The 57,671-nt window shown below is 70.7% G+C and carries 44 protein-coding genes and 1 pseudogene (1 of these 45 running past the window's edge); 32 read left to right on the top strand and 13 right to left on the bottom strand.

The window, feature by feature from the left end; all coding sequences use genetic code 11:
• From ACIBEI_RS33530 to ACIBEI_RS33515, 4 genes are all read left to right on the top strand, one after another.
• Window positions 1-426 carry the 3' portion of an LPXTG cell wall anchor domain-containing protein gene (locus ACIBEI_RS33530; protein WP_398894126.1) on the top strand. 261 nt of this gene lie to the left of the window's left edge, so the window shows 426 of its 687 coding nt (coding positions 262-687); the start codon falls outside the window, past its left edge; its stop codon occupies window positions 424-426.
• Between the two features lie 95 nt (window positions 427-521).
• The gene (locus ACIBEI_RS33525) at window positions 522-1,442 is read left to right on the top strand and encodes a hypothetical protein (RefSeq protein ID WP_398893980.1); all 921 of its coding nucleotides are present in this window, start codon (window positions 522-524) and stop codon (window positions 1,440-1,442) included.
• 62 nt (window positions 1,443-1,504) lie between these two features.
• Window positions 1,505-2,623, top strand: a complete 1,119-nt coding sequence (locus ACIBEI_RS33520; RefSeq protein WP_398894124.1) for a neocarzinostatin apoprotein domain-containing protein — start codon at window positions 1,505-1,507, stop codon at window positions 2,621-2,623.
• 77 nt (window positions 2,624-2,700) lie between these two features.
• Window positions 2,701-3,978: a hypothetical protein gene (locus ACIBEI_RS33515; RefSeq protein ID WP_398894122.1), complete on the top strand. Its 1,278-nt coding sequence runs from the start codon at window positions 2,701-2,703 to the stop codon at window positions 3,976-3,978.
• A gap of 171 nt (window positions 3,979-4,149) precedes the next feature.
• On the opposite strand, the gene ACIBEI_RS33510 is transcribed toward ACIBEI_RS33515, so the two are convergent.
• Entirely contained in the window at window positions 4,150-5,646 is a 1,497-nt protein-coding gene (locus tag ACIBEI_RS33510) for an oligopeptide:H+ symporter (RefSeq protein WP_398893978.1), read from the bottom strand.
• 501 nt (window positions 5,647-6,147) lie between these two features.
• Here ACIBEI_RS33510 and ACIBEI_RS33505 point away from each other — a divergent pair.
• Both ACIBEI_RS33505 and ACIBEI_RS33500 read left to right on the top strand, forming a co-directional pair.
• Window positions 6,148-6,825 (top strand): response regulator transcription factor, encoded by a 678-nt coding sequence (locus ACIBEI_RS33505; RefSeq protein WP_055614806.1) that lies wholly within the window; start codon window positions 6,148-6,150, stop codon window positions 6,823-6,825.
• A 142-nt stretch (window positions 6,826-6,967) separates the two neighbouring features.
• Window positions 6,968-8,242 (top strand): ATP-binding protein, encoded by a 1,275-nt coding sequence (locus ACIBEI_RS33500; RefSeq protein WP_398893976.1) that lies wholly within the window; start codon window positions 6,968-6,970, stop codon window positions 8,240-8,242.
• A gap of 90 nt (window positions 8,243-8,332) precedes the next feature.
• On the opposite strand, the gene ACIBEI_RS33495 is transcribed toward ACIBEI_RS33500, so the two are convergent.
• Window positions 8,333-8,929, bottom strand: coding sequence for a GtrA family protein (locus tag ACIBEI_RS33495; protein ID WP_398894121.1), 597 nt, complete (start codon window positions 8,927-8,929; stop codon window positions 8,333-8,335).
• 142 nt (window positions 8,930-9,071) lie between these two features.
• On the opposite strand from ACIBEI_RS33495, the gene ACIBEI_RS33490 reads away from it, so the two are divergent.
• From ACIBEI_RS33490 to ACIBEI_RS33480, 3 genes are read left to right on the top strand one after another with little or no spacing between them, the layout of a single operon-like run.
• Window positions 9,072-10,283, top strand: coding sequence for a 5-(carboxyamino)imidazole ribonucleotide synthase (locus tag ACIBEI_RS33490; protein ID WP_398893974.1), 1,212 nt, complete (start codon window positions 9,072-9,074; stop codon window positions 10,281-10,283).
• Window positions 10,280-10,834, top strand: coding sequence for a 5-(carboxyamino)imidazole ribonucleotide mutase (gene purE, locus ACIBEI_RS33485; RefSeq protein ID WP_398893973.1), 555 nt, complete (start codon window positions 10,280-10,282; stop codon window positions 10,832-10,834). Before ACIBEI_RS33490 ends, purE begins: the two co-directional genes overlap by 4 nt.
• 5 nt (window positions 10,835-10,839) lie before the next feature.
• The gene (locus tag ACIBEI_RS33480) at window positions 10,840-12,018 is read left to right on the top strand and encodes a dipeptidase (protein WP_398893971.1); all 1,179 of its coding nucleotides are present in this window, start codon (window positions 10,840-10,842) and stop codon (window positions 12,016-12,018) included.
• A 27-nt stretch (window positions 12,019-12,045) separates the two neighbouring features.
• Here the strand turns inward: ACIBEI_RS33480 and ACIBEI_RS33475 are convergent, their stop codons facing one another.
• The gene (locus ACIBEI_RS33475; protein ID WP_398893969.1) at window positions 12,046-13,236 is read right to left on the bottom strand and encodes a methyltransferase domain-containing protein; all 1,191 of its coding nucleotides are present in this window, start codon (window positions 13,234-13,236) and stop codon (window positions 12,046-12,048) included.
• Window positions 13,237-13,458: 222 nt separating this feature from the next.
• Here ACIBEI_RS33475 and ACIBEI_RS33470 point away from each other — a divergent pair, with 222 nt between their 5' ends.
• The 4 genes from ACIBEI_RS33470 to groL all read left to right on the top strand — a co-directional run bounded on the left by ACIBEI_RS33470 (window position 13,459) and on the right by groL (window position 17,617).
• Window positions 13,459-14,319, top strand: a complete 861-nt coding sequence (locus ACIBEI_RS33470; protein WP_398894119.1) for a polysaccharide deacetylase family protein — start codon at window positions 13,459-13,461, stop codon at window positions 14,317-14,319.
• Window positions 14,320-14,321: 2 nt separating this feature from the next.
• Entirely contained in the window at window positions 14,322-15,089 is a 768-nt protein-coding gene (locus tag ACIBEI_RS33465; protein WP_398894117.1) for a polysaccharide deacetylase family protein, read from the top strand.
• A gap of 454 nt (window positions 15,090-15,543) precedes the next feature.
• Window positions 15,544-15,852 (top strand): co-chaperone GroES, encoded by a 309-nt coding sequence (gene groES / locus ACIBEI_RS33460; RefSeq protein WP_015035628.1) that lies wholly within the window; start codon window positions 15,544-15,546, stop codon window positions 15,850-15,852.
• Between the two features lie 139 nt (window positions 15,853-15,991).
• Window positions 15,992-17,617, top strand: a complete 1,626-nt coding sequence (gene groL, locus ACIBEI_RS33455; RefSeq protein ID WP_398893967.1) for a chaperonin GroEL — start codon at window positions 15,992-15,994, stop codon at window positions 17,615-17,617.
• A gap of 185 nt (window positions 17,618-17,802) precedes the next feature.
• Here groL and ACIBEI_RS33450 read toward each other — a convergent pair whose 3' ends face one another.
• From ACIBEI_RS33450 to ACIBEI_RS33440, 3 genes are all read right to left on the bottom strand, one after another.
• Window positions 17,803-18,510, bottom strand: coding sequence for an ester cyclase (locus ACIBEI_RS33450; RefSeq protein WP_398893965.1), 708 nt, complete (start codon window positions 18,508-18,510; stop codon window positions 17,803-17,805).
• 145 nt (window positions 18,511-18,655) lie between these two features.
• A complete protein-coding gene (locus tag ACIBEI_RS33445; protein ID WP_398893963.1) occupies window positions 18,656-19,429 on the bottom strand; it encodes an SDR family NAD(P)-dependent oxidoreductase in 774 nt (257 codons plus the stop codon).
• A gap of 225 nt (window positions 19,430-19,654) precedes the next feature.
• Complete coding sequence (locus tag ACIBEI_RS33440) at window positions 19,655-20,332, bottom strand: MOSC domain-containing protein (RefSeq protein WP_398893962.1); 678 nt, start codon at window positions 20,330-20,332, stop codon at window positions 19,655-19,657.
• 79 nt (window positions 20,333-20,411) lie between these two features.
• Between ACIBEI_RS33440 and ACIBEI_RS33435 the strand changes: the two genes are divergently transcribed.
• On the top strand, window positions 20,412-21,308 hold the full coding sequence (locus ACIBEI_RS33435) for a LysR family transcriptional regulator (RefSeq protein ID WP_398893961.1): 897 nt from the start codon (window positions 20,412-20,414) through the stop codon (window positions 21,306-21,308).
• 128 nt (window positions 21,309-21,436) lie between these two features.
• On the opposite strand, the gene ACIBEI_RS33430 is transcribed toward ACIBEI_RS33435, so the two are convergent.
• Window positions 21,437-21,772, bottom strand: a complete 336-nt coding sequence (locus tag ACIBEI_RS33430; RefSeq protein WP_189837172.1) for a WhiB family transcriptional regulator — start codon at window positions 21,770-21,772, stop codon at window positions 21,437-21,439.
• A 380-nt stretch (window positions 21,773-22,152) separates the two neighbouring features.
• On the opposite strand from ACIBEI_RS33430, the gene ACIBEI_RS33425 reads away from it, so the two are divergent.
• The 4 genes from ACIBEI_RS33425 to ACIBEI_RS33410 all read left to right on the top strand — a co-directional run bounded on the left by ACIBEI_RS33425 (window position 22,153) and on the right by ACIBEI_RS33410 (window position 26,855).
• Complete coding sequence (locus ACIBEI_RS33425; protein ID WP_003948568.1) at window positions 22,153-22,764, top strand: response regulator transcription factor; 612 nt, start codon at window positions 22,153-22,155, stop codon at window positions 22,762-22,764.
• A 271-nt stretch (window positions 22,765-23,035) separates the two neighbouring features.
• A complete protein-coding gene (locus ACIBEI_RS33420; protein ID WP_266497194.1) occupies window positions 23,036-23,623 on the top strand; it encodes a sigma-70 family RNA polymerase sigma factor in 588 nt (195 codons plus the stop codon).
• A gap of 486 nt (window positions 23,624-24,109) precedes the next feature.
• A complete protein-coding gene (gene guaB, locus ACIBEI_RS33415; protein ID WP_398893960.1) occupies window positions 24,110-25,615 on the top strand; it encodes an IMP dehydrogenase in 1,506 nt (501 codons plus the stop codon).
• A gap of 115 nt (window positions 25,616-25,730) precedes the next feature.
• Window positions 25,731-26,855 (top strand): GuaB3 family IMP dehydrogenase-related protein, encoded by a 1,125-nt coding sequence (locus ACIBEI_RS33410; protein WP_055612678.1) that lies wholly within the window; start codon window positions 25,731-25,733, stop codon window positions 26,853-26,855.
• A 577-nt stretch (window positions 26,856-27,432) separates the two neighbouring features.
• Here the strand turns inward: ACIBEI_RS33410 and ACIBEI_RS33405 are convergent.
• A complete protein-coding gene (locus ACIBEI_RS33405) occupies window positions 27,433-28,638 on the bottom strand; it encodes a nucleotide sugar dehydrogenase (protein ID WP_398893959.1) in 1,206 nt (401 codons plus the stop codon).
• A 273-nt stretch (window positions 28,639-28,911) separates the two neighbouring features.
• On the opposite strand from ACIBEI_RS33405, the gene ACIBEI_RS33400 reads away from it, so the two are divergent.
• Complete coding sequence (locus ACIBEI_RS33400) at window positions 28,912-30,618, top strand: glycerol-3-phosphate dehydrogenase/oxidase (RefSeq protein WP_398893957.1); 1,707 nt, start codon at window positions 28,912-28,914, stop codon at window positions 30,616-30,618.
• 172 nt (window positions 30,619-30,790) lie between these two features.
• Here the strand turns inward: ACIBEI_RS33400 and ACIBEI_RS33395 are convergent.
• Window positions 30,791-31,115: pseudogene (locus tag ACIBEI_RS33395) on the bottom strand (serine hydrolase); the annotation flags it as partial.
• Between the two features lie 379 nt (window positions 31,116-31,494).
• On the opposite strand from ACIBEI_RS33395, the gene ACIBEI_RS33390 reads away from it, so the two are divergent.
• The 6 genes from ACIBEI_RS33390 to ACIBEI_RS33365 all read left to right on the top strand — a co-directional run bounded on the left by ACIBEI_RS33390 (window position 31,495) and on the right by ACIBEI_RS33365 (window position 42,722).
• A complete protein-coding gene (locus ACIBEI_RS33390) occupies window positions 31,495-33,708 on the top strand; it encodes a serine/threonine-protein kinase (RefSeq protein ID WP_398893956.1) in 2,214 nt (737 codons plus the stop codon).
• 154 nt (window positions 33,709-33,862) lie between these two features.
• The gene (locus tag ACIBEI_RS33385) at window positions 33,863-36,721 is read left to right on the top strand and encodes a protein kinase (RefSeq protein ID WP_398893955.1); all 2,859 of its coding nucleotides are present in this window, start codon (window positions 33,863-33,865) and stop codon (window positions 36,719-36,721) included.
• Between the two features lie 211 nt (window positions 36,722-36,932).
• Window positions 36,933-38,801, top strand: coding sequence for a protein kinase (locus ACIBEI_RS33380; RefSeq protein ID WP_398894116.1), 1,869 nt, complete (start codon window positions 36,933-36,935; stop codon window positions 38,799-38,801).
• 115 nt (window positions 38,802-38,916) lie between these two features.
• The gene (locus ACIBEI_RS33375) at window positions 38,917-40,188 is read left to right on the top strand and encodes a serine/threonine-protein kinase (RefSeq protein ID WP_398893954.1); all 1,272 of its coding nucleotides are present in this window, start codon (window positions 38,917-38,919) and stop codon (window positions 40,186-40,188) included.
• A gap of 108 nt (window positions 40,189-40,296) precedes the next feature.
• Window positions 40,297-41,940: a serine/threonine-protein kinase gene (locus tag ACIBEI_RS33370; RefSeq protein ID WP_398893953.1), complete on the top strand. Its 1,644-nt coding sequence runs from the start codon at window positions 40,297-40,299 to the stop codon at window positions 41,938-41,940.
• 155 nt (window positions 41,941-42,095) lie between these two features.
• Window positions 42,096-42,722: a GntR family transcriptional regulator gene (locus ACIBEI_RS33365; RefSeq protein WP_398894114.1), complete on the top strand. Its 627-nt coding sequence runs from the start codon at window positions 42,096-42,098 to the stop codon at window positions 42,720-42,722.
• Window positions 42,723-42,764: 42 nt separating this feature from the next.
• Here ACIBEI_RS33365 and ACIBEI_RS33360 read toward each other — a convergent pair whose 3' ends face one another.
• The 3 genes from ACIBEI_RS33360 to ACIBEI_RS33350 form a co-directional block, all read right to left on the bottom strand.
• Window positions 42,765-43,103, bottom strand: a complete 339-nt coding sequence (locus ACIBEI_RS33360; RefSeq protein ID WP_398893951.1) for a cupin domain-containing protein — start codon at window positions 43,101-43,103, stop codon at window positions 42,765-42,767.
• A gap of 160 nt (window positions 43,104-43,263) precedes the next feature.
• Complete coding sequence (locus ACIBEI_RS33355; RefSeq protein ID WP_398893950.1) at window positions 43,264-44,055, bottom strand: carbon-nitrogen hydrolase family protein; 792 nt, start codon at window positions 44,053-44,055, stop codon at window positions 43,264-43,266.
• Between the two features lie 47 nt (window positions 44,056-44,102).
• Complete coding sequence (locus ACIBEI_RS33350) at window positions 44,103-45,467, bottom strand: MFS transporter (protein WP_398893949.1); 1,365 nt, start codon at window positions 45,465-45,467, stop codon at window positions 44,103-44,105.
• Window positions 45,468-45,628: 161 nt separating this feature from the next.
• Here ACIBEI_RS33350 and ACIBEI_RS33345 point away from each other — a divergent pair, with 161 nt between their 5' ends.
• From ACIBEI_RS33345 to ACIBEI_RS33325, 5 genes are all read left to right on the top strand, one after another.
• Complete coding sequence (locus ACIBEI_RS33345; RefSeq protein ID WP_398893948.1) at window positions 45,629-46,315, top strand: DUF2848 domain-containing protein; 687 nt, start codon at window positions 45,629-45,631, stop codon at window positions 46,313-46,315.
• Window positions 46,316-46,660: 345 nt separating this feature from the next.
• Window positions 46,661-48,070 (top strand): diacylglycerol kinase family protein, encoded by a 1,410-nt coding sequence (locus ACIBEI_RS33340; RefSeq protein ID WP_398893946.1) that lies wholly within the window; start codon window positions 46,661-46,663, stop codon window positions 48,068-48,070.
• 74 nt (window positions 48,071-48,144) lie between these two features.
• Window positions 48,145-50,016 (top strand): protein kinase, encoded by a 1,872-nt coding sequence (locus tag ACIBEI_RS33335; protein ID WP_398893944.1) that lies wholly within the window; start codon window positions 48,145-48,147, stop codon window positions 50,014-50,016.
• Between the two features lie 164 nt (window positions 50,017-50,180).
• Window positions 50,181-51,806, top strand: coding sequence for a succinic semialdehyde dehydrogenase (locus tag ACIBEI_RS33330; protein ID WP_398893942.1), 1,626 nt, complete (start codon window positions 50,181-50,183; stop codon window positions 51,804-51,806).
• Window positions 51,807-51,925: 119 nt separating this feature from the next.
• Window positions 51,926-53,704, top strand: coding sequence for a GMC oxidoreductase (locus tag ACIBEI_RS33325; protein WP_398893940.1), 1,779 nt, complete (start codon window positions 51,926-51,928; stop codon window positions 53,702-53,704).
• 191 nt (window positions 53,705-53,895) lie between these two features.
• Here ACIBEI_RS33325 and ACIBEI_RS33320 read toward each other — a convergent pair whose 3' ends face one another.
• Window positions 53,896-54,888, bottom strand: a complete 993-nt coding sequence (locus ACIBEI_RS33320; protein ID WP_398893938.1) for an LAETG motif-containing sortase-dependent surface protein — start codon at window positions 54,886-54,888, stop codon at window positions 53,896-53,898.
• A gap of 307 nt (window positions 54,889-55,195) precedes the next feature.
• Between ACIBEI_RS33320 and ACIBEI_RS33315 the strand changes: the two genes are divergently transcribed.
• Entirely contained in the window at window positions 55,196-56,368 is a 1,173-nt protein-coding gene (locus tag ACIBEI_RS33315; RefSeq protein WP_398893936.1) for a hypothetical protein, read from the top strand.
• Window positions 56,369-56,387: 19 nt separating this feature from the next.
• Complete coding sequence (locus ACIBEI_RS33310) at window positions 56,388-57,206, top strand: hypothetical protein (protein ID WP_398893935.1); 819 nt, start codon at window positions 56,388-56,390, stop codon at window positions 57,204-57,206.
• The last annotated feature ends 465 nt before the right edge of the window (window positions 57,207-57,671 follow it).

Genomic DNA, 57,671 nt, shown 5'->3' with positions numbered 1-57,671 from the left:
GCCGTCATCAAACTGGGCGGCGCCGATACCGGCACGCTGGCGGTCAAGGGGCCCGCCAACCCGGCGACCGTGCCCGCCAACACGCCGATCAAGATCACCGACCTCACGGGTACGTACACCCCGAAGAAGACCGGCAAGGTCACGTTCACGCCGGGTGTGCTGACCATCAAGGCCCTCGGTACGACGACCACGTGCACGCCCTCCAACAGCCCGAAGGTCTCGCTGACCCTGGACGTCACCGCGGCCGGCGGCGGGAGCACGGGGACGACGGGCTCCTCGCAGGACGCCCCCGCGGGCGGCGAGGAACTCCCGCAGACCGGCCCCGAGGACTCCGCGATCGCCCTCGGCACGCTCGGCGGCACGGTACTGCTGGCGGGCGCGGCCGGAGTGCTGTGGCTGACCCGCAGGAACCAGGCCCACCGCTGACCGCACGTCTCGTACGACCTGCACAACCCGCGCGTCTCGTACCACCTGCATGACCTGCGCGTCCCGCACGACCTGTACGCCATCCGGAGCCGCCGATGCCGTTCGTACCGCCCGCCGCCCGTGTTCTCTGTCTCGCCGCCGTCGTACTTCTGGCCGTCGCTCCCACCGCCGCGGCCGACGGGGGCTGGTCCGTCGTGCCGTCGGCGGGCGGGCGGGACTCACGGCCGTACTTCTACGCGGAGGGCGCGCCCGGCACGGTTCTGCAGGACACGGTGTCGGTGCTCAACCCGGGCGGGAAGCCGCTCACCGTACGGTTCCGGGGCGCGGACGCCGACAACACGAGGAGCGGCGGATTCTCGGTGCGGACCAGGGCGACGGACACCGGTGCCTGGATCACGTTCGCCGAGCGGACGGTGCGGATCCCGGCACGTACCCGCGCGGACGTGCCGTTCACCGTGAGCGTCCCGGCGGGCGCCACGCCCGGCGACCACCCCGGCGCGATCGTCGCGAGCGCCGCCGACCGGACCGCGGCGGTACGCGTCCATCTGCGGGTGGAGGGCCCGACCCTCTCCGCGCTCACCGTCGAGCACGTACGGGTCGACGGCGGGCGCATCTCGTACGAACTGGTCAACCGCGGCACCACCGTGCTGACCCCGAAACTCGCCGTACGAGCCGAGGGGCTCTTCGGCGAGGTGCTGGACCGGGCCCCGCGCACCCTGCCCGTCGAACTGCTCCCCGGCCGCCGCGTCGCGCTCACCGAACCCTGGCCCCACCGGCCCGCGCTCGACTCCGTCGACGTCGAGGTGGCGGTCACGGCGGCGGGCGGGGCACACGACGAGGCGGGCGCGTCGGCGCGGTTCGTGCCGTGGGAAGCGGTGGCGGGCACGGCGGGGATCGGGCTCCTGGCGTGTGCGGCCGGCGGCCACTGGTTCGTACGACGTCGTGGGCGGGCGCGGGAGACACCGGACACCGGACAGCCGCGTACGGAAGTCGAGTTGACGGGAGCGGTGACGTGAGCGCGAGAAGAGGGGTGCGGATTCCGGCGGTTGTCGTGGTGCTCGCGCTTGTTCTCTTCCCCATGGCGGGGGCGACCGCCTCGGCGGCGGAGAAACCGGCGGTCAAGCTGTCCAAGTCCCAGGCGGGAACGGGCGGTTCGATCACCGTGAGCGGTACGGGGTGGCGGCCGAACGCGCTGCTGATGATGCTGATCTGCGGGCAGTCCTCGACCGACCGGGGCGTCATCGGCGGGACAAACTCCTGTGCCAACGCGGACGGCCGGGCCGTCACGACCGACGCGAAGGGCGCCTTCAGCAAGAAACTGCCGGTCGCCGAGCCGCCCAAACCGTGCCCCTGCGTGGTGCACGTGGCGACGGTCACCGGGGAGAAGGCGGAGGCGGACGCCCCGTTCCTGGTCGCAGGACACGACGTCGAGCCGCTGCCCAAGCAGGACAGCGGCGGACGGCTCTCGGTGCTCACCGACACCCGGCTCGACGGGTCGAGCGGCCTGCTCGCCTGGTTCGGCGCGCCGCCCTCACGCAAGCTCGTCTTCACCGTCGGCAACGTCGGCACCACCGCCGTCAAGAACCCCGTCTTCCAAGTCGGCACCTCCCACGGCGTGTTCGCCCCGCAGTGGGAGGAACAGCAGTGGCGCGGCACCATCGGGCCCGGCGAAAAGGAACGGATCACCCTGCCGGTCGAGCTGACCGCCGGCGCGCACGGCGACTACACGGTCTCGCTCAAGTTCGGCGGCAAGGTGCTCGCCGAGCAGCCGTGGGGCGTGGGGCGGCCGTGGGGCGTGACGCTCTTCTGGATCCTGGTCTGCGTCGTCGTACCGGCCGCGCTCTTCCGGATCGGGATGGCCGTGGTCGACCGGATGCGGCCGCGCGCCTCCGCAGGACGCGGCGGCCGGCGTGGAGGGCGCTTCGCGCGCCCCGGACGTCCCGGGCGTGGCGCGCACGGTGTGCGGCGCGGCGGGCTCCGGCTGCCCGAAGTCACCTTGCGGATGCCGAAGTTGAGCCTTATGCCGGCCTCCTCGGAGGAGTCCGAGGCCGACACCACGACACGTACGCCGGCCCGTACGAACCCGTCCCTGCCCTGGTTCACCCCGGACACCGATCCGGGGGCGGCCGAGGCCGATCAGCTCTCCGCACCGCACGAGAACAGTCCGACGACCCCCACCAGGAAGGGAAACACGTGAGCACGCAACGGAGAGTCCGGCCGGGGCCCGCACGGCCCAGAGGCAGCCGGAGAGCGGGCGCGGCCGGGGTCGCGATGATGCTCGGCGGTGCGGGAGTCCTGCTGGGCGTGGCCGCGGCGCCGGCCCAGGCCGCCGAGGTGTCCTACGCGACCGACTGCGTACCGCCTCCGGTCTCCGGGCTGCCGACGGTCAAGGGCACCACCAAGGTGGAGGTCACCGCGCCGGCCACGGCGAAGGTCGGTGACGAGGTCGAGGTGGTCTGGAAGTTCACGCAGGCCGCGTCGAAGAACCCCGACCTCATCGACCTGCCCGCCAACTCGGTCCAGCCGTCCGGCACCCTCAAGGCGGCCGGCGCGCAGGCCGCGTCCATCGCGATGCAGGGGCCGCGCGAGAACCCGGCGATCCCCAAGGGCGGGGCGATGGTCCTGTCCGACATGAAGGGCAAACTGAAACTGACCACGGCGGGCGAGGTGACGCTGACGCCGGACGCGTACGCCATCAACGTCATGTCGACGGACACGAAGTGCACGCCTACGGAGACGGTGAAGCCCGCGGCGACGATCAAGGTCACGGCGGGGACCACGCCTCCTGGCACGCCCGATCCCACCGACCCCACCAGCCCGCCGCCGACGAGCGATGAGCCGGCCCCGACCGAGAGCGAGACCGGGGGCAGCGACACGGGCGGTACCACCGGTGGCGGCGGTGAGACCGACTTCACGGGCAAGGAGGTCAAGATCCCCTACGCGTGCAAGACGCCGATCGGCGACAAGAACGCGACCTCTCCCGTGCAGATCAACGCCAAGAAGGACGGCGGGAGTTACGGCCTCACCGTCCAGTTCAAGGGCTCTGTGATGGACAGCCCCGCCGACATCCCGGCGGACTCGGTCAAGCCGTCGATGGAGGTCGCGCTCGGCGGTGCCGACAAGGGCACGGTCCATGTCGAGGGGCCGACGAACCCCGAGGCGATCAAGTCCGGGGATCCCATGGTGATCTCCGACATGACCGGCACGTACAAGCCCGGCGCCGACGGGGAGTCGACGCTCTCGCCCGGTGTGCTGACGGTGAAGGCGCTCGGGACGACCACGACGTGTACGCCGGAGAAGTCCGAGGTGTCGTTGACGCTGGACACGTCTGCCCAGCCGGGGGGTGCCGCCGGTGGGAGTGGCTCCGCCGGGGGAACCGGTACGTCGGGGGCCGGTGGGTCCGGTGACTCCGGCGGCGGGCTGGCGGACACGGGGGCCGATGACAGTGGGGGCTTGCGGGCGCTCGGGTTTGTCGCTGGGACCGCGATTCTGCTCGGCGGGGCCGTGTTCACGTTCATGCCTCGGCGGCAGGCTTCGCGGCGCGCGCCGTAGGGGAGCGGCGCCGTTTGGAGGTGCGGGTCCGTCGTGGCTGGTCGCGCAGTTCCCCGCGCCCCTAAAAGCAAAAGATTGCGCAGTTCCCCGCGCCCCTTATAAGGGGCGCGGGGAACTGCGCAATCAGCCACAACGGGCCTGCAGTTGACCTGCCTGACCTCAGCGGAGCGTCTAGCGGACGTCGCCCATCAGGGACTTGACCTTGTTTCGGTACATGTAGACCGCGAAGCCGGCGATGACGGCGAGGGTCGCTTCCAGGGCGACGATGCCCATGCCGTTGAGGTCGACGCCCGCGATGGAGAGCAGGCCCGTCGTGGCGTCGCCGGCGGTGACGGCGAGGAACCAGACGCCCATCATCTGCGAGGCGTACTTCGCGGGAGCCATCTTCGTCGTGACGGAGAGGCCGACCGGGGAGACGGTCAGCTCGCCGACGGTCTGCACGAAGTAGATGGCGACCAGCCACATCGCGGCGGCCTTGTGACCGCCCTCGGCGATCGACAGGGGAGCCAGGAACAGGAAGAACGACGCGCCGACCAGGACCAGACCCGAGGAGAACTTCACGATCGTGCTCGGCTCCCTGCCGGCGCGGTTCAGCGCCAGCCAGGCCCAGGCGAAGACCGGGGCGAGGGCCATGATCAGCACGGGGTTGACCGACTGGTACCAGGAGACCGGGAACTCCCAGCCGAAGACGCTGTTCTCGGCCGACGACTCGGCGAAGATCGACAGGGTGGAGCCGCCCTGGTCGTAGATCATCCAGAAGACGGCCGCGGCGATGAAGAACCAGATGTACGCGGACATCTTCGACTGCTCGACGCGGTCCAGGGACTTGTCCCGCTTGATACGGGCGATGACCCAGACCGGGATGACCAGGCCGAGGACCGTCAGCGGAACCAGGATCCAGTTCAGCGTGTAGTGGCCGGAGAAGCCGACGACGGCGTAGAAGACGGCGGCGACGGCCAGCCACAGCAGGCCCTTGCGCAGCGTCGAGGCCTTCTCGGCGGCGGACAGCGGCGTCGGGACGACGTCGGAGCGCGTGTCGAGGTGGCGGCGGCCGATCAGGAACTGGGCCAGACCCAGCGCCATGCCGAGCGCGGCGAGCGCGAAGCCCAGATGCCAGTTGACGTTCTCGCCGATGGTGCCGATGACCAGCGGCGCGGCGAAGGCGCCGAGGTTGATGCCGATGTAGAAGACGGTGAAGCCACCGTCACGGCGCGGGTCGTCCGGGCCGTCGTAGAGGTGGCCGACCATCGTCGAGATGTTGGCCTTCAGCAGACCCGAGCCGATCGCGACGAGACCGAGACCGGCGTAGAACGTGCCGGACGAGGGCAGCGCCAGCGTCAGGTGGCCGAGCATGATCACCAGGCCGGCGACGGCGACGGTCTTACGGGGGCCGAGCACGCGGTCCGCGAACCAGCCGCCGGGGAGGGCGAGCAGGTACACGAGCGACAGGTACACCGAGTAGATCGCGGTGGCCGCGGTCGCGCTCAGGTGCAGGCCGCCGGGTGCGACCAGGTACAGCGGGAGGAGTGCCCTCATGCCGTAGTAGGAGAAACGCTCCCACATCTCGGTCATGAAGAGAGTGGCCAGTCCGCGGGGGTGGCCGAAGAAGGTCTTCTCGGAACCGGGGGTGCCCGGGGAGACCGAGTCCTTCGTCAGGCTGGACGCCATGGTCGTTCCTTGCTGGTCGGGACGCGCTGCAGAGCGTCGCGCGCCCGGTGGGGGAGGCGGCCGGCACCGGCGGGGAGGGCCGTCCCACCCCACGCCCACGGGGAGTCCGCTCCGGGTCTTCGGAGCGGGGGACGGCGACCACCGGGATCCACGCCCCGTACGCGTCCTCGCGCTCGGGGCCCGGCCACAGGTCATTCCTTTCAAGGCTGGTAGACACCAGCCCGCACACAAAAGAGACCTTCGGCGTCAAGCTCCCGCCAAAGGTCCCCGCGTGGTGCTACAGGCGTCTGGTCACCATAAGGCCCCACGGCATGGCATTGCCGCATATGACATGACTTGAGAGATGGATCACAGGTATGGATGGAACCATGCGCCTGAATCGAAGGCCGTTCATAGATTTACATCCCTGACTCACAGGGTTTCATCTCCCGCGCGGTGCGGGCGAATCACGGGTGTCGATCACCCTGTCTGCACTGGTCCACAGCGGACTACCATCAGTTCATGACCCGAGTACTGCTCGCCGAGGACGACGCGTCCATCTCGGAACCCCTGGCCCGCGCCCTGCGCCGGGAGGGGTACGAGGTTGAGGTACGCGAGGACGGCCCCACCGCGCTCGACGCAGGCATCCAGGGCGGCATCGATCTGTGTGTGCTCGACCTCGGGCTGCCCGGCATGGACGGCCTGGAGGTGGCCCGGCGGCTGCGTGCCGAGGGGCACACCGTGCCGATCCTCATCCTGACCGCGCGCGCCGACGAGGTGGACACGGTCGTCGGCCTGGACGCCGGCGCCGACGACTACGTCACCAAGCCGTTCCGCCTCGCCGAGCTGCTGGCCCGCGTCCGGGCCCTGCTGCGGCGCGGCGCGGCCGAGCCCCAGCAGCCGCCCGCCACGCACGGCGTGCGCATCGACGTCGAGTCGCACCGGGCCTGGATGGGCGAGGAGGAGCTCCAGCTCACCGCCAAGGAGTTCGACCTGCTGCGGGTTCTCGTCCGGGACGCCGGACGGGTCGTCACGCGTGACCAGCTCATGCGTGAGGTCTGGGACACCACGTGGTGGTCGTCCACGAAGACGCTGGACATGCACATCTCGTGGTTGCGGAAGAAGCTCGGTGACGACGCGGCGAATCCGCGGTACATCGCGACGGTACGAGGAGTGGGTTTCCGCTTCGAGAAGAGCTAGCTCTTGCTGTTGGGCTGCGCCTCATCGCCGTTGTGGCGTCGGTGAGTGCGCGGCCGCGGGTCGTGTGTGGCTGGTCGCGCAGTTCCTCGCGCCCCTGTAGGGCGCCCCTAGCCCCTGATCGATCAGTTGCCCGGAGGGCCCTGTGCGTCGCCGACTCATCAACTCCACTCTGGCCGTCGTGCTGGTCGTGATCGCCGTGTTCGGGGTCTCGCTCGTCATCGTCGAGACCCGCACGATCAGCAACAGCGCCCAGGAGCGGGTGGACTCCGAGGCGGTGCGGCTGGTGAGCATCGTCGACAGCCGCATCCTCGGCGACGAGCTGATCAGCGCCGGTGTCCTCAAGGACCAGGTCACGGGCGACCGGTACGCACGCATCGAGATCCCGGGCCGCGCCGACATCCACATCGGCGACAAGCCCACCGGTGACGTCATCAAGTCGACCCGCAAGGGCGAGCAGCGCGAGACGGTCACGGTCCAGGAGCCCAGCTCCGCGGTCACCCGGGAGGTCGGCCGTACGCTCCTGATCATCGCGGCGGTCGCCCTGCTCGCGGTGGTCGCCGCCGTGCTCCTCGCGGTGCGCCAGGCCAACCGGCTCGCCTCCCCGCTGACCGACCTCGCGGAGACCGCCGAGCGGCTCGGCTCCGGGGATCCGCGGCCACGCCACAAGCGCTACGGCGTCCCGGAGCTGGACCGCGTCGCGGACGTCCTGGACGGTTCGGCCGAGCGCATCGCCCGCATGCTGACCGCCGAGCGGCGCCTCGCGGCCGACGCCTCGCACCAGTTGCGTACGCCGCTGACCGCGCTGTCCATGCGGCTGGAGGAGATCACCCTCACCGACGACCCGGACATCGTGAAGGAGGAGGCGACCATCGCGCTGGGTCAGGTCGAGCGCCTCACGGACGTGGTCGAACGGCTCCTGACGAACTCCCGGGACCCGCGCACCGGCTCCGCCGTCACCTTCGACCTCGACGAGGTCATCAAGCAGCAGCTCGCGGAGTGGCGCCCGGCCTACCGCAACGCGGGCCGCGCGATCGTCAGCTCCGGCAAGCACCGGCTCCAGGCCGTCGGGACGCCCGGAGCCGTGGCCCAGGTCCTCGCCGCGCTGATCGAGAACTCCCTGATGCACGGTGGCGGCACGGTCGCGCTGCGCACACGCGTCACCGGCAACCAGGCTGTGATCGAAGTCACCGACGAGGGGCCCGGTGTCCCGGCCGATCTGGGCGCCCGGATCTTCGAGCGGGCCATCAGCGGCCGCAACTCCACGGGGATCGGGCTCGCCGTGGCCCGTGACCTCGCGGAGGCCGATGGCGGGCGCCTGGAGATGCTCCAGGCGCAGCCTCCGGTGTTCGGGCTGTTCCTGTCGCGTACGCCGCTCAGCCGGCCGCAGGACGGCGGCGACGAGGAGACGGTTCGCTAGCGCCGTGGGGAAGGTGCGGGTGCGTTGTGGCTGGTCGCGCAGTTCCCCGCGCCCCTGAAACGGGGCGCGGGCGCGCCCCCGAAAAGGTCTCTAGCGGACGCGCTGGACCTGCCGGAACTGGCGTGTCGGGCGGTCCTCGTCCTCCAGGTAGGCCTGGCGCTCCTGGTCGAGATAGGGCTCCGGGTTCTCCAGGAACGATTCCGCGCTGGCCACGGCCTCACGCGCCGGAGCCGCCCGGAAGACCCAGGTGCGGTAGGACCAGAAGCGGAAGAGCGTCGCGATACCGATGCCGACGAACTTGAAGACGTTGCTGGCCAGCGGGCTGTCCAGCCCGAGCCCGTACGTGGCGGCGTAGAGGAAGCCGTTCTCGATGACGAGGCCGACCGCGCTGAACAGCACGAACAGCGTCAGCTCCTTGGTGCGGCCGCTCTTGTCGCGATCGCGGTACGTGAAGTACCGGAAACCGATGTAGTTCGAGACGATCGCGACGACCGTGGCGATCACACTGGCCCGCACGACCTGGAGATCCGTGGTACTGCGCACCAGGTTGAAGGCGATCAGGTTGACCAGCAGACCGGCCCCGCCGACCGCGCCGAACTTGGCGACTTCCCTGGTCAGCCGGTCGATCCGCATACGGACAGCGCTGGGCGGCCTGGCATGTGCCCTGCGTTTACCACCTTTGCCCATGGTGTCGCCCAGCCCCCGTCTCGTCGGATACGTCAATTTCGTCAACCTTCGTCGACTCCGCCATGCTAACCAGCGGTTCCCTTCCGTGCCTGGCTGGGACTCGAATATGTGGCCGGGATGTGATGAACATGCGGAACTTCCGATGATCATGCGGGTGACAGGGGTGCCCCGGCATGGCCGATACCCTGGGGGCGTGACGTTCCCGGTAGTCGGCATGGTCGGCGGGGGCCAGCTCGCTCGTATGACACACGAGGCGGGCATCCCGCTCGGCATCAGATTCAAGCTCCTCAGTGACACCCCCCAGGATTCCGCGGCGCAGGTCGTCGGCGATGTCGTCATCGGCGACTATCGCGACCTCGACACGCTGCGGGCCTTCGCGCGGGGCTGCGACGTGATCACTTTCGATCACGAACACGTACCCACCGAGCATCTGCGTGCTCTGGAGGCGGACGGCATCCCCGTGCGCCCCGGGCCCGACGCGCTCGTGCACGCCCAGGACAAGGGCGTGATGCGCGCGAAGCTCGACGCGATCGGCGTGCCGTGCCCGCGGCACCGGATCGTGAGCGACCCGGCCGACGTGGCCGCGTTCGCGGCGGAAGGGCTCCCCGAGGGGGCCGAGGGCGACGGTTTCCCGGTCGTCCTCAAGACCGTTCGCGGCGGCTACGACGGCAAGGGCGTGTGGGTCGTACGGTCCGCGGCGGACGCCGAGGACCCCTTCCGCGCCGGCGTCCCGGTCCTCGCCGAGGAGAAGGTCGACTTCGTACGCGAGCTGGCCGCCAACGTCGTACGGTCGCCGCACGGCCAGGCCGTCGCCTACCCCGTCGTCGAGTCCCAGCAGGTCGACGGCGTCTGCGACACGGTCATCGCGCCCGCGCCCGGCATCTCGGACGAGCTCGCGCTGCGGGCCGAGGAGCTGGCCCTGCGCATCGCGAAGGAACTCGGCGTGGTCGGCCACCTCGCGGTGGAGCTCTTCGAGACGAGAGACGGCCGAATCCTCGTCAACGAACTGGCCATGCGCCCGCACAACTCCGGTCACTGGACCCAGGACGGCGCGATCACCTCCCAGTTCGCCAACCACGTCCGCGCGGTCCTGGACCTGCCCCTCGGCGATCCGCGCCCGCGCGCGAAGTGGACGGTCATGGTGAACGTCCTGGGTGGCGACTACCCCGACATGTACTCCGCGTACCTGCACTGCATGGCCCGCGACCCCCAGCTCAAGATCCACATGTACGGCAAGGACGTGAAGCCCGGCCGCAAGGTGGGCCACGTCAACACCTACGGCGCCGACCTGGACGACGTCCTCGACCGCGCCCGTCACGCAGCCGCCTACCTGAGAGGCACGATCACCGAATGAGCACGTCCGCAGATGTGTCCTCCGAATCGCCCGTGGTCGGCATCGTCATGGGCTCGGACTCCGACTGGCCCGTCATGGAAGCGGCCGCCCAGGCCCTCGACGAGTTCGAGATCGCGTACGAGGTCGACGTGGTCTCCGCGCACCGGATGCCGCGCGAGATGATCGCGTACGGCGAGGAGGCGGACGGGCGCGGCCTCAAGGTGATCATCGCGGGCGCGGGCGGCGCGGCCCATCTGCCGGGCATGCTCGCCTCGGTGAGCCCGCTGCCGGTGATCGGCGTCCCGGTCCCGCTGAAGTACCTCGACGGCATGGACTCGCTGCTCTCGATCGTCCAGATGCCCGCGGGTGTCCCGGTCGCCACGGTCTCGGTCGGCGGCGCACGCAACGCGGGCCTGCTGGCCGCCCGCATCCTCGCCACCCAGGACACCGAACTCCTCGCCCGAATGCGCGAGTTCCAGCAGGACCTCAACGACCAGGCCACGGAGAAGGGCAAGCGCCTGCGCTCCAAGGTCGAGGCCGGCGCCGGCAACGGCTTCGGCTTCGGGAAGTGACGCGCATGTCGTCCCTGGACCGCGCCCGCGCCCTGCTCGCCGACTTCCCCGTCGTCGACGGCCACAACGACCTCCCCTGGGCGCTGCGCGAGCAGGTTCGCTACGACATCGGCGCCCGGGACATCGCCGCCGACCAGAGCGCCCATCTGCACACGGACCTGGCCCGGCTGCGCGCGGGTGGTGTCGGCGCGCAGTTCTGGTCGGTGTACGTACGGTCCGACCTGCCCGGCGCGGTCACGGCGACGCTCGAACAGATCGACTGCGTACGGCAGTTGATCGAGCGCTACCCCGCCGACCTGCACGCCGCGCTGACGGCCGCCGACATGGAGACGGCCCGTGGCGAGGGCCGTATCGCCTCGCTGATGGGCGCCGAGGGCGGCCACTCGATCGACAACTCCCTCGCCACCCTGCGCGGGTTGTACGAGCTGGGGGTCCGCTACATGACCCTCACCCACAACGACAACATCGCGTGGGCGGACTCGGCGACCGACAAGCCGTCCGTGGGCGGCCTGTCGGCGTTCGGCCGCGAGGTCGTAGGGGAGATGAACCGCCTGGGCATGCTCGTGGACCTCTCCCACGTGGCCGCCACGACCATGCGGGACGCGCTGGACACGTCCGTCGCGCCGGTGATCTTCTCCCACTCCTCCTCGCGCGCGATCTGCGACCACCCGCGCAACATCCCGGACGACGTACTGGAGCGGCTGCCCGCCAACGGCGGTGTGGCGATGGTGACGTTCGTGCCGAAGTTCGTGCTCCAGGCCGCCGTCGACTGGACGGCCGCCGCCGACGAGAACATGCGCGAGCAGGGCTTCCACCACCTCGACACGACCGCCGAGGCGATGAAGGTCCACCGCCTCTTCGAGGAGTCCAACCCCCGCCCCGTCGCGACCGTCCCGACGGTCGCCGACCACCTCGACCACATGCGCGAGGTCGCGGGCGTCGACCACATCGGCATCGGCGGCGACTACGACGGCACGGCGTTCACCCCCGACGGCCTCGACGACGTCTCCGGCTACCCGAACCTCATCGCGGAACTCCTGGACCGCGGCTGGTCGTCCACCGACCTCGCCAAGCTGACCTGGCAGAACGCGGTCCGCGTGCTGGGCGCCGCGGAGGACGTGGCCCGCGACGAGCGCTCCCGCAGGGGTCCGTCGAACGCGACCCTGGAGCAACTGGACGGCTAGGCACGGCCGGACGGACGCGGCCGGCGGTCACACGGGGGCGGGGTGTCCCAGCAGCATGGTCGGGGCGCCCTTCACCCGGGTCAGGAACACGGTCGCCGAGTTCGGCCCCTGCGGCTTCACCTTGCGCCGCAACTCCTCCGGCTCGACGGCCGATCCGCGCTTCTTGACGGTGAGGACCCCGACCCCGCGCTCCCGCAGCAGCGCCTTCAACTTCTTCACGCCGAAGGGGAGTTGATCGGTGATCTCGTACACGGTGGCGTAGGGAGTGGTCTTCAGCGAGTCCGCGGTGACGTAGGCGATGGTCTCGTCGATCAGACCGCCGCCGTCCAGCTCCTCGGCGACCTCGGCGACCAGATGCGCCCGGATGACGGCCCCGTCGGGCTCGTACAAGTACCGCCCCAGGGGCCGCACTTGGGGGTCGGGCAGCCCCCGGCCGACGAGGGTCCGCGGCCCGGGCAGCAGGGTCGCGCGTACGGACCCGGCCTCTCCCGTGCCGAACCACAGCACGGCCTCCTTCACGTCACCGGAGTCCGAGATCCACTCGGCCCCGGCCTCGGCGGGGACGGTCTCGTGCGGAATCCCGGGCGCGATCTTCAGCGCGGCGACGGGCGCTTCGAGAGCGGCCCGAACGGCCCACGACAGCGGCGGCGAATAGGCCTCGGGATCGAAGACGCGCCCGCGCCCGCCCCGCCGGGCCGGGTCCACGAACACGCCGTCGTACGCGGCCGTCGCGACCTCCGTGACATCCGCCTCGCGCACCTCGATCAGCTCGCCGAGCCCGAGCGCGTCGGCGTTCGCCCGCGCCACGGCCGCCGTCAGCGGGTCCCGGTCGACGGCGAGCACCCGGATCCCGGCCCGGGCGAGCGCGATCGCGTCACCGCCGATCCCGCAGCACAGGTCCGCCACGGACCGCACCCCGAACTCCTGGAAACGCCGGGCCCGGTACGCGGCGACACTCGCCCGGGTCGACTGCTCCACCCCGTGCGGCGTGAAGTACATCCGCCCCGCGTCCGCCGCGCCGAACTTCACCACGGCCCGCTGCCGCAACCGCGCCTGCCCGAGCGCCGCCGAGACGAGCCCGACGGGATACTCCCGCCGCAGCCGGGTCGCGACGGCCAGCTCCTGAGCGGGTTCGGTCTCCCGCACCTCGTCGAGCAGAGCACGGCCCTGGTCGGTGAGCAGGGCGGCGAAAGCGGAGAGGGGATCGAGGTCGTTCACCGCCCCATTGTGGGCCAGTCGGTGGACGGGACGGGCAGGACGGCGGTGTCGACGCCTGGTGAGGGGCCTGACCTGTGAGTATCCGAACCCATGCGACTTGTACGACAAAAGTACAGTAACGGTGCAATCGGGGGGTCCTTTTCAGGGGCGCGGGGAACTGCGCGACCAGCCCCAACGCGCCCGCGGACGAACAACCGGCCCACACGCCCCGCACGCACCGCGATCACGCTACTGACCGTCACCACCCTCGCAGCCGGCTGCGGAGAAACGCCGTCCACCACCCCCAAGCCCGCCGCAGGCCAACAACTCCTCAAGGCCCCACCGGCCCGGGCCATGGACGCCTACGCCACCAAACTCCGCCAGGAGCAGCGCGCACGCGCCACCGCGGCAAAACGGTGGGGCCTGGCCAAGCCCCCTCTGCCCGCACCCCCCGCCCCCAAGAAGAAGCCCCGCATCAGCACCCGTAAAGGCTTCGAGGTGGACGACCACGAAGGCCTGCCGCCCGTCTTCACCACGATCCCCACCAAGGACAAGGTCGTCTTCCTCACCATCGACGACGGCGCCGAGAAGGACCCGGCGTTCCTGCGGATGATGAGCGAGCTGAAGATCCCGTACACGGCCTTCCTGAGCGACTACCTGGTCAAAGAGGACTACGGCTACTTCAAGAAGATGCAGGACAGGGGCGTGGTCCTGAACAACCACACCCTCAACCACCGCTATATGCCGAACCTCTCCCACGAACGGCAGAAGCAGGAGATCTGCGGCATGCAGGACGTGATCGAGAAGCGCTACGGCAAGCGCCCGACCCTCTTCCGCCCGCCCTTCGGCAGCTACAACGAGGACACCCTGCGCGCGGCCGGGGCCTGCGGCATCAAGGCGGCCCCGCTGTGGAACGAGGAGGTCTTCGCCGACCGCTGGGACTACCGCGAGCTGGACCGGGACCTCCATCCCGGTGACATCGTTCTCAGCCATTTCCGCGGCAAGGAGCACTGGAAGGGCACGATGCCCGACATGGTCCGCCGCTTCCTGAAGCTGGTCACGGACAAGGGGTACGCGGTGGCTCGTATCGAGGACTACCTGTGAGGATGCGGCCGGCCGCCGCCGCGGTGCTGCTCGCGGGGCTGGTCTGCCTGGCCGGCTGCGCCCAGTCCGTGGACCCCATCGAGCGGCTGGGCAAGAAGGCCGCGCAGAAGGTACGCACGTACGGCCCGACCGAGGACCCGTACCGCCGCTGGGGCCTGACCGCCCCGCTCGCCCCGGCGCCGAAACCGCCCGACCGGCGGCCCTCCGCCCGCACGGCGGGGCCGGGGCTGCCGCCCGTCGTCGACCGCGTCCCCACCCGCGACCGGGTCGTCTTCCTGACCTTCGACGACGGCGCCGAGAAGGACCCGGGGTTCGTCGACATGGTCCGTGAACTGCGGCTGCCGGTCACGATGTTCCTCACGGACAGTGTGGTCGGGCCGGGGTACGCCCACTTCGGCCGGCTCCGCGCGGTCGGCGCGAGCGTGCAGAACCACACGCTCGACCACCCGTACCTGCCGGGTCTTCCGTACGCCGGGCAGCGTGCCGAGATCTGCGGCCAGCAGGAGAAGCTCAAGCAGCGGTTCGGTATCCGGCCTCGCCTCTTCCGGCCGCCCTACGGCGACTACAACTCCGACACTGTGCGGGCCGCCGCCGACTGCGGGCTGGCCGCCGTCGTCCTCTGGCGCGACGCCGACCGGCTCCGCCCGGGTGACATCCTTCACTGCCCGGAGGGCCGGAACGGTACGAGTCTCACTCGGACAACGACCAAGATCCTGAACCGAGTCCAGGCCCAGGGTTTCACGGTCGCCCGCCTGGAGGACTACCTCTAGCGATTTATCGCCCCCGCCGCCCCTACCCATTCCCGTCACTACTCGGGGGCCAGCCCCCGAACCCCCGCTCCTCAAACGCCGGAGGGGCTAAAAGATTGCGCGGCCGGGCGAAAGATTGCGCGGCCGGGCCGAACCTCTACAGCCCAGTCCAGGCACATCTCAGCCCGTCCGGCGTTTGAGGACGAGGCCGTTCAGGCCGATCAGCGGGGGTCTGGGGGCGGCAGCCCCCAGGGCGTTCACCCGTGGCACCGGGCGCCGGACATCCCCTGACCGCCGGAGGCAATTGGCACTCCGCTTGACCGAGTGCTAATCGCAGTCATAGTCTCAGGTCTGGCACTCACCGCAGGAGAGTGCCAATAGCGACGGGCAGGTCCGGCACCCGCGACGACGGATCCACCTGGTCGCCACCTCAGACAGTTAACCCCGTGAGATCTCCGAAGGGGGAGGTCGGATCGTGACGACCACCAGCTCCAAGGTTGCCATCAAGCCGCTTGAGGACCGCATTGTGGTCCAGCCGCTCGACGCCGAGCAGACCACGGCCTCTGGCCTGGTCATCCCGGACACCGCCAAGGAGAAGCCCCAGGAGGGCGTCGTCCTGGCCGTGGGCCCGGGCCGCTTCGAGAACGGCGAGCGTCTTCCGCTCGACGTCAAGACCGGCGATGTCGTGCTGTACAGCAAGTACGGCGGCACCGAGGTGAAGTACAACGGCGAGGAGTACCTCGTCCTCTCGGCTCGCGACGTGCTCGCGATCGTCGAGAAGTAATTCACCCGGCACCACCAGCATTCCCGGCATTACCAGCATTGCAGTGAACTGCGCCCCTGGCCCCCGCGACCTTATGAAGCCGGGCGTCGGGGGCGCAGTTCGTTTCACCCACGTTTTCCGAGAGGGCTGAACCGCTCCCATGGCGAAGATCCTGAAGTTCGACGAGGACGCCCGTCGCGCCCTCGAGCGCGGCGTCAACAAGCTTGCCGACACGGTCAAGGTGACGATCGGCCCCAAGGGCCGCAACGTCGTCATCGACAAGAAGTTCGGCGCACCCACCATCACCAACGACGGTGTCACGATCGCCCGCGAGGTCGAGATCGACGACCCGTACGAGAACCTCGGCGCCCAGCTGGTGAAGGAGGTGGCGACCAAGACCAACGACATCGCGGGTGACGGTACGACCACCGCCACCGTGCTGGCCCAGGCGCTCGTCCGCGAGGGCCTGAAGAACGTCGCCGCCGGCGCGTCCCCCGCCCTCCTGAAGAAGGGCATCGACGCGGCCGTCGCCGCGGTCTCCGAGGAGCTCCTCGCGACCGCGCGCCCGATCGACGAGAAGTCCGACATCGCCGCCGTCGCCGGTCTGTCCGCCCAGGACAGCCAGGTCGGCGAGCTCATCGCCGAGGCGATGGACAAGGTCGGCAAGGACGGTGTCATCACCGTCGAGGAGTCCAACACCTTCGGTCTGGAGCTGGACTTCACCGAGGGCATGGCCTTCGACAAGGGCTACCTGTCGCCGTACTTCGTGACGGACCAGGAGCGCATGGAAGCCGTCCTGGACGACCCGTACATCCTGATCCACCAGGGCAAGATCTCCTCCATCCAGGACATGCTGCCGCTGCTGGAGAAGGTCATCCAGACCAACTCCTCCAAGCCGCTGCTGATCATCGCCGAGGACGTCGAGGGCGAGGCCCTGTCGACCCTGGTCGTGAACAAGATCCGCGGCACGTTCAACGCCGTCGCCGTGAAGGCCCCCGGCTTCGGTGACCGCCGCAAGGCGATGCTCGGTGACATGGCCGGTCTGACCGGTGCCACCGTCATCGCCGAGGAGGTCGGCCTCAAGCTCGACCAGGTCGGCCTGGACGTGCTGGGCACCGCCCGCCGCGTGACCATCACCAAGGACGACACCACCATCGTCGACGGCGGCGGCAAGTCCGACGACGTCGCCGGTCGCATCAACCAGATCAAGGCCGAGATCGAGGCCACGGACTCCGACTGGGACCGCGAGAAGCTCCAGGAGCGCCTCGCGAAGCTGGCCGGCGGCGTGTGCGTCATCAAGGTCGGCGCCGCCACCGAGGTGGAGCTCAAGGAGAAGAAGCACCGTCTGGAGGACGCCATCTCCGCGACCCGCGCCGCGGTCGAGGAGGGCATCGTCTCCGGTGGTGGCTCCGCGCTCGTCCACGCCGTGAAGGTCCTGGAGGGCAACCTCGGCAAGACCGGCGACGAGGCCACCGGTGTCGCCGTCGTCCGCAGGGCCGCTGTCGAGCCGCTGCGCTGGATCGCCGAGAACGCCGGCCTGGAGGGTTACGTCATCACCTCCAAGGTCGCCGAGCTCGACAAGGGCCAGGGCTTCAACGCCGCGACCGGCGAGTACGGCGACCTGGTCAAGCAGGGCGTCATCGACCCGGTCAAGGTCACCCGCTCCGCCCTGGAGAACGCCGCCTCCATCGCCTCCCTGCTCCTCACGACCGAGACCCTGGTCGTCGAGAAGCCGGCCGAGGAGGAGGCCGACGCGGGCCACGGCGGTCACGGCCACTCCCACTAGGCGAAATCCGCTTCCGGGCGGCCCGAGGGGGCGTACGTCCCATTGAGCGCCCGGCGAAGGCCCGGTTCCCCGTCACGGGGGGCCGGGCCTTTGTGCTGCCGGGTTTTCGTGGCTGTGGCTGTGGCTGTGGCTGTGGCTGTGGCTGCGGCTGTGTCGCCGTCGCCGTCGCCGTCGGCCCGGCCCTGTCAGACCTCCAGCTGGTCCAGCGCCCCGAGCTGGTCCATCAGCCCCAGCCGGTCGTACTGCCACCACCCCTCGACGATCTTGCCGTCCTCGCGGCACCGGTGAATGGTCGTGCCGGTCATGGTGACCTGCCTGCCGCTGGCCGGTATCCCCATGAAGTCACCCTTGTGGGTGCCGTTCCAGGTCCAGCGCGTACAGACCCGGTCGCCGTCGGAGAACTGGTCCTCGATGGTGAACGCGAAGTCGAACCCGGCCCGCCACATCTCCACCTCGCGGAGCATGGCGTCCATCCCGATCACGTCCTGCTCGTTGGACGGATCATGGTCGTGGTAGTTCTCCGCGACGGTCTCGCTCCACGTCGGCAGCTTGCCCCTCCCGGCGAGCAGCCCGAAGAGATTGCGGACGCTGGCCTTGTAGAGCCGCTCGTCCCGCACCACGTCGAGATCCGTGAACGTCGGTATCTCGTCGCAGAGCGCCACCATCTCGCGGAAGATCCGGTCGGTCTCCGGAAGGCGCGAGTTCCGCATCGCGTCGTCGTACGACTGGAACTCCACGATCTCGATGAAGTGGCCGGCGTCGTGCCGGTCCTTCCCGATCACGTTGTGCGTCGCGGTCCGCTTGCCCTTGGTCTGTTCGACCCAGGTGTCCATGAGCCGGTTCATCTCGTCGATCCGGCTGGTCTTGCAGTCGATCAGCTGTACGAAAGTCATGGCGCCGCCTCCCGGCACTTCGAGTCCGGTTGAATACGCCCATTTTAGTGAAAATCCCCTCAGGCCGTTGTTCAGCCGAAGGGGATTCCACCTATGTCTGTGCCGCTGCCTAAGTGCCCGTCCGCGTCACCGCGCGCAACCGGGCTCACTTCGGCCCGTACTTCCGCCCTGTCTTCGAAGTGATCCCGCTGAGCAACGCCCGCGGGGTCACCTTCGCGACACCCATCAGGGCCTTGTAGCGCGGATCCGGGATGGACAGCGACTTGCCCCGCGCCAGGTCGGCCAGCGCGGCGGCGACCACCTTGTCGGCGTCCAGCCACATCCAGTTCGGGATGTTGTCCGTGCCCATCCCTGCCCGCTCGTGGAACTCGGTCCGCACGAACCCGGGGCACAGAGCCATCAGCCGCACACCACTGCCGGACAGGTCCTTCGCCACGCCCTGCGTGAACTGCACGACCCACGCCTTCGACGCCCCGTACGTACCGCGCGGCACGAACGCGGCCGTGGACGCCACGTTGACGACACCGCCGCGCCCGCGCGCCCGCATGGACCCGGCCGCCGCCGAGGTCAGCCGGAGCACCGCCTCGCAGTGCACCTTGAGCATCTTCAGCTCGTCCGCCATCGGTACGTCCAGATAGAGGCCCTTGTTGCCGAAGCCCGCGTTGTTGATCAGCAGGTCGACCGCGTTCTTGCGGTCCGAGAGCCGGGCGGCCACCGCCTCGATGCCCTCGTCCGTCGCCAGATCCGCCGTCAGCACCTCCGCCTCGATGCCGTGCCGGTCGTGCAGTTCCGTCGCCTGCTCGCCGAGCCGCTTCTTGTCGCGCGCCACCAGCACGAGGTTGTGCCCGTCGGAGGCGAGTCGCCGCGCGAAGGCGGCACCGATGCCCGCGGTCGATCCCGTAATCAGAGCCGTTGTCATGGCCCAAGATTAGTGACCTGGCTCATGCTGTCCGTGCGCCGAATGACCCGAAAGTGCACCCCTCGGCTGTCCCTTCCCCACAACCTCCACAACGACGAACTGCCGCGCCATCTCCCGGCCTTCGCGGCGCGCCGGACGGCGGTGGGATTTGGGTGGAGTGTCCGGATCGGCCGCCCGCCGGTGCCGGGCCCCGTCAACTCGCCCGGCCGGGGCGGCGGTCTCGGCTCACTTCGCGTCCTGGCCGTACTTCTCCACGTACTCCCGCGCCTTCTCCAGCGCCTCCGGGTGCAGCGCGTCCCCCGCTTCCAACACCTTTGGCAGCAGGCCCCGTTCGGTCGTTACGGCGCGGAACTGGAGGGCGACCGTCACCTCGTGGTCGGGCCGGTGGACGATCTCGATCGGGTCGTCGGCGCGCAGCTCGCCCGGCTCGATCACCCGCAGATACGCACCGGGCGCCCCCTTCGCGGTGAACCGCCTCACCCACCCCTTCTCGCCCAGATGGCCCTGGAAGGTGAGACAGGGAATCCGCCCGGAGGTGACCTCCAGGACAACCTCGGAGCCGATCCGCCAGCGCTCCCCGATCCGTGCGCCAGACACGTCGACGCCCTCCGTCGTGAGGTTCTCGCCGAACATTCCGCTGGCCAGGGGCCGCCCCAGCTCGCGCTCCCAGTCGTCGAGGTCCTCGCGCGCGACGGCGTACACGGCCTGGTGATCACCGCCGTGGTGCCGCAGCTCGCACACCGCGTCCCCGGCGAGCCCGCTCGCGCCGACCCCCTTGGGCCCGGGCGCGGACACCCGCACCGGCCCGTCCACCGGCCGCTTGTCGATCCCGGTCACGCCGTCCGCCTGGTCCGTGTAGTCGACGGTCTTGGGGCGGCCAAGGTTCAGAGACAGAAGCTTCATGACTGCACGCTAGACGGTACGAGCCAAAGCCTCGACGCATTATTCGTCGCCGTATCCAAGATTCGCTTATGATCGAAGGGTGATCGAGGCCCGTCATCTCCGTGTGCTGCGTGCCGTCGCCGCCACCGGCTCCTTCTCCGCGGCGGGGCGCGAACTGGGCTGCACCCAGCCCGCCGTCAGCCAGCAGATGAAGGCCCTGGAGGCGTCCGTCGGCACGCCCCTGCTGATCCGCACGGGCCGCGAGATGCGTATGACCCAGGCCGGCGAGGCTCTCGTACGGCATGCCGCGGGCATCATCGCCGGGCTGGCGGCCGCCGAGGAGGAGGTCGCCGCGATCGCGGGCCTGCGGGCCGGCCGGGTCCGGCTCGTCTCCTTCCCCAGCGGCAGTTCCACGCTCGTACCGGCCGCGCTCGCCGCCCTGCGCGCCGCGCACCCCGGCACCCGCGTCTCCCTGGAGGAGGCCGAGCCGCCGCGCTCGGTCGAGATGCTCCGCGAGGGCGACTGCGACGTCACGCTCGCGTTCCGTTACGAGGGCGCGGCGGTCGCCGAGGAGTGGGACGACCTGGTGGTACGGCCCCTGCTCAAGGACCGGCTCGTGGGCCTGGTCCCCGAGGGGCACCGGCTGGCCCGCGCACGGGCGGTCGCCATCGGCGAACTCGCCGACGAGCCGTGGATCGCCGGCTGCCCCCGCTGTCGCGGCCAGCTGGTCGAGGTCTGCGAGAGCGCGGGCTTCACACCCCGTATCGACTTCGCGACCGACGACTACCCGGCCGTGGTCGGCCTGGTCGGAGCGGGCCTGGGGGTCGCGGTCCTGCCGGAGCTCGCCATCGAGTCCGTACGCCCCAGGGGTGCACGCACGGTGATGGTCGAACCCGCGCTGCGGCGGGAGATCGTCGCGCTCACGCTGCCGGACCTCGCTCAGGTGCCCGCGGTGGCGGCCACGTTGGATCACCTGGCCCGGGCCGCGGCGCGCTGACCCGTCGGAGAGCCGCGGCGCGCGGACTCGTCGGGAAAGTGGCTGACCTGATGGAAGGCCGGCCTGTTGGGGGCTTATCTGTCGGAAAGTGGGGGCACGCGCGCGTGCCCGTTCGAAGAAACGTTCCTTCAGTGATGTGACGGAGTGCCTCCGCCGGACGTCGACGCCGACGCCGAGACCAGGCGGTTGCGCGCCCGCCCCATGAGTTCCTCGCGCTCGTCCTCGGTGAGGCCGCCCCACACGCCGTACGGCTCGCGCACCGCCAGTGCGTGCGCCGCGCACTCCGCGCGTACCGGGCACCTCATGCAGACCTCTTTGGCCGAGTTCTCACGAGCGCTCCGTGCCGCACCGCGCTCGCCCTCCGGGTGGAAGAAGAGCGAGCTGTCGACCCCGCGGCAAGCCGCGAGGAGCTGCCAGTCCCACAGATCCGCGTTCGGTCCGGGAAGGCGGGAGAAATCTGCCATTTCGTTGTCCCCTTGTAGCCGTTCTGGGCGGTTACGTGCCCATGACCGTACATCTACGATCTAAGGAGATGAAAATATGACTCATTGCGAATCTAGCCTCAGACACCAGTAAATGGGAAGAAAAGCGGCTAAATGGGGCATAGGTTGTGATGAAACCTTGAGGGTCCGCCGTGGGTGTCTCCACCGTGTCCGTGCCCTCACGTAGAGTGCCGAACGTGGCTCACCGCCCCGTAACTCTTTCGGGTGACCGTCGTTGAGAGTGCGGAGGCGGTTGAAAGAACAAGCGCTCGGGCAAGCGTCCGAGAGCGTCAACCGCACAGGTGACGATTCGTACCAGCCTGGAGGCTCAAGGTGACGCGCATCAGCTGCGGAGGACGGCCATGACATCCGTCCTCGTCTGCGACGACTCCCCGCTTGCCCGAGAGGCGCTCCGCCGTGCGGTGGCGACCGTGCCCGGCGTAGAGCGCGTGACCACGGCGGCCAACGGCGAGGAAGTCCTCCGCCGCTGGGGTGCCGACCGTTCGGACCTGATTCTGATGGACGTACGCATGCCCGGTCTGGGCGGCGTGGAGACGGTCCGGCGGCTGCTGTCCGCCGACCCCGGTGCGCGCATCATCATGCTCACCGTCGCCGAGGACCTGGACGGTGTCGCGCTCGCGGTCGCCGCCGGTGCCCGTGGCTATCTCCACAAGGACGCCTCCCGGGCGGAACTGCGTGCGACCGTCACCCAGGCCCTCGCCGACCCGACCTGGCGGCTCGCGCCGCGCAGACTGCGGTCGGCCGAGATGGGTGCGGCGCCGACGCTCACCGCGCGTGAGATCCAGGTCCTGGAGGGCATGAGCCACGGCCGGTCGAACGCGGAGATCGGCCGTGAGCTGTTCCTCTCCGAGGACACCGTCAAGACCCACGCCCGACGGCTCTTCAAGAAGCTCGGCGCCTCGGACCGCGCGCACGCGGTGGCGCTCGGGTTCCGATGGGGCCTGGTCCGCTAGGTGAACCGCCGCGGGGGTACGGGTGTCCCCGCCCGCCGCACGGCGGGTGGGGCCGGACCCGACGGGGGATCGAAACCGGCCGTTCCGGCGGGCGATCCCCGTTTCCCGGCGGATGCCGCATCCTTGAGGTGTGGAGTTCCTCGGGAACGAGTCGGTCGAGCGGGAGGGGAGGGCGCAGGAGATGAGTTCCGGCGCACCTGCTCATAACGCTTCGGTGCACAACTACGGACGCGGTGCCACGGACAGGACGACGCCAAGGCACCATGGACCGATGCGTGACGACGAGGCGGCCACTGCCCAAGGGGCAATCGGTGCGCTCGTCCATCGCGCGGTCGACGGAGACGAACAGGCCACGCACGACCTGCTCGCCCATGTCCATCCCCTCGCGCTGCGCTACTGCCGTACACGGCTGTCCCGACTGCCGGGTGACGCACGGCACTTCGTGGAGGACCTGGCGCAGGAGGTCTGTGTCGCGGTGCTCCTCGCACTGCCGCGGTACAAGGACACCGGGCGCCCCTTCGAGGCCTTCGTCTTCGCCATCGCCGCGCACAAGGTCGCCGATCTGCAGCGCGCCGCGATGCGCCATCCCGGCTCGACGGCCGTGCCGTCGGACGAGATGCCCGAGCGGCCGGACGACTCGCTCGGCCCCGAGGAGCGTGCCCTCCTCAGCAGTGACGCCGAGTGGGCCAAGAAGCTCATGGCCAACCTCCCCGAGAACCAGCGGGAGCTCCTCCTGCTGAGGATCGCGGTGGGCCTCACGGCCGAGGAGACGGGCCAGATGCTGGGGATGTCACCGGGCGCCGTCCGTGTGGCCCAGCACAGGGCGCTGAGCCGTCTGCGGGCACTGGCGGAGCAGTAGGCAGGCAGCAGTAGGCAGGTGGACTTCGCGGGCTTTGCCGGGCTTCTGGGCGTGGCTCCCGGGCGGGGCGCCGGGTCGATGCGGTGGTCGGACGACTGGTGGGCCCGGGCTCAGGTGCGGTCGGACGGCCGGTGAGTCAGACCGATGTGCTGCGGTCGCGCGACCGCAGCGCCGTGCCTGTGCGCGGCAGGTCGGCCGGCGCCCCCGGGGTCGGTGATCACCGTGTGAGCCTCCCGGCAGGGTGTGCTTTCTCATGAGTACGGCAAATTTTTTCCGCCGTCCCGGGCGAGGCGCGCGGCGGCGACGCGGGGCACGGCCCGCCCAAGGCCCGTGCCCCCGGCGGGCGGGGCGCCGGATGAACGCGGCGGTCGTCCTCCACGTACGAAGCTACGAAGCCCAGGGGCACCCGTAACCGTGGAATGAGAGAGCCATGCTTCCCGTTAGCATGGACATCCGCACCGATCAAGGCCATTTGGGGAAGGTGTCATGACTGCAAACGTCGACGGAGTGCCCGAGAAATTCGCGACACTCGGGCTGACCTACGACGACGTGCTGCTGCTGCCGGGCGCATCCGAGGTGCTGCCGGGCGCGGTCGACACCTCGTCCCGGATCTCCCGCAACGTGCGCGTGAACATCCCGCTGCTGTCCGCGGCGATGGACAAGGTGACCGAGTCGCGCATGGCGATCGCCATGGCCCGGCAGGGCGGTGTCGGCGTACTGCACCGGAACCTGTCCATCGAGGACCAGGTCAACCAGGTCGACCTCGTGAAGCGCTCCGAGTCCGGCATGGTCACCGACCCGATCACGGTGCACCCGGACGCGACGCTCGCCGAGGCCGACGCCCTGTGTGCCAAGTTCCGGATCAGCGGCGTGCCGGTCACCGACGGCAACAAGAAGCTGCTCGGCATCGTCACCAACCGTGACATGGCCTTCGAGACCGACCGCTCCCGTCAGGTGCGCGAGGTCATGACCCCGATGCCCCTGGTCACCGGCAAGGTCGGCATCTCGGGCAACGACGCCATGCAGCTGCTCCGCCGCCACAAGATCGAGAAGCTTCCGCTGGTCGACGACGCGGGCATCCTCAAGGGCCTCATCACGGTCAAGGACTTCGTGAAGGCCGAGAAGTACCCGAGCGCGGCGAAGGACGGCGAGGGCCGTCTCCTCGTGGGTGCCGCCGTCGGCGCGAGCCCCGAGGCCCTGGACCGGGCGCAGGCGCTCGCCGAGGCCGGTGCCGACTTCCTGATCGTCGACACCTCGCACGGGCACAACAGCAACGCCCTCAACTGGATGGCGAAGATCAAGTCGAGCGTCGGCGTCGACGTGATCGGCGGAAACGTCGCCACGCGCGACGGCGCCCAGGCCCTCGTCGACGCCGGTGTCGACGGCGTCAAGGTGGGCGTGGGCCCCGGCTCGATCTGTACCACCCGCGTGGTCGCCGGCATCGGCGTCCCGCAGGTCACCGCCATCTACGAAGCCGCCCTCGCTGCCCGCGCCGCGGGCGTCCCGGTGATCGGCGACGGCGGACTGCAGTACTCCGGAGACATTGGCAAGGCGCTGGCCGCCGGCGCCGACACGGTGATGCTCGGCAGCCTCCTCGCCGGCTGTGAGGAGTCGCCCGGCGAGCTGCTCTTCATCAACGGCAAGCAGTTCAAGTCGTACCGCGGTATGGGCTCGCTGGGCGCCATGCAGTCCCGCGGCCAGGGCAGGTCGTACTCGAAGGACCGCTACTTCCAGGCCGAGGTCGCCTCCGACGACAAGCTCGTGCCCGAGGGCATCGAGGGCCAGGTGCCCTACCGCGGCCCGCTGGCCAACGTGCTGCACCAGCTCGTCGGCGGACTGCGCCAGACCATGGGCTATGTGGGCGCCGCCTCCATCGACGAGATGGAGACCAAGGGCCGCTTCGTACGGATCACGTCGGCGGGCCTCAAGGAGAGCCACCCGCACGACATCCAGATGACGGTCGAGGCGCCGAACTACAGCCGCAACCAGTAGTCGCCACCCAGCCGACACCTACGACAGGGGCGGTCCCGGAGCATCCGGGACCGCCCCTGTCGTAGGTGTCGGGGATACTGGGAGGCGCAGAAGCGAAGAGGGAAAGGCCACACACGTGACTGAGATCGAGATCGGGCGCGGCAAGCGCGGCCGCCGGGCGTACGCCTTCGACGACATCGCCGTCGTCCCGAGCCGCCGTACGCGAGACCCGAAGGAGGTCTCGATCGCCTGGCAGATCGACGCCTACCGCTTCGAGCTGCCGTTCCTGGCGGCCCCCATGGACTCGGTCGTCTCGCCGGCCACCGCCATCCGTATCGGTGAGCTCGGCGGCCTGGGCGTCCTGAACCTCGAAGGCCTCTGGACGAGGTACGAGGACCCGCAGCCGCTCCTCGACGAGATCGCGGAGCTGGACGCGGACACCGCCACCCGCCGTCTCCAGGAGATCTACGCGGCTCCCATCAAGGAGGAGCTGATCGGGCAGCGCATCAAGGAGGTGCGCGACTCGGGCGTGGTCACCGCGGCCGCGCTCTCCCCGCAGCGCACCGCCCAGTTCTCCAAGGCCGTCGTGGACGCGGGCGTCGACATCTTCGTCATCCGCGGTACGACGGTGTCGGCCGAGCACGTGTCCGGTGCCTCCGAGCCGCTCAACCTGAAGCAGTTCATCTACGAGCTGGACGTCCCGGTCATCGTCGGCGGCTGCGCCACGTACACGGCGGCCCTGCACCTGATGCGTACGGGAGCCGCGGGCGTGCTCGTCGGCTTCGGCGGAGGTGCGGCGCACACCACGCGCAACGTGCTGGGTATCCAGGTCCCGATGGCCACCGCGGTCGCCGACGTGGCCGCGGCCCGCAGGGACTACATGGACGAGTCCGGCGGCCGGTACGTGCACGTGATCGCGGACGGCGGTGTCGGCTGGTCCGGCGACCTCCCCAAGGCGATCGCCTGCGGCGCCGACTCCGTGATGATGGGCTCCCCGCTCGCGCGCGCCACCGACGCGCCCGGCCGGGGCCACCACTGGGGCATGGAGGCCGTCAACGACGAGCTGCCGCGCGGCAAGAAGGTCGACCTCGGCACCGTCGGCACCATCGAGGAGGTCCTCGCCGGACCCTCGCACACGCCCGACGGTTCGATGAACTTCTTCGGCGCGCTGCGGCGGGCCATGGCCACGACCGGCTACAGCGAGCTCAAGGAGTTCCAGCGGGTCGAGGTCACTGTGGCGGACTCGCAGCACAAGCGGTGACGCCGCGCCGGGCCCGGTTCGGCTCGGCCTGAACTGACGAAGGGGCCCGGTCGCTCACTCACGTGGGTGACCGGGTCCCTTCGCGTGTTCAAGTGGCCCTGGTGGGGCGTGTTTTGTGGCAGGGGGCGCGTGGTTGCGTTCGGGGCGAATGCGTGACTTGAGGCCGTAGTGGAGCGGTAACGTCCCTGTTTGGCGACCCGGTTCTCCGGGCCGCCCCCTTCCAAGGAGCACTGTTCCGGACCCCATGACCCGGGGGCCCGGCCCTGAGTTCCAATGGACCGTCCACCGGGCAAATGGGCGGCGTCATGGAAGGGGGCGTGCCCATGGGCCGTCACCGCAAGCCCACACGCTGGGACCGACTCCGTCTGCGGACGGTGAAGTGCCGGAGGAGGTGGATCTTGCGGATTTTCGGATGGTGAGCGGCCGCCCCCATGAGAGCTAGGGGCGGACACTCCGTGAACCATCCTGGAGCCTGCCGCAGTACCCGCTGCGGTGGGCTCCACCTTTTGTACGGTACCGGCGTGGAGCGCTCGGGGCCACCAGCCGCAGAGGCTCAGGACCGCCCCGCGCGCCCCTGTCACAACCTGTGCGCCGCCCCCGTAGGCGTAGCCCCCCGCGTGTCCAGCAGCAGCTGTGCCTTCACCGACAGCCCCTGAAGGTCGTACGTACGGTGTTGCTGGAGGAGGATCGTCAGGTCCGCGTCGGCTGCCGCCTCGTAGAGGGAGTCCACGCGGGGGACCGGGCGGTCGAGGATGCTCCAGGACGGGACGAGCGGGTCGTGGTAGCTGACGGCGGCGCCGAGTTCCATCAGGCGGGTCGCGATCTCCTTGGCGGGGGAGCCCTGTTGGTCGGCGTGGTCGGGCTTGTAGGTGATGCCGAGGAGGAGCACGCGGGCGCCGCGGGCGGACTTGCCGTGCTCGTTGAGGAGCGTGGCCGCGCGCTGGATGACGTACTGGGGCATGTGGTTGTTGACCTGCTGGGCCAGTTCGACCATGCGCAGGGAGCGGGTCCTCGGGCCCGCGAGGTCCCGGGGGACGGCGTGGCCGCCGACGCCGGGGCCGGGGCGGAAGGCCTGGAAGCCGAACGGCTTGGTCTCGGCGCAGCGGATGACGTCCCACAGGTCGACGCCCAGGTCGTGGCAGAGGACCGCCATCTCGTTGACGAGGGCGATGTTGACGTGCCGGTAGTTGGTCTCCAGGAGCTGCACGGTTTCCGCTTCCCGTGGTCCACGCGCGCGTACGACCTTGTCGGTGAGGCGCCCGTAGAAGGCGGCGGCCGACTCGGTGCAGGCGGGGGTGAGGCCGCCGATGACCTTCGGGGTGTTGGCGGGGGTGTGGTCGCGGTTGCCCGGGTCGACGCGGCTGGGTGAGTACGCGAGGTGGAAGTCGCGGCCCGCGCGGAGGCCCGAGCCCTCTTCGAGGAGCGGACGGAGGAATTCCTCGGTCGTACCCGGGTACACGGGGGACTCCAGGATCACCGTGGTGTGCGGTCGCAGGTGTGCGGCCAGGGTGCGGGCGGCGTCGGCCAGTTGGCCCAGGTCGAGCGCGCCGTCCGCGCCACGCGGGGTCGGCGCGCAGATGACCGCGGTACGGACACGGCCGAGTTCGGCCGGGTTGGTGGCCGGCCGGAAGCCCGTCGAGAGCATCCGGCGCTGGTCGGCCGCGGCCAGCGGCGCGGGGTCGCCGCACTGGTAGCCGAGTGTGGAGATGCCGGCGCTGACGGCGGCCTGGGCCAGGGGCAGGCCGAGCTGGCCGAGACCGATGACGGCGAGATCTGCGGGCATGGCGGTGGGCCGTCCTTCCCAGTAACCGAAGGGGGACAAGGGCGCAAGCCCTGTGGACAGAACGGGCGAGTGCAATGTCAGACTAGGAGTAAATATGACCGATTTGCGGGATTGCTCGGCTGTGTTTCTCCGGAAGTCACCGAGAGATATCCACAGGCGGAGGGCTGGTGGTGGCCGAAGGCGGGCAACGGGTTGAGAATTTGGGCATGGGGGATGTGAGCCGGGCCTCGCCGGACGGGTGAGCCCGGCGCGACAGAACAGCGGGAGGCAACTGTGCGGACAGCGACACTGGGACCGGCGGAGCGCGCCGAGTCACTCGCGGGAATGGCCGAGCACGAACTGGATGTGCTGGTCGTGGGAGCAGGCGTGGTCGGTGCGGGCACGGCACTGGACGCCGTGACCCGCGGTCTGTCCACCGGCCTGGTCGAGGCGCGTGACTGGGCGTCGGGCACGTCGAGCCGGTCGAGCAAGCTGATCCACGGAGGCCTGCGCTATCTGGAGATGCTCGACTTCCCGCTCGTACGGGAGGCGCTGAAGGAGCGCGGGCTGCTGCTGGAGCGGCTCGCGCCGCACCTCGTGAAGCCCGTCCCGTTCCTGTATCCCTTGCAGCACAAGGGCTGGGAGAGGCTGTACGCCGGTTCGGGCGTCGCGCTCTACGACGCGATGTCGATGGCGCGCGGCCACGGGCGCGGACTGCCGATGCACCGTCACCTGTCACGCCGTCACGCGCTGCGCGTCGCCCCCGCCCTGAAGAAGGACGCCCTGGTCGGGGCGCTGCAGTACTACGACGCGCAGATGGACGACGCCCGTTATGTGGCGACCCTGGTGCGCACGGCGGCGGCGTACGGAGCGAAGGTCGCCAACCGCGCGCGCGTGACCGGCTTCCTGCGCGAGGGCGAGCGTGTCGTCGGGGCCAAGGTGCAGGACGTCGAAGGGGGCGGGGAGTACGAGATCCGCGCCAAGCAGGTCGTCAACGCCACCGGGGTGTGGACGGACGACACACAGGCGATGGTGGGCGAGAGGGGACAGTTCCACGTCCGGGCGTCCAAGGGCATCCATCTGGTCGTACCGAAGGACCGGATCACCTCGACGACCGGGCTGATCCTGCGTACGGAGAAGTCCGTGCTGTTCGTGATCCCCTGGGGCCGGCACTGGATCATCGGCACGACGGACACCGACTGGGACCTCGACAAGGCACATCCGGCGGCGTCCAGCGCGGACATCGACTACCTGCTGGAGCACGTGAACTCGGTACTCGCCGTGCCACTGACGCGAGATGACGTGGAGGGGGTGTACGCGGGGCTGAGGCCGCTGCTCGCCGGCGAGTCGGACGCCACGAGCAAGCTGTCGCGCGAGCACACCGTGGCGCATCCGGTGCCGGGGCTCGTGGTCGTGGCGGGCGGCAAGTACACGACGTACCGGGTGATGGCCAAGGACGCGGTGGACGAGGCGGTGCACGGGCTCGACCAGCGGGTCGCGGAGTGCGTCACCGAGGACATCCCGCTGATCGGTGCCGAGGGGTACCGGGCGCTGTGGAACGCGCGGGCGCGGATCGCCGCGCGGACCGGGCTCCATGTGGTGCGCGTGGAGCATCTGTTGAACCGGTACGGGGCGCTCGCGGAGGAACTGCTCGACCTCATCGCCGCGGACGCCTCGCTGGGCGAGCCGCTGCCCGCCGCCGAGGACTATCTGCGCGCCGAGATCGTCTACGCCGCCTCGCACGAGGGTGCACGGCACCTCGACGACGTGCTGACACGGCGGACACGCATCTCGATCGAGACCTTCGACCGGGGTACGCGCAGCGCGCGGGAGGCCGCGGAACTCATGGCGCCCGTGCTGGGCTGGGACAAGGACCAGATCGAGCGCGAGGTCGAGCACTACGAGAAGCGGGTGGAGGCGGAGCGCGAGTCGCAGCGACAGCCGGACGACCTGACGGCCGACGCGGCTCGGCTGGGGGCGCCGGACATCGTGCCGTTGTAGGGCGTTGTAGGCGCGGCGCGGTGGTGGAAGGGCGCGGCCGAGGTAGAGGCCCGGCTGTGGTGACGGCCCGGCCGGGGTGACGGGCCGGCGGTTTGTGGCAGGCCTGGGGATCCAGCGGATGTCACCCGAACGAGTGTCCTGAGCTGGGATCTCTGCTCGGAACCCGGTCGTTCTACGGGGTGCGGGGGCAGAACTCGGCGGCGAGCAGGGCCGGTTCGAGGTCGGGGTCTGCGATCGCATCCGTGTTCACGCGGAAGGTGAGGACGCGACGGCCGTCGCGGGTGGCTGCGGTCCGGGACGTAGCTGCCGGTGATACGGCCGTTGTACCCCCACACCGTGGTGCCGCACGGAGGCTTCTCGGAATAGAGGCCCATGCCGTACAAGCCGTGTGCGGTGCCGGTGTCGAGCATCTTGAGCAACTCGCGCAGTCGGCGGGGCGGTGGCAGGCCGCCGGGCCGGATGGCCTCGGCGGGGTGGACGGCGTCGGCCAGGGCGGTGGTCGCGGGAGCCGGATCCCTCGTCGGCCGGCAGGGGGGCCGGGACCTTGCCTCGGGTGGCGAGCTGAGTGAGGGCGGTGTCCGTGGCCGGGGTGCGGGAGTTGTCGAGGCGGTCGAGGTCGGGACGAGGAGTGGCAGGCACGTAGGAGATGAGGAGGGGCACGCACACAGGAAGAGTCAGTAGCGTCGTCAGAGGTGGCATGAGGTCCTTCCTTGTCGCCGCTTGTCATGAGGGACGGGCTCGGCCGGGTGACGGCCGGGGCAGGTGAGGGGCGGCGCGGGGAAGGAATGCTTCCGCGAGGGGGCACCCGGGGCGTCGGGCGGTGCTCGGGTGGGTGACAATGGAGGCTCTGTCAGGGCGGGTTGCATGAGGGGACGCATGTCGGAGGCGGAGCGCGCGGGAGCATCCCGGCAGGACGAGAGCGATCGTCTTCTCGCCGGGCGATACCGGCTGGGAGGAGTCCTCGGACGCGGCGGCATGGGCACCGTGTGGCGGGCCAAGGACGAGACGCTGGGCCGGACGGTCGCGGTCAAGGAACTGCGGTTGCCGGCGCGGATCGACGAGGACGAGAAGCGGCGGCTGATCACGCGGACCTTCCGTGAGGCCAAGGCCATCGCGCGGATCCGGAACAACGGCGCGGTGACGGTCTACGACGTGGTCGACGAGGACAACCGGCCGTGGATCGTGATGGAGCTCGTCGAGGGCAAGTCGCTCGCCGAGGTCATCCGTGAGGACGGGCTGCTCACGCCGAAGCGCGCGGCCGAGGTGGGGCTGGCCATCCTCGACGTGCTGCGTTCGGCGCACCGCGAGGGCATCCTGCACCGGGACGTGAAGCCGTCGAACGTGCTCATCGCCGAGGACGGCCGGGTCGTGCTCACCGACTTCGGTATCGCACAGGTGGAGGGCGACCCGTCCATCACCTCGACCGGCATGCTCGTCGGCGCGCCCTCGTACATCTCGCCGGAGCGCGCGCGAGGGCACAAGCCCGGCCCCGCGGCCGACCTGTGGTCGCTCGGTGGGCTGCTGTACGCGTCGGTGGAAGGCGTGCCGCCGTACGACAAGGGGTCCGCCATCGCGACGCTCACCGCGGTGATGACGGAGCCGATGGAGCAGCCGAAGAACGCCGGTCCGCTTGAGAAGGTCATCTACGGGCTGCTCGTCAAGGACCCCGAGCAGCGGCTCGACGATGCCGGGGCCCGGACGATGCTCACCGAGGTCATCCACGCTCCCGAGCCCAAGGACGAGCCGGAGCCGGCGGACGCGACGAAGGTCGTGCCGTTGCCCGAGCTTCCGGTGGACGCCCCTGCCAAGAAGGGGAGTTCGGGCGGCAGGGCCGCGGGCGGGAGCAAGAAGGGCGAGGAGCCGGTCGAGCGGTTCCGCGGGGCCCTGCGTTCCGTGCGGAAGGGCAAGGGGGCTGCGGCCGCGGCGGTGGGTGCTGCCGCGGTGGCCGGTGCCGGGAAGGCCGGTGCATCCAAGCCCGGTGCCGGGAAAGCCGCGGACACCGAGGCTCCGGTGACGCCGGAGCGGGCGGCGGACGGCAAGGCCGCCGACGCCTCGAAGTCGACTTCAGCCTCGGCCTCGGCTGCCAGTGCGGCCTCCGCCTCCCCCTCCTCCTCTCCCTCCACCCCCGCTCCGCCCTCCTCTTCCCCCGCCGCTTCTGCTGCTGCTTCTGGTTCGGCCGCTGAGGTCGCTCCTCGCTCTGCCTCCGCGGATTCGGCTCGTTCGGCCAAGGGGCGGAATTCTGCTGCCTCCGAGGTGAACTTCAGTTCGGTGGGCGGGAGTTCGGGTGGTGCCGGGGACACGCATCCGCAGACCGTCGCGCCGAAGGCCTCGCTCACCGACGTGGTGCCCCGGCGGACGTTGGTGATCGCCGCCGTGGTCGTCGTGCTGGCCGTGCTGGGCACGATCCTCGCCGTCACGCTCAGTGGCGGCGACGACCCCGGGACCAACGAGAACAAAGGCGGCGACGACAAGTCGGCGTCCAGCGGGGCGAGCGCGGGCAGCGATACCAAGCAGGACGAGAACAGCGGTACCGAAAAGGACAGCGGAGAGAAGACCGACTCCGCCGGCGGGGGCGCGAACACCGGCAGTTCGCCGAGTGCGAGTGCTTCGAGCGGGACCGGCGGTTCGAACGACGACTCCGGCAGCGGTTCGGGCGACGGCGCGGCCGAGACGTACAAGAGCGGGCAGGGGTTCTCGATCGGGCTGCCCAAGGGGTGGAAGTACGAGTCCACGAGTGCGGCCGGGTCCCGGTTCGCCGGTCCTGACGGGCAGAAGCTGCTGGTCGGGTGGACCACGACACCCAAGAGCGACCCGGTGGCGGACTGGAAGAACCAAGAGCAGTTCATGCAGCGGTCGCAGTACAAGCGCATCCGAATAGAGAAGGTGGACTACCGCGGCTGGAACACGGCCGACTGGGAGTTCACCTACGTGGACGGTGGGACGCAGTATCGGTCGATAGACCGAGGGTTCGTCGTCAACGACAGCCTCGGATATGGGCTCATGTACACCGCGAAGGGCTCGAAGTGGGACACCGAGCTTCGTAAAAACACGTGGCAGACGCTTACGAAGTCGTTCGAACCGAAGTCCTGAGGGGCACGAGATTCCTGAGATCTCGTATCTCCTCACTGTGGGTTGCCTACGGCACGTATCGTGAGTGGTTGCGGACCGTACGCAGCCACATCTGCAGCCACAACGGGACGCATGGCGAACGGAATTGACCAACCGGGCGGCCGGGGGAGGCATCGTGGACGACTATGCGGGACGGGTACTCGCCGACCGTTACCGTCTGCCGCTGCCGCCGTCGGACGAGTACGAGTTCGCCGAGACCCGGGCCTTCGACACGTACAGCGGGCAGGAAGTCCTGGTCCGGCAGGTGCCGTTGCCCGAGATCGTCGAGGCGGAGGTGCTCGACGCGGACGGGCTGCCCGACGGGTTCGTGGCCCGGGACGCCGGAGTGCGGCGGCCGTCGGCGCGGACCACGCGGCGGCCCACCGAACCGGCGGTGCGGCGTGCGATCGAGGCCGCGCAGGCCGCGGCCCAGATCCCCGACCACCCGCGGCTCGACCAGGTCTTCGACGTGTTCGCCGAGGGCGGGTCGTTGTGGATAGTGAGTGAGATGGTGGCCGCGCGGCCACTGGCGGCGCTGCTCGCGGAGCGGCCGCTGAGTCCGTACCGGGCCGCCGAGGTGGCCTCCGACGTGTTGACCGCGCTGCGGGTGCTGCACGGCCATGGATGGGTGCACCGGAACATCACCGCGCGCACGGTGCTCGTCTGCGACGACGGGCGCGTGATGCTCACGGGGCTTGCCGCCGGGGCCGCGGAGGAGGCGCTGTGCGGGTACGACCCGGTGCCGGCCGCCGACGGTGAGGGTGAGGCGGGCGGCTCCGGAACGGCGGGCGGTCCGCCAGGGCAGACAGGGCCCGCTGGTTCGGCCGGTTCTCCTGGTCCCACAGGCTCCTCCGGGCCTCACGGCCAGCTCGGCCGGGGCGGCCAGCATGGCCAGCAGGGGCCGTCCCAGCAGGGCGGTTCCGGTGGTGTGCCCGGGGCGCGGGGCGCCGGTGGCGGTCGTGCCGCCGTCGAGGCCGTGCCCGGGGGTGGCGGAGGGCTGTCGCCGGTCACGCGGGCACAGGCGTCGGCCGCGGGGCAGCGGGCGCTGGACGCCGGCGGTGATGTGCGGGCCGCGCGGGCCGGGGCCATCGCCGCCTACCGCGCGGGCGCGCGGGCCGCGGCCCGGGTGCAGGAGGAACAGCGGGGCGGCCGGAACCCGGCGTTGCCCGCGCCGCGCTCCCGGCCCGCCGAGGGCGAGGCCGAGGCCGAGGTCGGACAGACCTCCGGGCTCGGGCTGGAGCACACCGGCCTTGAGCACACCCCGCCGCCGGGGCAGATCGCCGACCCGTACGGGGTGGGGCGGACCAGTTCCTGGCACGGCGCGGCGCCGCGCCACGGTGCCCCCGCGCTGGGCGGGAACGGACAGAACCAGCAGCCTCCCGCGCTGCCCGGCGCCGGAAGCAGCGGTAATGGGGGCAACGGGGGCAACGGGGGCAACGGAAGCGGCGTACCGGGCCACGGTGACGGCACCGGATTCCCCGGGAACGGGAATGGCGTGTCCCACACCGGGACCGGCAACGGCATCGCCGGCCACTTCGCCAACACCACTGACCCCGCCTACAACACCGACCCCGCCTACAGCACAGAGGCGGCCTACACCACAGACCCGGCCTACAGCGCGGACCCCGCGTACGCGGCTGGTCCTTCCCACTCCACCGGCACCGCCACCGAGGCCCCCAGCCAGTGGAGCCGGCTGACCGCCGACCCCGCTCCCGCCGCCCGTCGGGGCCCTGCCACCGCCCTGGCGGCCGAGCGGGCCCGGCAGGCGCGGATGGCTGTCGTCGGACCCGTCACCGAGCGCTGGGCGCCCGAGCAGGCCGGACCGGTGCACGAGAACTGGCAGTTGGCGGCGCCGATCGGGCCCGCGACCGACCTGTGGGCGTTGGGGGCGCTGCTCTTCCGGGCCGTTCAGGGGCACGCGCCCTACCCCGAGGAGAACACCGCCGAGCTGGTGCAGCTGGTGTGCGCCGAGCCACCCGCGTTCGCCGAGGAGTGCGGGCCGCTGCGGCCGGTCGTGGAGTCGCTGCTCCGCCAGGACCCCACCGAGCGGCTGGACTTCGAGGAGCTGCGCGGCTGGCTGCGTTCGCTGGTGCGGTCGGCGCCCGAGCCGGAGGCGGGGACGTACGTCGTGGCCGCGCCGCCCGTGGATCCCAAGCGGCTGCCCGTCGTGCGCCGCCGGGGCGAGCTCGTCCGAAGGCGTCGCGCCGGGCTGCCCGACACCAGCCCGCACGGCCGCCACAAGCGGTCCAGGCGGGAGGCCAAGCCCCGGCGGCTCGGTCGCACGCTGCTTCTGCTGATACTGCTGGCCATGGCGGCGGCCGTCGCGTATGCCGTGGCCTTCATGCCCAAGTCCGACAGCGCCGGTGAGCGGACCGGTTCCGCGGGGGACCTCGTCAGTCCGACCCCGGGGCACTCGGCCGACACGGACACCGGCACGGACGGGAACGCGGGCACGGACCCGCAGGACGAGAAGTCGCCGAGCAAGGAGAACAGCCCGACGCAGTCGCCCAGTTCCAGCACGCAGACCACCGGACCCGAGGTCGCGCAGGGCTTCACGCTGCGCAAGGATTCCGAGGGCTTCCGCGTCGCGGTCGCCAACGGCTGGGACCGGACGGGGAAGAACGGCCGCGGCCAGATCGTCTACTCCCAGGGCGACTTCGAGCTGCTGGTCGTGCCGGGCCGCGACACGACCAGCGAGTACGGCACCGATCCGATGACGTACCAGCGTGAGGACGAGCGCGAGTTGCAGCCGTTCCGCGACTCGACGTGGGCCACGTCCAGCGGGATGCGGCGCATCGAGGTGGGCGGACGGACCATGGCCGAGGGGCAGTTCACCTGGCAGGACTCCCAGGGGCGCGAGGTCTTCGTACGCAATCTCGCGATCATCGTCGACGGGCGGTATCACGTGGTGCAGGTGCTCGGTCCTGAGGCCGAGCGGGACGAGGTGACGCGGCTCTACGAACAGGCCGCGGCGACCTACCAGGCCACTGGCTGACGTCCGGCAGACCGCTCGCTGACGTCCGGCAGCCCGCTCGCCGGCGGTCCGGCAGGTCACTCGCCGACGTCCGATTGTCGGGTGGCAACCGCCCGTTCACGTTCGGGCAAACCGTCACAGTGCTGTCTCCGTAGGGCCCCGCCGGTTCCCTGGGACAGGGCCGGTCCTTAGTCTGGCCCTGTCAAGAGCATTGCGGGGAAACGTGAATCAGATGCAGGGCCTGCTGTTGTCCGGGCGCTATCGGCTCGTCGACTCCATCGGCAGCGGCGGCATGGGCCGGGTGTGGCGCGCGCACGACGAGGTGCTGCACCGGGCCGTCGCCATCAAGGAGTTGACGGCCGCGCTCTATGTGGCGGACAGCGACCAGCCCGTGCTCCTCGCCCGGACCCGGGCCGAGGCGCGCGCGGCAGCGCGGATCAACCACTCGGCCGTCGTCACCGTGCACGACGTGCTGGAGCACGACGGCCGCCCGTGGATCGTGATGGAGCTGGTCGAGGGCCACTCGCTCGCCGACGCGGTCAAGGAGTCCGGGCGCGTCGAGCCCCGGGAGGCCGCGCGGGTCGGGCTCTGGGTGCTGCGCGCGCTGCGGGCCGCGCACGCCGCGGGCGTACTGCACCGCGACGTCAAGCCCGGCAACGTGCTGATCTCCAACGACCGGCGCGTCCTGCTCACCGACTTCGGGATCGCGCAGGTCGAGGGCGATACGACGATCACGCGCACCGGGGAGATCGTCGGCTCGGTCGACTATCTGGCGCCGGAGCGCGTGCGCGGCCACGATCCGGGCCCTTCCTCCGATCTGTGGGCGCTCGGCGCGACGCTCTACACGGCGGTCGAGGGGAGGTCTCCGTTCCGGCGGACGACCCCGCTGACCACCATGCAGGCCGTGGTCGGCGAGGAACCCGAGGAGCTGACGCACGCCGGCCCGCTCGCGCCCGTCATCGCCGCGCTGCTCCGCAAGGATCCCGCCGAGCGACCCGGCCCGGAGGAGGCCGAGCAGATGCTCGCCGAGGCCGCGGAGGGGCGCGCACCGAGTTCGGCGCAGGCCTATGTGCCGACGGAACATGTGGCCCACTCGCACGAGTCCGGTGAGACCCCTCGGTCTCCCGAGTCGCCTGTGCCCCAGGGGACGTACGGCCCGGCCCATGCCGCCTATGGGCCCCAGGGCGTCCAAGGAGCGCAGGGCACGTACGGCGGCCCTCAGGGTCTTCACGGGCCCCAGGGAGGCCCTGGCACTCCAGGCGGCCCCGGCGGCCACGCCACCTACGGCAGCCACGGCAGTCACGGTGGGCACGGCAGTCACGGTGGGCACGACACCTATGGCGGCCACGGCCGGCCCGCGCCCGACCCGGCCGTCGCCACGCTGAACCAGCCGGCGGTCGCCGGGACGCGGCGCCGCAGGGTCAGCACGCTCGTCCTTGTCGTCATCCTGGCCGCGCTCGTGGGCGGCGGAGGTGTCGCGGCGATGCTGTACGCGGAGGGGTGGGGCAACGACAGCAACTCGTCGTCCTCACCCGACCCGTCCTCCTCCACCCCGTCGTCCTCGGCGGGGGAGACGGATGACGGGAAGGGGAACCAGACCCCGGACACCGGTACCGGTACTGGTACCGGCACCGGCGGTGTGCCGGACGGCTGGGAGCGCGTCGACGATCCCCAGGGTTTCAGCCTTGTCCTGCCCAAGGGCTGGAAGCGCCAGACCGAGAACACGCAGGTCGACTACACGCCCGACAACGGCGAGCACTTCGTCCGCATCGCCGTCGACAACGCCCCGGACTTCGACACCCCGTACACGCATCTGCTCGACCTGGAGGAGCAGTTGGGGCGGCTGCAGGACTACCGGCGGATCGGTCTGGAGGAGAACACCTTCCGCGACCAACCGGGCGCGCTCTGGGACTTCACCTGGACCGCGCTGGCGAAGGACACGGAGTTCCCCGGCCCGCGCAGGGCCATCGAGCAGGCGTATCTCAGCCGTGACGGCGTCGAGTACGTGATCTACATGTCCTCGCCGGTGGCCGACTGGGACACCGCGAAGGAACGGTTCGACACGATCCTGCGCAGCTGGCGGCCCCCGGGCGCCCAGTGACCCCGAACGTCCCGTAGGGACGGCCGCCCCGACTCGTGACGGCGTACGTCGCTTGTCGGCCACCCGTGACGCAGCGTCACGGAAGGACTCCGTCCGGTGCGGCATGATGGGGCGCATGGTGACCGAGGGGGACAACGTCCGTGTCATCGCGGGCCGTTACCGGCTGGAGGCCAGACTCGGCCGGGGCGGTATGGGCGTCGTCTGGCGGGCCACGGACGAGTTGCTCGGCAGGCAGGTCGCGGTCAAGGAACTCGTCCTCGACAGCTCGCTCTCGGCGGAGGAGTCCCGGCTGCAGCGCGACCGGACCCTGCGTGAGGCGCGTGCGATAGCGCAGTTGCGGGACCCGCACATCATCGTCGTGCACGACGTCGTCGAGCAGGACGAACGCCCCTACATCGTCATGGAGTTGATCGAGGGCGGCTCGCTCGCCGAGCGGATCTCCCGGAGCGGGCCCGTGGACGCGGCCGAGGCCGCCCGGATGGGGATCGACCTGCTCGGCGCGTTGCGCAGGGCGCACGGCGCGGGCGTGCTGCACCGGGACCTGAAGCCCGCGAACGTACTCCTCACCGGGGAGGGCCGTGTCGTCCTCACCGACTTCGGGATCGCCCAGGTCGCGGGGTCGACGACGCTCACCGAGAGCGGGTCGTTCGTGGGCTCGCCCGAGTACACCGCGCCCGAGCGGATGTCCGGCGTCAGGACCGGGCCCGAGTCCGACCTGTGGTCGCTCGGCGCGCTGCTCTGCACGGCCCTGAGCGGCGAATCGCCGTTCCACCGCGACTCGTTGGGCGGGATCCTGCACGCGGTCGTGGTCGACGAGATACGTCCGCCCGCGGCCGCCGCGCCCCTGCTTCCCGTCGTACGGGGCCTGCTTGAGCGCGATCCCGAGCGCAGGCTCGACGCGGTGGAGGCGGAGCGGCTGCTGCGGGCGTTCCTCGACACGGGCCGTATGCCGCCGGTGTCGCCCGGCTACAGGCCGACCCGGCGGGACGCACCGAGACCGCAGACGCAGCCGCTCCACGCGCCGCCGCCGCACCCGGATTCGCCCGTGACATCGCCGATGAGGTCCGTCGCCTCCTCGCGCTCCGCCACGCGGAACGTGCTGATCGCGGTCGCGCTCGTCGCCGCGATGGCCGTGGCGGGCGTGTCGGCGGCCGCGCTGCTGATGAACGGCGACGGGGGCAACGGGCCCTTGTCACCGACGAGTTCCGTGCCCTCGTCACGGGCGACGGTCACCGCTACGACCACCGCGACCACCACGTCGACGACCACCACATCGACGACCGGCCCGACGGCGAGCGCGCCCACGGGCCCGGCCACGAGCCCGGCCACCACGAGCCCGGCCACCATCAGCCCCGCGCCCTCTGGCCCTGGCCCCTCGGGCACCTGAGTCGCGGGCCGCGTAAAAGGAACATAAGCGACGCCGTGCGTCACGGGTCTGTGACTGGAAAGCGCCCAGGGTGGCTCACGAAGCGCTTGCCGCGATAGGGATGAACCTATGAGCAACAACGGGGGAGCCCCTTACGGACCCGACGAACCAACGAGTTTCGGCCTGCAACCGCCGCGGCCGCCGGTCGCCGTGCCGCACCCCGGGAACCCGTACGCAGCGCCCACCCAGGTCGTGCCCGACCGGCAGGCGCCGCAGGAGCCGGGCACCGGTCGGCTCATCGCGGGCCGTTACCGACTGCTCGGCAAACTCGGTCACGGCGGGATGGGCACCGTGTGGCGGGCGAAGGACGAGACGGTGGACCGGGAGGTCGCCGTCAAGGAGCCGCGCGTACCGGATCACCTTCCCGAACGCGAACGGGCCAACGTCTTCGAGCGGATGCGCCGCGAGGCGCGTGCCGCGGCCCGGCTCGACCACCCGGCCGTCGTGAACGTCCACGATGTCGCGGTCGTGGACGGCCAGCCGTGGATCGTCATGGAGCTCGTACGGGGACGGTCGCTCGGTGACGCCCTCCAGGAAGGCACGATCGGGGCGCGCGAGGCGGCGAGAATCGGCCTGAAGGTGCTCGGCGCGCTGGAGTCCGCGCACGCGGCGGGCATCCTGCACCGCGACGTCAAGCCCGACAACGTCATGCTCGGCACGGGCGACCGGGTCGTCCTCACCGACTTCGGCATCGCCCAGATCGAGGGCGAGACGAACCTCACCGACACCGGTGGCTTCGTCGGCTCCCCCGAATTCATCGCGCCGGAGCGGGTGTTGGGGCAGCGCCCGGGTCCGGCCTCGGACCTCTGGTCGCTGGGCGTGGTCCTGTACGCGGCCACCGAGGGTGTCTCGCCGTTCCGCCGCACCAACACGCCCGCGACGCTCCAGTCCGTCCTCAACGCCACGCCGGCCGCGCCCAACGCGGCCACGGGACCGCTGGCCGACGCCATCAACGGCCTCCTCGACAAGGACCCGGCCCGCCGCCCTGACGCCGCGCGGGTGCGCGCGCTCCTGGAACAGGCCGCGCGTCCGCCCGAGCCCGCGCCCACACAGGTCGTACGGATGGCGGAGCCCGGCGGCAGGTCGATCAGGGTCGGCCGCAAGGGGTGGATCGGCATCGGTGCCGTGGTCGTCGCGGCCGCGCTGGCGGCGTACCTGGTGGTCGCGGACCCGTTCGCGGGGCCGCTGCCCGACCGCTGGAGCAAGAAGGACCTGAGGGCCCTGGCCGCGACGATGGCGGTGCCGGACGGCTACCAGAAGACCGTGCCCAAGCCCGACGCGGCCAAGGACGAACACTGGGTCCAGTTCACCGACTTGAGCGGCAGCCTCTGGATCAGCCTCACCCTGGCCAAGGAGGCCGAGGACACCAGCGGCGACATCGCCGGGTCGGCGGCGGCCGAGATGTACGACGACGACGCGAGCTACCGGCAGAGCGGCAGCTACGGCATGGACATGGACTCCGAGCCCGCTCCCAAGAGCAAGCCCGAGTCGACGACGTACAAGGACCGGAAGGCGGCCCTCAACACCATCACCTACCGGACCACGGACACCGAGTCCCCGCTTCCGCGCGAGATGCAGGTCCTCTACTACAAGACCAAGTCCGGCGACATGTACAAGCTCATGATCGGCTACCCGGGCGAGGGCGACTTCACCGAGCGCGGGCGCGAGGTCGCGAAGACGGCGATCGAGAACCTGGACATCGACACGCTCTGAGCCCGCCGGGTCGGGGAGCGTCGGGGACGCTCAAGCTCCCACGGCGAGTTGGTGACGGCATACGGCGAGTTCGTGACGGCCCACGGCCCGGTGTTGTGCGGGAACGCCCGTGGTAGCGTCGGTATACAAACTGTATGCGATGTCTGGGGGTTGCCGTGGCGTCCGGTCGGGAGAAGGCCTACGCGTATCTCAAGGACACGGTGCTGACGGACCCCGAGATGCAGGGGGCCTTCGTGTCCGAGCAGGAGCTGGCCGATCGTATCGGCGTCTCCCGCACCCCCATCCGCGAGGCGCTGCTGCTGCTCGCCGCGGAGGACCTGGTCGAGCTCGTGCCCAAGCGCGGTGCCCGGGTGGCACCGCTGACGGGGCGGGAGGTGCGGGAGCTGATGGAGCTGCGCGGGCTCGTCGAGCGGTACGCGGCCGAGCGGCTCGTCGCGGCCGGGCGGGTGCCCCTGGAGGAGCTGCGCGCCCTGCTGGAACAGCAGCGCGCGCTCACCGGCGTCGAGGAGACCCGGGAGTTCATCGCCGTGGACCACCGGTTCCACGCGTCCCTGGTCTCGGCCGTCGGCAACACCCTTCTGGACCGGCACTACGACGGCCTGCGCAGCCGCCAGGTCCGCGCCGGGGTGGTCGCCGTCTTCAACCAGCAGGGACGGCAGAAGGCGGTGCTCGACGAGCACGAGGCCATCGTGGACGCCCTCGCCGCCGGTGACGCGCCGGCCGCATGCGCGGCCATCGACCACCACCTGCAGTCGACCCTCAAGGTGCTCCTCGACGGCTGAGGCCCCGCCGCCGAGGGACGCACGTGCCCGTGCCCGCCCGGATCAGGGGTACGTGATCACGAGCATCGTCACGCCGTCCGGTGAGGTCCAGGGCCCGTGCGGCATGCCCGGGGGACGGCAGGCGTACATGCCCGCGGTGAAGGTGCGCTCCAGCGTCAGGTCGTACATCGCACCCTCGACGAGGTAGACCTCCTCCCACACGTCGTGCCGGGCCACGCCTCCGGCCGAGGTGTCGGTGCCCGGCGCCCAGCGGACGAGGGCGGTGCGCCGGCCGTTCTCGGGGTCCTCGGCCAGGACGCACTCCTCGACGCCGGGCGAACCGCCGGCCGGGGCGCGCCAGGGCCCGTCGGGGCGGTGGAACTCCAGCTCGGGCCCGCTCATCGCCGCACCTCGGGCCCGCTCATCAGCCACATCTCTTGCCCGCTCATCGCCACACCCCGGGCCCGCTCATCAGCCACATCTCTTGCCCGCTCATCGCCACACCCCGGGCCCGCTCATCAGCCACATCTCCTGCCCGCTCATCGCGACACCTCAGTCCCGCTCATCGCCACACCTCCGGCCGCCGGTTCGCCAGTACGGACGTCTTCTCGCGGACCGCGCCGACCTCCTCGACGTCCAGGTCAGTCACCAGCAGTTCCGGATCGGCGCCGAGAGAGGCACGTACGGTCCCGTCGGGGCCGACCAGCAGGCTGTGCCCGATGCCGGTCGGTACCGGGCCGGGACCGGTGCCGGGATCGGCCTGGCCGACGGCGGCGACCCAGACGGTGGCGTCCAGTGCGCGGGCCCGCACCAGCAGCTCCCACTGGTCGACCTTGCCGGGTCCGGCCCCCCAGGAGGCCGCCAGCAGGGTGCCCACCGCCCCGGCGTCGGCGTGCGCCCGGAACAGCTCGGGGAAGCGGACGTCGTAGCAGGTCGCCAGGCCGAGCCGGACGCCGTCCACGTCGATCACGGCGGGGCGGGAGCCCGGGGCGACGGTTTCGGACTCGCGGAAGCCGAAGGCGTCGTACAGGTGGATCTTGTCGTACGACTCCTCGACGCCGGGTCCGGTGGCCAGCAGGGTGTTGGCCACCCGACCTCCGTCGGCCGGGGTGAACATGCCAGCCACGACGACCGTGCCGGTCGCGCGGGCGATCTCGCGTACGCCGTCGGCCCACGGCCCGTCGAGGGGCTGGGCGAGTGGGGCCAGCGGCGTGCCGAAGCAGGCCATCGACGCCTCCGGGAAGACGACGGCACGGGCCCCGGCGTCCGCGGCGCGACGCGTCCACTCCTCGATGAGGCGCAGGTTCTTCTCGGGGGCGGGGCCGGTGGTGAGCTGGCTGAGGGCGATCCGCATGGTGCGGTGCCTCCTTGTCTGGGACGGGCGGGGCGGTGTGGCCGTTGTCAGCGGGGGAGCGGGACGTCCGCCGCGGCCTGGGGCTGGGGCCCGGCGAGCTCCGCGTCCTCGTCGACGGCGGCCTCGGGATCGCGGCCCAGCAGGACGCCCACCACGGAGACCGCGCAGGCGAGGGCGATGTACAGGGCCAGCGGTACCCAGCTGTCGTAGGCGCTCAGCAGGGTGGTGAAGAGGAGCGGGGCGATGGCGCCGCCGATGATCCCGGCCAGGGTGTAGGCCAGCGAGGAACCGGTGTAGCGCAGCCGGGGCGAGAACTGCTCGGCGATGAAGGCGGCCTGCGGTCCGTAGAGACAGCAGTGGATCACCAGGGCGACCAGGACTCCGGCGGCGAGCGGCAGCCAGGAACCGCCGTTGGCCATCGGGAAGAACACGAACGGCCACACCGCGGCGGCCACCGCGGCGACGCCGTACAGCAGGCGCCGGTTGACGCGGTCGGAGAGCGCGCCGGCCAGTGGCATCAGGAAGACCTGGACCGAGGAGCCGATGAGGACTGCCGTGAGGGCGGAGCCGCGCGACATGTCGAGTTCCTGGGTGGCGTAGGTCAGCACGAAGACGGTGAACATCGCGTACAGCACGTCGGGGCCGACCCGGCACAGGATCGCGGCGGTCAGGGCGCGGGGCTGGGTGGTGAAGACCTCGCGGATGGGGGCCTCGGGCCGGGACTTCTCGGCCTCCATCGCCTTGAAGACCGGGGTCTCCTCCAGCTTGGCCCGGATCCACAGCCCGAAGCCGACCAGTACGCCGGAGAGCAGGAACGCCACACGCCAGCCCCACGACTCGAACTGCGCCTCGGTGAGCAGGGCGCCGAGGGCGGCGAGCACACCGTTGGCGAGGAGGTTGCCCGCGGGCGGGCCGACCTGTGCGGCGGAGGCGTAGAAGCCCCGGCGGCGAGGGTCGCCGAACTCGCTGGACAGCAGTACGGCGCCGCCCCACTCGCCGCCGACGCCGACGCCCTGGGCGAAGCGCAGCACGACCAGCGCGATCGGCGCGGCCACGCCGATCGTTCCGTAGGCGGGCAGCAGACCGATCAGGAAGGTCGCCACGCCGATCAGTACAAGCGTGGCGATCAGCACCTTCTTGCGGCCGATCACGTCACCGAGGCGGCCGAAGACGAAGCCGCCGAGGGGACGGGAGACGTAGCCGACCGCGTAGGTGGAGAACGCCAGGAGCGTGCCGGTGAGCGGGTCCTCCGACGGGAAGAACAGATCACCGAAGACCAGGGCGGCAGCGGCGGAGTAGACGGCGAAGTCGTACCACTCCAGGGCGGTGCCGGTGAGGCTCGCGACGAAGGCGCGGCGGACGCCGGAGCGCTTCTCCGCGGCCCCGGCGTCGCTCTTCGGGGTGTCTTGCATGGTGCCCATCCTTGCTCGGGGACATCGACCTTCCGGCATACTTCTTGTATACAGGTCGTATGCGCAACCCCTGCGCCGGAAGTTAACCGCGGAGAAATCAGGATCCGCGGACCGTTTCCCGACGCCTGATTCCCGTTCCCCGATCCCTGGGAGTGCCCCTCATGGCCGTGCTGACCTTCGAACTGCCCGACGGATCGACGCGCGAGGTCGATGTCGTCCAGGTCCTCAACGCCGGGTACGCCGGGCGCAGCCAGGAGGACGTCGCCGCGCACGTCGCGGAGCTCGCCGAGCTGGGTGTGCCGGGCCCGTCCGTGACGCCGGCGCTCTACCCCGTCTCCCCGTACCTCGCCCAGCAGACCGGGCGCGTCGCCGTCCAGCACGGCCGCACCTCAGGCGAGGCGGAGTGGGCGCTGGTCGTCGCTGACGGCGGGGAACTGCTGCTGACCGCGGCCTGCGACCACACCGACCGCGATCTGGAGGTGCACGGGGTGGCGTGGAGCAAGAACGCGGGCCCCGACGTCCTCGCCCGCCGCGCCTGGCGTCTGGCCGACGTGGAGTCCCGCATCGACGAGATCACCCTGCGCGCCTGGGTCAGCCACGACGGCACCGAGACCGAGATCCAGGCCGGGACGCTCGCCGAACTCCTCACCCCGGGCTACTGGGTCGACGTCCTGAGGTCCCGCGGCGAGCTGATCCCCGGCACCGTCCTGATCTCCGGCACCATCCCCATGGCCCCCGGCGTCGACCAGTTCGCCGACGGCTGGCGCGTCGAGCTGTCCGACCCTGCCGGCGGCGACACCATCGGCCTCGCCTACGACGTCCGCCCCATGCCGCAGCCGATCGGCTGACAGGCCCGCGCTCGCTGTTCGACTGCTTCGCCGACGCGGTTCCGTGCGGCGGCTTCAGGGTGCCGCTGCCGCACGCGGCCGAGGGAGGGCGGGCCGGTGAACCCGGCCCGCCCTCCCTCCGGGTTTGTCGTCCCTGCCCGATCCGGAGCCGGAACCGCTGCCGGAACGGCCGGCCACCAGGGCGACCCGCCGGAGCGGCCGGTCACCAGGGCGAGCGAGGAAACGAGGGCGGGTCAAGAAAACGTCAAGCCGGTTCCGGAACGGCATACTGCACAGCGCCGACGGACAACAGGGACGACAGCCGCCGACCCTCCCCGCGGCTTCCTGTGGAGAGAGGTGACGGCCGTGGGCCTGGATCTCGACGTGCGTGCGCACGCACGCCAGCGGTGGGCGGCGCGCGGTGCCCTGGCGGCCGCCGGCCTCGCCGTGCTGCTGCCGATCGGATTCGCCGGGGCCGCGAGCGTGCTGCTCGTAGTGATCGGGGTGCTCGGTACGGCGATCACGGCGGCCGCGCTCTGGTGGGTACTGACCCTCCGGGGACCGGCCAGGGGCGCGGCCGGGGTACTGGCCCTCGCGACGCCCGCCACGGTCATCGGGCTCTTCGCCGCCGCGAACCTGCTGTGGGTCGTCGTGGTGTCCCTGGCGCTCTGGGGCTTCGCCGTCTGGGCCGGGAAGTTCGCGCTCAGCCTGACCAAGTCGCATGCCGTGCACGTGTCCGAGCACCGGACCCCCGCCCCCGCCAGGCCCTTCCTCATCATGAATCCGCGGTCCGGCGGCGGAAAGGTCGAGCAGTTCGGGCTGAAGGAGAAGGCCGAACGGCTCGGAGCGCGCGTCCACCTCCTCGACCCCGAGCACAAGGAGGACGTGACCGAACTCGCCCGGCGCGCTGTCGCGGAGGGGGCCGACCTCCTCGGCGTCGCGGGCGGGGACGGCACACAGGCGCTGGTCGCCGCGATCGCGGCCCAGCACGACATCCCGTTCCTCGTCGTCTCCGCCGGGACCCGGAACCACTTCGCCATGGACCTCGGACTCGACCGGAACGACCCCGCCGCCTGCCTCGACGCGCTCACCGGCTCGGGGGTCGAGGTCCGTGTCGACCTCGGCTTCGCCGACGCGCACCCCTTCGTCAACAACGCCTCGTTCGGGGCGTACGCGGTGGTCGTGCAGAGCCCCGAGTACCGGGACGACAAGGTGCGTACGACGCTGGAACTGCTGCCGGAACTGCTCACGCACCAGCGGGGGCCGCGGCTGAGCGCCCGGATCGAGGAGACGGGCGGGACGGCCGTCATCGACGCGCCCCAGGCTCTCCTCGTGAGCAACAACCCCTACCGCATGGACGATCCGGCGGGCCTCGGCTACCGCGAGCGGCTGGAGTCCGGTCTGCTCGGCGTGCTCGGCATCAAGGTGGAGAACGCGGCCGAGGCCGCCGGGCTGCTGCTGGGCGTGCACTCCACCGGGCTCACGGTGCTCACGGCCCGCGAGGTGCTCGTCGACGCCGACCGCCCCGAGATCGAGGTCGGCGTGGACGGCGAGGCCTTCGTCCTGCCCACCCCGGTGCGGTGCCGCATCGAGCCCGGCGCGCTGCGCGTACGCGTTCCCTGGAACCGGCCGGGCGTGCCGGAGACCAAGCCGCCGATGGACTGGCGCCGGCTGCGCAAACTCGCGGCGGCGGTGGGGCGTACGGCACTTCCCAAGCACCGGGGCCTGCCCAGGAACGAGCCTCTGCCCGAGAACCGGACCCCACCCACCGCATGACCCACCGCATGACCCTCCTCATGGTCCACCGCAGGACATCGACAAGCTTGGGCCCCGCACGGTACTGATGGGGCATGAGTGATGACGGGGGGCGGTTGATCGGTGGCCGTTACCGGCTGGCCGAGCGCATCGGCTCCGGGGGCATGGGCACCGTATGGCGGGCCGTGGACGAACTGGTGGAGCGGGACGTCGCGGTCAAGGAGCCGCGGCTGCCCGGCGATCCGCAGGACGCGGCCCACCAGCGCGCCTTCAACCGGCTCCAGCGGGAGGCGCGTGCGGCGGCGCGCGTGGAACACCCGGCGGCCGTCGCCATCCATGACGTGGTCGTGGAGGACGGACTGCCCTGGATCGTCATGGAGTTGATCCGCGGCGAGTCCCTCCACGAGGTACTGCAGCGCGGCGCGCTCCCGCTCGCCGAGTCCGCCCGGATCGGGCTCGCCGTCGTGGGCGCGCTGAAGGCGGCGCACGCCAAGGGCATCGTGCACCGTGACGTGAAACCCGCCAACGTGCTGCTCGGGCAGCACGGCCGCGTCGTACTCACCGACTTCGGCATCGCCCACATCCAGGGCGAGGAATCCCTCACCATGAGCGGGGAGTTCGTGGGCTCCCTCGAATTCATTGCACCCGAGCGGATGTCCGGCCGAGGCGCCGGCCCGGCCGCGGACCTGTGGTCCCTCGGCGTCTGCCTGTACGCGGCCGTCGAGGGCTGGTCCCCTTTCCGGCGTACGACGCTGGAGTCCACCCTCGCCGCGATCCTGTCCGCCGAGCCGCCGGAACCCGAGCACGCGGGGCCACTCGGCGCCCTGATCGTGCGGCTCCTGGCGAAGGACCCGGATGTGAGACCGGACGCGGACGAGGTCGTTGCCGCGCTGGAGGCGGTGGCGGAACGGTGGCCGGTCGCGGCCACGGCCCCGCAGGGAGATCTGACGATTCCTCAGGACACCTCCGTGTTACGGGAGTTCGCGGACGATTCGGGGACGGTTAGACTCGTCGGCTCTCCCGCCTCGGACGAGGCACCGGAGAAGCGGAGGTCCCCCGAGCCGTCGGAGCCGAGTGAGTCGTCCGGGCCGCGTGAGCCGTCTGAGACGTCCGAGTCGCCCGAGCCGCCGGAGGTGTCCGCACCACCCGGACCGTCCGAGCATTCCAAGGCGTCCAAGCCGCCCAAGCCGTCCAATCCGTCCAAGGAATCGGCGGAATCGTCCCGGTCGGAGTCGCCCGCCCGCTCGGACACGGCCGCTTCCTCGGAGACGGGCACCCCCTCCGATTCCCCCGCCCCGTCGGAGGACACCCGGGCCGAGCCCCTCCCCGTACGCCCCGGGCGCAAGCGTTCCATCGCGCGCCTCGTGGCCGTAGTCCTCGCCGGTGCCCTCCTCGTCGCCGGTGGTGTCTGGGCCGGGACCTTGCTCACCGACGAGAGCGCGACCGCCGCAGGGCGCGAGCCGTCGGTGACCCCGAACCAGCGGGCCTCGAACTCGCCGACCCCCAGGGACAGTTGGGTCGCCCACGAGGAGCAGGACCTGAACGCCGTCCTCTCCCTCCCCAGACAGTACGTGCGCTACCACGAGCAGGGCGGCCCCGACGACCAGCCGCGCATGGTCATCTACGACAACGACGAGGTGGTCCAGGTCCGCCTCACCCAGTGGGACAAGGCGCCGCGCTCGCCGATGGGCCAGGCGAGGGCGTCTGCCGAGATCTGGGCGGGATACGGGGAATCGAAGTCGCAGTACACGCAGACGTCCTTCAACGGGGACGAGGCCGTCCTCGTCGACACGACCTACGAGACCGAGGGCAGGACGGTCCGCGTCATGCAGCTGATGATCCTCACCGACGACACCCGGATGTACGCGCTGCGCGTCGACATGCCGAAGGGGACGGCGGACGAGGAAAGGGGCACCGAGGTGTTCAAGGGGGCTCGTGACCGACTCAAGATCGGCGGGGGCGAGTAAGTGGTCCCCGCGCTCCGATTTCTCGGTCGGGCCCTGATCGTCGCCGGACAACCCCCTGATCAGGCCATTCATTGCCAGTGATCGCTGGCGCTGTGTGTGCACTCGGTGAATCCCTATTACCGCCGGGTACCCAAAGCGGCGGGCCCGGGCATACGCTGCGGGCCATGACCGACTCGCAGGCCCCGGCACAGGCCCCGGAAAAGACCGGCACCAACCCCCTCGCGCCCGCCCCCGAGGGCGCCCGCACGGCTGCTGACGTGGTCACGCCGGAGCTGATCGCACAGCTCACGCGTGGCGTGGTCGGTTCGGGCCGCACCGCCAACCACACGCCGTTCACCGGCGAGAAGCTGGCCGACCTGCCCGAGTCCACCCCCGAGGACGTGGAGCGGGCCTACGAGAAGGCCCGGGCCGCCCAGGCCGTCTGGGCCCAGACCCCCGTCAGGCAGCGCGCCGCCGTCCTCCTCCGATTCCACGACCTGGTGCTCGCCCGCCAGGCCGAGGTGCTGGACCTCATCCAGCTGGAGACCGGCAAGGCCCGGCTGCACGCCCATGAGGAGGTGCAGGCCGTCGCCGTGGCGGCCCGCCACTACGGCCGCAAGGCCGTCTCGTACCTGCGGCCCAAGCGGCACACGGGCGCCGTGCCGACCCTCACCAAGGTCACCGAACTGCGCCACCCCCGGGGCGTCGTCGGCCAGATCGCCCCCTGGAACTACCCGCTGGAACTCTCCGTCGGCGACGCGCTCCCCGCCTTCGTCGCGGGCAACGCCGTCGTGATGAAGCCCGACACCGAGACCTGCCTCACCGCCCTGTGGGCCCGTGACCTGCTGATCGAGGCGGGCCTGCCGGCCGACGTCTTCCAGGTCGTCCTGGGCGAGGGACCTGTCGTCGGCCCCGAGGTCGTCAAGCACGCCGACTACGTCTCGTTCACCGGCTCCACCCGCACGGGCCGCGAGGTCGCCCAGAGCGCGGCGGCCCGGCTGGTCGGCGTCTCCCTCGAACTCGGCGGCAAGAACGCCATGCTGGTCCTGGAGGACGCCGACATCGACAAGGCGGCGGCCGGCGCGGTCCGCGCCTGCTTCTCGTCGGCGGGCCAACTGTGCATCTCCATCGAGCGGTTGTACGTCCACGAGTCGATCGCGGACGCCTTCGTGGAGCGGTTCGCCACCCGCACCAGGGCGATGAGGCTCGGCAAGTCCCTCGCGTACGGCGCCGAGATGGGCTCGCTCGTCGGCGAGCGCCAGCTGGAGACCGTGACCCGGCACGTCGAGGAGGCCGTCTCCAAGGGCGCCAAACTCGTCGCGGGCGGTGTCGCACGCCCGGACATCGGCCCGTACTTCTTCGAGCCCACGATCCTGGACGGCGTCGAGGCACCCATGGCCGTCTGCGGTGAGGAGACCTTCGGACCGGTCGTCTCCATCTACCGCTTCAAGGACGAGGACGAGGCGGTCGAACTCGCCAACTCCACGTCGTACGGCCTCAACTCGTCGGTGTGGACGAAGGACGGCCGCCGCGGCGCCAAGGTCGCGGCCCGCCTGCGCACCGGCACGGTCAACGTCAACGAGGGCTACGCGCCCGCCTACGGCAGCGTCCAGTCCCCGATGGGCGGCATGAAGGACTCCGGCCTCGGCCGCCGCCACGGCTCCGAGGGCATCCTCAAGTACACCGAGGCCCAGACGGTGGCCCAGCAGCGCCTGCTGCCCATGGCCCCCTCCCTGGGCATGGACGACGAGGGCTACGCCCAGTTCATGAGCCGCAGCCTGAGGCTCATGAAGGCATTCAGGTTCCGCTAGAGGTCTGTTGAGGGGCTTCGCCCCTCAGGGGCGCGGGGCTGCATCGATATGCGGCTCCGCCGCGTGAGCGCGAGCAACCACAGAGCACCCGCACTGCACACTCAAAGGGGAGAAAGCACGTGCCTCAGGACGCTTACGACTACGACGTCATCGTCGTCGGCTCCGGCTTCGGCGGATCCGTCACCGCCCTGCGCCTCACGGAAAAGGGCTACAAGGTCGGCGTCCTGGAAGCGGGCCGCCGCTTCACCCCGGACACGCTCCCCAAGAACTCCTGGGACCTCAAGAACTACCTCTGGGCGCCGAGACTCGGTATGTACGGCATCCAGCGCATCCATCTCCTCGGCAACGTGATGGTCCTGGCGGGCGCAGGCGTCGGCGGCGGCTCGCTCAACTACGCCAACACCCTGTACGTACCGCCGAAGCCGTTCTTCGAGGACCCGCAGTGGAAGGACATCACCGACTGGCAGGAGGAGTTGAAGCCGTACTACGACCAGGCCCAGCGGATGCTCGGCGTACGGCTCAACCCGACCATGACCCCCTCGGACGTCCATCTCAAGGCGGCCGCCCAGCGGATGGGCGTGGGTGACACCTTCCACATGGCACCCGTCGGTGTCTTCTTCGGTGACGGCGAGGACGCCGACGGAACCGCGAAGGCGAGCCCGGGACAGCGGGTCGACGACCCGTACTTCGGCGGGGCGGGCCCGGCCCGCAGGGCATGCGCCGAGTGCGGCGAGTGCATGACGGGCTGCCGGCACGGCGCGAAGAACACCCTCAACGAGAACTACCTCTACCTCGCCGAGAAGGCGGGCGCGGTCGTCCACCCCATGACCACCGTCGTGTCCGTCACGGACGACTCGCAGGGCGGCTACGCCGTCGCGACGCTCCCCACGGACGAGAAACGCAAGGGCGAGGGCCGGACCTTCAAGGCCCGCCGGGTCGTCCTCGCCGCCGGTACCTACGGCACACAGACCCTGCTGCACCGCATGAAGTCGAGTGGCCAACTCCCGTACCTGTCCGGCAGGCTGGGCGAGCTGACCCGTACCAACTCCGAGGCCCTGGTCGGCGCGCAGACCGACAACCGCCGCTACCGGAAGGCCACCGGTGAGGCGAAGGTCGACTTCACACGCGGAGTCGCGATCACCTCGTCGGTCCACCCGGACGAGAACACCCACATCGAGCCCGTCCGCTACGGCCGGGGCTCCAACTCGATGGGCAGTCTGTCGATCCTCCAAGTCCCCTACGCGGAGGGCTCGTCGAGGGTGCTGGGCTGGCTGGTCAACGCGGTGAAGCACCCGGCCCTCGTGGCCCGCTCGCTCTCCAACCGCCGCTGGTCGGAGCGGACCATCATCGGCCTGGTGATGCAGTCCCTCGACAACTCCCTGACGACGTACCTGAAGCCGAAGGGCGCGGGCAAGGGCCTGCTCACGGCCAGGCAGGGCCACGGCGCCCCCAACCCCAAGCAGATCAAGGCCGCTTCGGAGTCGGCCTCCGCGATCGCCGCGGAGATCAACGGCTTCGCCGGCTCGAACGTCGGCGAGCTGATGGGCACCCCGCTGACCGCCCACTTCCTTGGCGGCTGCCCGATCGGCGCGTCGGCCGACGAGGGCGTCATCGACCCGTACCACCGGCTGTACGGACACCCCGGTATCTCGGTGGTCGACGGCGCCGCGGTCTCGGCGAACCTGGGCGTCAACCCCTCCCTCACGATCACCGCGCAGGCGGAGCGCGCGATGTCGTACTGGCCCAACAAGGGCGAGACGGACCCGCGTCCGGCGCAGGGCGCCGCGTACGAGCGCCTGAAGCCGGTCGAGCCCCTCGCCCCCGCCGTTCCCGCGGACGCCTTCGGCGCACTGCGCCTGCCGTTCCTGGGAATGCCGACGGTGCCGCCGAAGAAGTAACTCCGGCCGCAATCGTCGGATCAGGCGGCCGGGAACGACGAAGGACCTGCGCCCCCCTCCGAGCGCAGGTCCTTCGTTTCTTGCGTGAAGCGCATTACGCCTTACGCGTCCCGCGCCCTTAAGGGGCGCGGGGAACTGCGCGACCAGCCCCCACTGGCCCGCAGACGAATCACACGCTCCCCGCGGAGCGCTTACGCGCCTGCCTTGCGGCGGCGGACGACGAACACCGCGCCGGCACCGGCGACGACGGCGGCGCCGCCGACGAGACCGATGGTCGGCAGGGCGGAGCTGGAACCGGTCTCGGCGAGGTTGCCGGTCGGCAGCTCGGAGACGTTGCCCTGCGGCTTCTTCACCGGGTCCTTGCCGTTGTCACTCGGGTCGGCGGTGCCCGGGTCGGGGTTGGCCGAGCCGGCCTTCAGCACCTCGAAGTCGTACTGTGCCCAGCCCTCGGCGATGCAGTCCTGGCCCTTGATGTTGTCCAGGTAGGCGCCGGAGCCGAAGGAGTACGAGTCACCGGCCGGAGCGCCCTTGTCGACGCTGAAGCGCAGGTCGACCTTCTCGCTGGCCTTCGCCTTCAGGGTCTCGACGTAGAAGAAGTAGTCACCGGCCCAGCTCTCGTCGCCGATCCGCTCCCACTTGCCGGACTCGGTGTTCTTGAACTCCAGCGTGACGTACGGGCTCAGGAACTTCGCCTCGTCGAGCTCGTAGTTCTCGATCTCGGCGTAGAAGGCGACACCCTTGAGGTCGGCCTTCGAGTCGTTCGTCACGACCAGATTGAAGTTGTGGAAGCCGTCGCCCGCGACGATCTTGCCGGGCAGACCCTTGATGTCGGCGGAGACCTTGGCGTCGCCGTAGTTCTCGTCGAGGTCCTCGCAGTACGGGACGTCCGGGTCGGTCGGGTCCTCGCTCGGCTCGGGCGTCGTGGTCGGCGAGCCGGTGGGCGTCGTGGTGGTGCTCGGCGTCGGCGTGCCCGAGGGGATCTCGGTGCTCGGCGGCGTCGTCGTGGGCGTCGGGCTGGGCGTCGTCGTCTCGGTGGCGGACGGCGTCGCGCTCGGCGTCGTAGTGGCGGACTCGGTCCCGGTGGGCGTCGGGTCCGTCGCGAAGGCGGCAGGAGCCGACAGCAGCGCGAGCGGAGCTATGACGGCCGTCGTGGCCGCGGCGGCCATGACACGGCGAAGCTTCATGAAGACCTCGGAGAGTCCGGCGTACCGCAGCGTTGCGGCACGAGAGGTTGGGAGGCCTCCGCGTGCGGGATACGCGGGTACGGCCGTTGGTTCCGCAAGTGAGACCTGTGACTCCTGTAAAGGGTTGTCCCCGAACTCACAGAATTTTTATGTGGGCTGGGTCACAGCCGGCCCGGACTTGTGGACTCCCTCGCCCACGCCATAGAACTGTCCATCGTTTGTCCATCGAGTAATCCGTCGAGCAGTTCGAAGAATTCGAAGAACACGTCGATCCGCGGGTCGATCATGGGGGAGAGGCACGAGCGCCGTGGCCGAGAAGCCGTCGGAGAAGTCACCCGGGGAGCACGAGGAGCCCGGGGAATCCATACCGGACGATGTGTGGGCGCAGTTCGTCCAGGACAGCGAGCGGGACATCCGCACGTCCGAGGCGCCCAAGGAGCCGTCCGCACGGGCCCGCATGGTGACCGAACGGCTGCGGCAGCAGGAGGCGCGCGGCGAGCTGCCCCCGGGGTGGCGCACCGGGCCCGCCTGGCAGGAGATGAACGGGCGGGCGGCCCGGCGCCGCAAAGTGTGGACGATCATCGGCGTCCTGCTCGCGATCGTGGTCGCCGTGGTGGCCATGAAGCCGTCCCTGCTGCCGGGTGACCCGTTCGGCACCGGCACGGACACGGACGGGGGCACGCGGTCGGCGAACCCGTTGCCCGACGAGACCGCGGCCCCGACGAACGCCCCCTCCGCCGCGCCCGGAACGCCCACGCTGGACGAGCCGTTCGCCGGCTCCCCGGCCGTGCGGTACGCCGACGGCGCCGCCGGGATCGTCCTGCCGGAGGCCAAGCCGGTCGGCGCGTTCGGCAAGGAACAGGTGGCCAAGGCCCTGGAGCAGACCAAGTCGCTGCTCGTCGACGCGAACCTCGACCGCAAGACCCTGCTCGGCGGCACCCCCGAGACCACGCTCGACAAGATCCTCGACCCCAAGCAGCCGGACATGATCGCCGACGCGAAGTCCTGGCTCCGCGAGCCCGGCAAGGACAGCGACCCGCTCTGGCTCTTCAGCCGCTTCGACCCGGACGAGGTCCGGCTCGTCGGCGACGTGGTGAAGACCCGTGGCCGTACGACCTTCAAGGCGGGACCGGACGGCGCCGTCGTCATCCACGCCGACTACACCTTCGTCTACCCGCTGGCCCAGGCGGACCCGGACTCCACCGAGGTCTCCCGCACCATCGTCCGCCGCATCCTCGACCTGGAGCTCCTCAACCCCGCGAAGTACGAGGTCACGCCGGGCAGGCTCTCGGTCAGCAGCCACGACCAGAATCTCGCCAACTCCGCCTGCGACGTCTACGACGGCTTCCTGCACCCGCAGTTCGACTCGGTCGAACCCACGGGCGCACCGCCGAGCGGGCCCACGACCGACCCGTACGACCGCAGCCGGGAGCTCGACAAGTCCGAGAGGGAGTCGTGTGGGACGGTGTCCCGGACGTGAGTACGGACATGAGTAGGACATGAGCAGAAGGATCACGCGGACCCTCGTGGCCGCATCGGTCGTCGTCGGCCTCGGATGCGCTTCGGCGTGCTCGGGCGGCGGCGACAAGGACAAGAAGGCGGCACGGACGTCGGCCACCGGGCAGTCGGCCGACGCATCGAAGGAGAAGGCGGAGGGGAACGCGGGGGCGAAGGACAAGGGCAAGGACGAGGACAAGGGCAAGGGCAAGGCTGCGGGCAAGGACTCTTCGGCCGCCCGGGACACGGACGACGGACCCCTGACCCAGGCGCAGTTGAAGAAGGCCGCGCTCACGACGGGTGACGCGAAGGGCTACAAGGTCGAGGGCGCGGGATCCGCCGACCTCCAGGGGGCGTCCTCCCCGGCGAGCCCGGCCAAGTGCCAGCCGGTCGCCGACATGTTCCTGTTCACCACCGACCCGGCCTCCCGGACCGCCCTCAGCCGCGGCGTCACCGCCAAGGACGAGACGAACGCCTCGGTGACCACGCTCGCGCTCCTCTCGTACGGTTCCGGCGAGGCCGACGACGTGCTCGCAGGGCTGCGCAAGGCGACGGGCGAGTGCACCGAGTACTGGTACGTGGGCTACAAGTACACCGGGGTCAAGGCACTGGCCGATCCGAAGCTGGGCGACGAGTCCGTCGCGTTCCGGCTGGTCGCCTCCATCGAAGGGGCGGAGGTCCCGGCCGCGTACACGGTCGTCCGCCACGGTTCGACGCTGGTGGCCTTCAGCTCGATGAACATGCTGGACGCCGACGAGGTCGAGGTCCCGGCCGAACTCGTCGAGGCGCAGCTCGCCAAGCTGAAGAAGGCGATGGCCTGACAGGACGGGACGGAACCGCACGGCCCGGCACGGTCCGGGACACGGGACCGGCCGCACGGCGTACGGACAGGCGAAGGGCCCCGCGGGAGAACCGCGGGGCCCTTCGTGGTCAGCACCGACGTCAGGGCAGCGCCGGTGCCTGCGGGACGGCGCCGGGGGGTGCGCCGCTTACTGGCTTCTCCGCCGGGTCGGCGCCCCGGCGCACGGGGGGAGTGCGCGTGGTATCGACCAATGGCGGTAAGACGATCCAATGCTGCTGTCTGCTCTGGGACTTGGGGGTAGTGCCAAACATCGTGCTCGATGGGCCGCGGCCTCCGCAACCGTTTCGACCGCCCTTGCACAGATTCCGCCGGGGGGGGGCCGGGGGGCCCCCCCCCCCCCCCCCAATGGGGTGCCGGGGGGGGTGGCCCCCCCCCCCGGGACCAAACATGGGAGCCGGGCCCACCCCCCCCGACGGAGCCCCCC

Origin of the sequence: Streptomyces sp. NPDC050988, from assembly GCF_044456225.1 — a bacterium.
Classification (GTDB): Bacteria; Actinomycetota; Actinomycetes; order Streptomycetales; family Streptomycetaceae; genus Streptomyces.
Note: the sequence above shows the minus strand (reverse complement) of the source record. Positions and strands in the feature narration are given on the sequence as shown.

Bases quoted from the DNA above. Each gene is read 5' to 3' on its own strand.
- ACIBEI_RS33405 (WP_398893959.1), bottom strand. From the start codon at position 28,638: ATGCCCGCAGATCTCGCCGTCATCGGTCTCGGCCAGCTCGGCCTGCCC.
- ACIBEI_RS33445 (WP_398893963.1), bottom strand. From the start codon at position 19,429: ATGACAACGGCTCTGATTACGGGATCGACCGCGGGCATCGGTGCCGCC.
- ACIBEI_RS33495 (WP_398894121.1), bottom strand. From the start codon at position 8,929: ATGGGCAAAGGTGGTAAACGCAGGGCACATGCCAGGCCGCCCAGCGCT.
- ACIBEI_RS33335 (WP_398893944.1), top strand. From the start codon at position 48,145: ATGAGTGATGACGGGGGGCGGTTGATCGGTGGCCGTTACCGGCTGGCC.
- ACIBEI_RS33505 (WP_055614806.1), top strand. From the start codon at position 6,148: ATGACCCGAGTACTGCTCGCCGAGGACGACGCGTCCATCTCGGAACCC.
- purE (WP_398893973.1), top strand. From the start codon at position 10,280: ATGAGCACGTCCGCAGATGTGTCCTCCGAATCGCCCGTGGTCGGCATC.
- ACIBEI_RS33490 (WP_398893974.1), top strand. From the start codon at position 9,072: ATGATCATGCGGGTGACAGGGGTGCCCCGGCATGGCCGATACCCTGGG.
- groL (WP_398893967.1), top strand. From the start codon at position 15,992: ATGGCGAAGATCCTGAAGTTCGACGAGGACGCCCGTCGCGCCCTCGAG.
- ACIBEI_RS33450 (WP_398893965.1), bottom strand. From the start codon at position 18,510: ATGACTTTCGTACAGCTGATCGACTGCAAGACCAGCCGGATCGACGAG.
- ACIBEI_RS33440 (WP_398893962.1), bottom strand. From the start codon at position 20,332: ATGAAGCTTCTGTCTCTGAACCTTGGCCGCCCCAAGACCGTCGACTAC.
- ACIBEI_RS33480 (WP_398893971.1), top strand. From the start codon at position 10,840: ATGTCGTCCCTGGACCGCGCCCGCGCCCTGCTCGCCGACTTCCCCGTC.
- ACIBEI_RS33510 (WP_398893978.1), bottom strand. From the start codon at position 5,646: ATGGCGTCCAGCCTGACGAAGGACTCGGTCTCCCCGGGCACCCCCGGT.
- ACIBEI_RS33370 (WP_398893953.1), top strand. From the start codon at position 40,297: ATGAGCAACAACGGGGGAGCCCCTTACGGACCCGACGAACCAACGAGT.
- ACIBEI_RS33515 (WP_398894122.1), top strand. From the start codon at position 2,701: ATGCTCGGCGGTGCGGGAGTCCTGCTGGGCGTGGCCGCGGCGCCGGCC.
- ACIBEI_RS33380 (WP_398894116.1), top strand. From the start codon at position 36,933: ATGCAGGGCCTGCTGTTGTCCGGGCGCTATCGGCTCGTCGACTCCATC.
- ACIBEI_RS33525 (WP_398893980.1), top strand. From the start codon at position 522: ATGCCGTTCGTACCGCCCGCCGCCCGTGTTCTCTGTCTCGCCGCCGTC.
- ACIBEI_RS33310 (WP_398893935.1), top strand. From the start codon at position 56,388: ATGAGCAGAAGGATCACGCGGACCCTCGTGGCCGCATCGGTCGTCGTC.
- guaB (WP_398893960.1), top strand. From the start codon at position 24,110: ATGACTGCAAACGTCGACGGAGTGCCCGAGAAATTCGCGACACTCGGG.
- ACIBEI_RS33320 (WP_398893938.1), bottom strand. From the start codon at position 54,888: ATGAAGCTTCGCCGTGTCATGGCCGCCGCGGCCACGACGGCCGTCATA.
- ACIBEI_RS33430 (WP_189837172.1), bottom strand. From the start codon at position 21,772: ATGGCAGATTTCTCCCGCCTTCCCGGACCGAACGCGGATCTGTGGGAC.
- ACIBEI_RS33425 (WP_003948568.1), top strand. From the start codon at position 22,153: ATGACATCCGTCCTCGTCTGCGACGACTCCCCGCTTGCCCGAGAGGCG.
- ACIBEI_RS33465 (WP_398894117.1), top strand. From the start codon at position 14,322: ATGCGGCCGGCCGCCGCCGCGGTGCTGCTCGCGGGGCTGGTCTGCCTG.
- ACIBEI_RS33520 (WP_398894124.1), top strand. From the start codon at position 1,505: ATGGCGGGGGCGACCGCCTCGGCGGCGGAGAAACCGGCGGTCAAGCTG.
- ACIBEI_RS33420 (WP_266497194.1), top strand. From the start codon at position 23,036: ATGCGTGACGACGAGGCGGCCACTGCCCAAGGGGCAATCGGTGCGCTC.
- ACIBEI_RS33375 (WP_398893954.1), top strand. From the start codon at position 38,917: ATGGTGACCGAGGGGGACAACGTCCGTGTCATCGCGGGCCGTTACCGG.
- ACIBEI_RS33350 (WP_398893949.1), bottom strand. From the start codon at position 45,467: ATGCAAGACACCCCGAAGAGCGACGCCGGGGCCGCGGAGAAGCGCTCC.
- ACIBEI_RS33330 (WP_398893942.1), top strand. From the start codon at position 50,181: ATGACCGACTCGCAGGCCCCGGCACAGGCCCCGGAAAAGACCGGCACC.
- ACIBEI_RS33360 (WP_398893951.1), bottom strand. From the start codon at position 43,103: ATGAGCGGGCCCGAGCTGGAGTTCCACCGCCCCGACGGGCCCTGGCGC.
- ACIBEI_RS33355 (WP_398893950.1), bottom strand. From the start codon at position 44,055: ATGCGGATCGCCCTCAGCCAGCTCACCACCGGCCCCGCCCCCGAGAAG.
- ACIBEI_RS33390 (WP_398893956.1), top strand. From the start codon at position 31,495: ATGTCGGAGGCGGAGCGCGCGGGAGCATCCCGGCAGGACGAGAGCGAT.
- ACIBEI_RS33345 (WP_398893948.1), top strand. From the start codon at position 45,629: ATGGCCGTGCTGACCTTCGAACTGCCCGACGGATCGACGCGCGAGGTC.